At 75.8% G+C, this 55358-nt stretch carries 54 protein-coding genes and 1 riboswitch (1 of these 55 running past the window's edge); of the genes, 30 read left to right on the forward strand and 24 right to left on the reverse strand.

What is annotated here, in order from left to right; all coding sequences use genetic code 11:
- Positions 1 to 1439, forward strand: a 1439-nt coding sequence (locus GWJ10_RS17395) for a PrsW family intramembrane metalloprotease (protein ID WP_241005882.1), incomplete at its 5' end; no start/stop codon positions are given.
- Here GWJ10_RS17395 and GWJ10_RS17400 read toward each other — a convergent pair.
- Complete coding sequence (locus GWJ10_RS17400; protein WP_241005883.1) at positions 1399 to 2097, reverse strand: helix-turn-helix domain-containing protein; 699 nt, start codon at positions 2095 to 2097, stop codon at positions 1399 to 1401. The two genes, GWJ10_RS17395 and GWJ10_RS17400, sit on opposite strands and share 41 nt — an antisense overlap.
- A gap of 83 nt (positions 2098 to 2180) precedes the next feature.
- Between GWJ10_RS17400 and GWJ10_RS17405 the strand changes: the two genes are divergently transcribed.
- Positions 2181 to 3365 carry a benzoate/H(+) symporter BenE family transporter gene (locus tag GWJ10_RS17405; protein WP_163188724.1) on the forward strand — a complete coding sequence of 395 codons (1185 nt, stop codon included), beginning with the start codon at positions 2181 to 2183 and terminating at the stop codon, positions 3363 to 3365.
- A 149-nt stretch (positions 3366 to 3514) separates the two neighbouring features.
- Here the strand turns inward: GWJ10_RS17405 and GWJ10_RS17410 are convergent, their stop codons facing one another.
- Positions 3515 to 5854 carry an LLM class flavin-dependent oxidoreductase gene (locus GWJ10_RS17410; RefSeq protein WP_163188725.1) on the reverse strand — a complete coding sequence of 780 codons (2340 nt, stop codon included), beginning with the start codon at positions 5852 to 5854 and terminating at the stop codon, positions 3515 to 3517.
- Positions 5851 to 6798, reverse strand: coding sequence for an LLM class flavin-dependent oxidoreductase (locus tag GWJ10_RS17415; protein WP_163188726.1), 948 nt, complete (start codon positions 6796 to 6798; stop codon positions 5851 to 5853). The genes GWJ10_RS17410 and GWJ10_RS17415 overlap by 4 nt, the downstream gene beginning before the upstream one ends.
- A 90-nt stretch (positions 6799 to 6888) precedes the next feature.
- Between GWJ10_RS17415 and GWJ10_RS17420 the strand changes: the two genes are divergently transcribed.
- Positions 6889 to 7425 (forward strand): MarR family winged helix-turn-helix transcriptional regulator, encoded by a 537-nt coding sequence (locus tag GWJ10_RS17420; RefSeq protein ID WP_083711613.1) that lies wholly within the window; start codon positions 6889 to 6891, stop codon positions 7423 to 7425.
- A gap of 178 nt (positions 7426 to 7603) precedes the next feature.
- On the opposite strand, the gene GWJ10_RS17425 is transcribed toward GWJ10_RS17420, so the two are convergent.
- The 3 genes from GWJ10_RS17425 to GWJ10_RS17435 are packed head-to-tail and all read right to left on the reverse strand — an operon-like array spanning position 7604 to position 11186.
- Positions 7604 to 9040, reverse strand: a complete 1437-nt coding sequence (locus GWJ10_RS17425) for an MFS transporter (protein ID WP_163188727.1) — start codon at positions 9038 to 9040, stop codon at positions 7604 to 7606.
- Positions 9037 to 9975 carry a polysaccharide deacetylase family protein gene (locus GWJ10_RS17430; RefSeq protein WP_241005884.1) on the reverse strand — a complete coding sequence of 313 codons (939 nt, stop codon included), beginning with the start codon at positions 9973 to 9975 and terminating at the stop codon, positions 9037 to 9039. Before GWJ10_RS17430 ends, GWJ10_RS17425 begins: the two co-directional genes overlap by 4 nt.
- A complete protein-coding gene (locus GWJ10_RS17435) occupies positions 9972 to 11186 on the reverse strand; it encodes an ROK family transcriptional regulator (protein ID WP_163188728.1) in 1215 nt (404 codons plus the stop codon). Before GWJ10_RS17435 ends, GWJ10_RS17430 begins: the two co-directional genes overlap by 4 nt.
- Before the next feature lie 142 nt (positions 11187 to 11328).
- Here GWJ10_RS17435 and GWJ10_RS17440 point away from each other — a divergent pair, with 142 nt between their 5' ends.
- From GWJ10_RS17440 to GWJ10_RS17450, 3 genes are all read left to right on the forward strand, one after another.
- Entirely contained in the window at positions 11329 to 11910 is a 582-nt protein-coding gene (locus GWJ10_RS17440; RefSeq protein ID WP_082774840.1) for a 1-acyl-sn-glycerol-3-phosphate acyltransferase, read from the forward strand.
- A 377-nt stretch (positions 11911 to 12287) separates the two neighbouring features.
- Entirely contained in the window at positions 12288 to 13037 is a 750-nt protein-coding gene (locus tag GWJ10_RS20045) for a lytic polysaccharide monooxygenase (protein WP_034651675.1), read from the forward strand.
- 241 nt (positions 13038 to 13278) lie between these two features.
- A complete protein-coding gene (locus GWJ10_RS17450) occupies positions 13279 to 14016 on the forward strand; it encodes a lytic polysaccharide monooxygenase (protein WP_021483737.1) in 738 nt (245 codons plus the stop codon).
- A gap of 151 nt (positions 14017 to 14167) precedes the next feature.
- On the opposite strand, the gene GWJ10_RS17455 is transcribed toward GWJ10_RS17450, so the two are convergent.
- On the reverse strand, positions 14168 to 14545 hold the full coding sequence (locus tag GWJ10_RS17455) for a S4 domain-containing protein (RefSeq protein ID WP_034651673.1): 378 nt from the start codon (positions 14543 to 14545) through the stop codon (positions 14168 to 14170).
- Positions 14546 to 14716: 171 nt separating this feature from the next.
- Here GWJ10_RS17455 and GWJ10_RS17460 point away from each other — a divergent pair, with 171 nt between their 5' ends.
- From GWJ10_RS17460 to GWJ10_RS17470, 3 genes are all read left to right on the forward strand, one after another.
- On the forward strand, positions 14717 to 14983 hold the full coding sequence (locus tag GWJ10_RS17460; RefSeq protein ID WP_009865881.1) for a GlsB/YeaQ/YmgE family stress response membrane protein: 267 nt from the start codon (positions 14717 to 14719) through the stop codon (positions 14981 to 14983).
- A 125-nt stretch (positions 14984 to 15108) separates the two neighbouring features.
- The gene (locus GWJ10_RS17465) at positions 15109 to 16293 is read left to right on the forward strand and encodes a GNAT family N-acetyltransferase (protein ID WP_163188729.1); all 1185 of its coding nucleotides are present in this window, start codon (positions 15109 to 15111) and stop codon (positions 16291 to 16293) included.
- Positions 16290 to 17453, forward strand: coding sequence for a GNAT family N-acetyltransferase (locus GWJ10_RS17470; protein WP_163188730.1), 1164 nt, complete (start codon positions 16290 to 16292; stop codon positions 17451 to 17453). Before GWJ10_RS17465 ends, GWJ10_RS17470 begins: the two co-directional genes overlap by 4 nt.
- 27 nt (positions 17454 to 17480) lie before the next feature.
- On the opposite strand, the gene GWJ10_RS17475 is transcribed toward GWJ10_RS17470, so the two are convergent.
- On the reverse strand, positions 17481 to 18059 hold the full coding sequence (locus GWJ10_RS17475) for a dienelactone hydrolase family protein (RefSeq protein ID WP_163188731.1): 579 nt from the start codon (positions 18057 to 18059) through the stop codon (positions 17481 to 17483).
- Positions 18060 to 18269: 210 nt separating this feature from the next.
- Here GWJ10_RS17475 and pgi point away from each other — a divergent pair, with 210 nt between their 5' ends.
- The 7 genes from pgi to GWJ10_RS17510 all read left to right on the forward strand — a co-directional run bounded on the left by pgi (position 18270) and on the right by GWJ10_RS17510 (position 26301).
- Positions 18270 to 19997 carry a glucose-6-phosphate isomerase gene (gene pgi, locus GWJ10_RS17480; protein ID WP_043653468.1) on the forward strand — a complete coding sequence of 576 codons (1728 nt, stop codon included), beginning with the start codon at positions 18270 to 18272 and terminating at the stop codon, positions 19995 to 19997.
- A gap of 267 nt (positions 19998 to 20264) precedes the next feature.
- Complete coding sequence (locus GWJ10_RS17485) at positions 20265 to 21104, forward strand: STAS domain-containing protein (RefSeq protein ID WP_043653447.1); 840 nt, start codon at positions 20265 to 20267, stop codon at positions 21102 to 21104.
- Entirely contained in the window at positions 21101 to 21505 is a 405-nt protein-coding gene (locus GWJ10_RS17490; protein WP_021483159.1) for an STAS domain-containing protein, read from the forward strand. Before GWJ10_RS17485 ends, GWJ10_RS17490 begins: the two co-directional genes overlap by 4 nt.
- Entirely contained in the window at positions 21502 to 21924 is a 423-nt protein-coding gene (locus tag GWJ10_RS17495) for an anti-sigma regulatory factor (protein WP_206158430.1), read from the forward strand. Before GWJ10_RS17490 ends, GWJ10_RS17495 begins: the two co-directional genes overlap by 4 nt.
- Entirely contained in the window at positions 21921 to 22961 is a 1041-nt protein-coding gene (locus GWJ10_RS17500) for an ATP-binding SpoIIE family protein phosphatase (protein ID WP_163188732.1), read from the forward strand. The genes GWJ10_RS17495 and GWJ10_RS17500 overlap by 4 nt, the downstream gene beginning before the upstream one ends.
- Entirely contained in the window at positions 22958 to 24694 is a 1737-nt protein-coding gene (locus tag GWJ10_RS17505) for an ATP-binding protein (protein WP_163188733.1), read from the forward strand. The genes GWJ10_RS17500 and GWJ10_RS17505 overlap by 4 nt, the downstream gene beginning before the upstream one ends.
- Entirely contained in the window at positions 24691 to 26301 is a 1611-nt protein-coding gene (locus GWJ10_RS17510; protein WP_163188734.1) for a fused response regulator/phosphatase, read from the forward strand. Before GWJ10_RS17505 ends, GWJ10_RS17510 begins: the two co-directional genes overlap by 4 nt.
- Here the strand turns inward: GWJ10_RS17510 and GWJ10_RS17515 are convergent.
- Positions 26259 to 26879, reverse strand: a complete 621-nt coding sequence (locus GWJ10_RS17515) for a dihydrofolate reductase family protein (RefSeq protein ID WP_163188735.1) — start codon at positions 26877 to 26879, stop codon at positions 26259 to 26261. The genes GWJ10_RS17510 and GWJ10_RS17515 overlap by 43 nt on opposite strands.
- Before the next feature lie 201 nt (positions 26880 to 27080).
- Positions 27081 to 27539: a DUF6069 family protein gene (locus GWJ10_RS17520; protein WP_241005885.1), complete on the reverse strand. Its 459-nt coding sequence runs from the start codon at positions 27537 to 27539 to the stop codon at positions 27081 to 27083.
- Between the two features lie 221 nt (positions 27540 to 27760).
- Between GWJ10_RS17520 and GWJ10_RS17525 the strand changes: the two genes are divergently transcribed.
- Both GWJ10_RS17525 and GWJ10_RS17530 read left to right on the forward strand, forming a co-directional pair.
- Positions 27761 to 29023 (forward strand): histidine kinase, encoded by a 1263-nt coding sequence (locus GWJ10_RS17525; protein ID WP_163188736.1) that lies wholly within the window; start codon positions 27761 to 27763, stop codon positions 29021 to 29023.
- Between the two features lie 89 nt (positions 29024 to 29112).
- Positions 29113 to 29745 (forward strand): response regulator transcription factor, encoded by a 633-nt coding sequence (locus GWJ10_RS17530; protein ID WP_206158440.1) that lies wholly within the window; start codon positions 29113 to 29115, stop codon positions 29743 to 29745.
- 3 nt (positions 29746 to 29748) lie between these two features.
- On the opposite strand, the gene GWJ10_RS17535 is transcribed toward GWJ10_RS17530, so the two are convergent.
- From GWJ10_RS17535 to GWJ10_RS17550, 4 genes are all read right to left on the reverse strand, one after another.
- A complete protein-coding gene (locus GWJ10_RS17535) occupies positions 29749 to 30069 on the reverse strand; it encodes a DUF4235 domain-containing protein (RefSeq protein WP_061267789.1) in 321 nt (106 codons plus the stop codon).
- Between the two features lie 65 nt (positions 30070 to 30134).
- Positions 30135 to 31235, reverse strand: a complete 1101-nt coding sequence (locus tag GWJ10_RS17540; protein WP_163188737.1) for an ABC transporter ATP-binding protein — start codon at positions 31233 to 31235, stop codon at positions 30135 to 30137.
- Positions 31235 to 32950 (reverse strand): iron ABC transporter permease, encoded by a 1716-nt coding sequence (locus tag GWJ10_RS17545; protein WP_206158431.1) that lies wholly within the window; start codon positions 32948 to 32950, stop codon positions 31235 to 31237. Before GWJ10_RS17545 ends, GWJ10_RS17540 begins: the two co-directional genes overlap by 1 nt.
- 88 nt (positions 32951 to 33038) lie before the next feature.
- Complete coding sequence (locus tag GWJ10_RS17550) at positions 33039 to 34130, reverse strand: thiamine ABC transporter substrate-binding protein (RefSeq protein WP_163188739.1); 1092 nt, start codon at positions 34128 to 34130, stop codon at positions 33039 to 33041.
- An 82-nt stretch (positions 34131 to 34212) separates the two neighbouring features.
- A riboswitch (TPP riboswitch) is annotated at positions 34213 to 34317 on the reverse strand.
- 318 nt (positions 34318 to 34635) lie between these two features.
- Here GWJ10_RS17550 and GWJ10_RS17555 point away from each other — a divergent pair.
- The 4 genes from GWJ10_RS17555 to GWJ10_RS17570 all read left to right on the forward strand — a co-directional run bounded on the left by GWJ10_RS17555 (position 34636) and on the right by GWJ10_RS17570 (position 39798).
- Positions 34636 to 35403, forward strand: a complete 768-nt coding sequence (locus tag GWJ10_RS17555; protein WP_241005897.1) for an ABC transporter ATP-binding protein — start codon at positions 34636 to 34638, stop codon at positions 35401 to 35403.
- A complete protein-coding gene (locus GWJ10_RS17560) occupies positions 35403 to 37940 on the forward strand; it encodes an ABC transporter permease (RefSeq protein WP_346773840.1) in 2538 nt (845 codons plus the stop codon). Before GWJ10_RS17555 ends, GWJ10_RS17560 begins: the two co-directional genes overlap by 1 nt.
- A 106-nt stretch (positions 37941 to 38046) precedes the next feature.
- Positions 38047 to 38322 (forward strand): DUF4235 domain-containing protein, encoded by a 276-nt coding sequence (locus GWJ10_RS17565; protein ID WP_163188741.1) that lies wholly within the window; start codon positions 38047 to 38049, stop codon positions 38320 to 38322.
- A 57-nt stretch (positions 38323 to 38379) separates the two neighbouring features.
- Positions 38380 to 39798 carry a hypothetical protein gene (locus GWJ10_RS17570; RefSeq protein ID WP_163188742.1) on the forward strand — a complete coding sequence of 473 codons (1419 nt, stop codon included), beginning with the start codon at positions 38380 to 38382 and terminating at the stop codon, positions 39796 to 39798.
- A gap of 25 nt (positions 39799 to 39823) precedes the next feature.
- Here the strand turns inward: GWJ10_RS17570 and GWJ10_RS17575 are convergent, their stop codons facing one another.
- Genes GWJ10_RS17575 through GWJ10_RS17590 form a run of 4 tightly spaced genes read right to left on the reverse strand, consistent with a single transcriptional unit; the run spans position 39824 to position 42489 of the window.
- A complete protein-coding gene (locus tag GWJ10_RS17575; protein ID WP_163188743.1) occupies positions 39824 to 40381 on the reverse strand; it encodes a hypothetical protein in 558 nt (185 codons plus the stop codon).
- Complete coding sequence (locus tag GWJ10_RS17580) at positions 40378 to 41037, reverse strand: hypothetical protein (protein WP_163188744.1); 660 nt, start codon at positions 41035 to 41037, stop codon at positions 40378 to 40380. Before GWJ10_RS17580 ends, GWJ10_RS17575 begins: the two co-directional genes overlap by 4 nt.
- Positions 41034 to 41732, reverse strand: coding sequence for a hypothetical protein (locus GWJ10_RS17585; protein ID WP_163188745.1), 699 nt, complete (start codon positions 41730 to 41732; stop codon positions 41034 to 41036). The genes GWJ10_RS17580 and GWJ10_RS17585 overlap by 4 nt, the downstream gene beginning before the upstream one ends.
- A 52-nt stretch (positions 41733 to 41784) precedes the next feature.
- Positions 41785 to 42489 (reverse strand): DUF1361 domain-containing protein, encoded by a 705-nt coding sequence (locus GWJ10_RS17590; protein ID WP_163188746.1) that lies wholly within the window; start codon positions 42487 to 42489, stop codon positions 41785 to 41787.
- 117 nt (positions 42490 to 42606) lie between these two features.
- Here GWJ10_RS17590 and GWJ10_RS17595 point away from each other — a divergent pair, with 117 nt between their 5' ends.
- Positions 42607 to 43854: an MFS transporter gene (locus GWJ10_RS17595; protein ID WP_163188747.1), complete on the forward strand. Its 1248-nt coding sequence runs from the start codon at positions 42607 to 42609 to the stop codon at positions 43852 to 43854.
- 660 nt (positions 43855 to 44514) lie between these two features.
- Here the strand turns inward: GWJ10_RS17595 and GWJ10_RS17600 are convergent.
- Positions 44515 to 45000, reverse strand: a complete 486-nt coding sequence (locus GWJ10_RS17600) for a DUF6328 family protein (protein WP_163188748.1) — start codon at positions 44998 to 45000, stop codon at positions 44515 to 44517.
- A gap of 93 nt (positions 45001 to 45093) precedes the next feature.
- Here GWJ10_RS17600 and GWJ10_RS17605 point away from each other — a divergent pair, with 93 nt between their 5' ends.
- Positions 45094 to 45825, forward strand: a complete 732-nt coding sequence (locus GWJ10_RS17605) for a PAS and ANTAR domain-containing protein (RefSeq protein WP_061267800.1) — start codon at positions 45094 to 45096, stop codon at positions 45823 to 45825.
- A gap of 14 nt (positions 45826 to 45839) precedes the next feature.
- On the opposite strand, the gene GWJ10_RS17610 is transcribed toward GWJ10_RS17605, so the two are convergent.
- The 3 genes from GWJ10_RS17610 to GWJ10_RS17620 all read right to left on the reverse strand — a co-directional run bounded on the left by GWJ10_RS17610 (position 45840) and on the right by GWJ10_RS17620 (position 48575).
- Positions 45840 to 46631 carry a GAF and ANTAR domain-containing protein gene (locus GWJ10_RS17610; protein WP_241005886.1) on the reverse strand — a complete coding sequence of 264 codons (792 nt, stop codon included), beginning with the start codon at positions 46629 to 46631 and terminating at the stop codon, positions 45840 to 45842.
- Positions 46632 to 46903: 272 nt separating this feature from the next.
- Positions 46904 to 47764: an SDR family oxidoreductase gene (locus GWJ10_RS17615; protein WP_163188749.1), complete on the reverse strand. Its 861-nt coding sequence runs from the start codon at positions 47762 to 47764 to the stop codon at positions 46904 to 46906.
- Positions 47765 to 47825: 61 nt separating this feature from the next.
- The gene (locus GWJ10_RS17620) at positions 47826 to 48575 is read right to left on the reverse strand and encodes a PAS and ANTAR domain-containing protein (RefSeq protein WP_061267802.1); all 750 of its coding nucleotides are present in this window, start codon (positions 48573 to 48575) and stop codon (positions 47826 to 47828) included.
- A gap of 105 nt (positions 48576 to 48680) precedes the next feature.
- On the opposite strand from GWJ10_RS17620, the gene glp reads away from it, so the two are divergent.
- The gene (glp, locus tag GWJ10_RS17625; protein WP_163188750.1) at positions 48681 to 50009 is read left to right on the forward strand and encodes a gephyrin-like molybdotransferase Glp; all 1329 of its coding nucleotides are present in this window, start codon (positions 48681 to 48683) and stop codon (positions 50007 to 50009) included.
- 18 nt (positions 50010 to 50027) lie between these two features.
- Here the strand turns inward: glp and GWJ10_RS17630 are convergent, their stop codons facing one another.
- Entirely contained in the window at positions 50028 to 50699 is a 672-nt protein-coding gene (locus GWJ10_RS17630; protein WP_074803386.1) for an AIM24 family protein, read from the reverse strand.
- A gap of 82 nt (positions 50700 to 50781) precedes the next feature.
- On the opposite strand from GWJ10_RS17630, the gene moaC reads away from it, so the two are divergent.
- From moaC to GWJ10_RS17650, 4 genes are read left to right on the forward strand one after another with little or no spacing between them, the layout of a single operon-like run.
- Complete coding sequence (gene moaC, locus GWJ10_RS17635) at positions 50782 to 51252, forward strand: cyclic pyranopterin monophosphate synthase MoaC (protein WP_163188751.1); 471 nt, start codon at positions 50782 to 50784, stop codon at positions 51250 to 51252.
- Positions 51249 to 51983, forward strand: coding sequence for an NTP transferase domain-containing protein (locus GWJ10_RS17640; protein WP_241005887.1), 735 nt, complete (start codon positions 51249 to 51251; stop codon positions 51981 to 51983). The genes moaC and GWJ10_RS17640 overlap by 4 nt, the downstream gene beginning before the upstream one ends.
- The gene (locus GWJ10_RS17645) at positions 51980 to 52273 is read left to right on the forward strand and encodes a DUF6457 domain-containing protein (RefSeq protein WP_163188752.1); all 294 of its coding nucleotides are present in this window, start codon (positions 51980 to 51982) and stop codon (positions 52271 to 52273) included. Before GWJ10_RS17640 ends, GWJ10_RS17645 begins: the two co-directional genes overlap by 4 nt.
- A 3-nt stretch (positions 52274 to 52276) precedes the next feature.
- The gene (locus tag GWJ10_RS17650) at positions 52277 to 52513 is read left to right on the forward strand and encodes a MoaD/ThiS family protein (protein WP_163188753.1); all 237 of its coding nucleotides are present in this window, start codon (positions 52277 to 52279) and stop codon (positions 52511 to 52513) included.
- Positions 52514 to 52618: 105 nt separating this feature from the next.
- Here GWJ10_RS17650 and GWJ10_RS17655 read toward each other — a convergent pair whose 3' ends face one another.
- The gene (locus tag GWJ10_RS17655; protein ID WP_163188754.1) at positions 52619 to 53128 is read right to left on the reverse strand and encodes a MogA/MoaB family molybdenum cofactor biosynthesis protein; all 510 of its coding nucleotides are present in this window, start codon (positions 53126 to 53128) and stop codon (positions 52619 to 52621) included.
- A gap of 210 nt (positions 53129 to 53338) precedes the next feature.
- On the opposite strand from GWJ10_RS17655, the gene GWJ10_RS17660 reads away from it, so the two are divergent.
- Positions 53339 to 55358: the 5' portion of a nitrate reductase subunit alpha gene (locus tag GWJ10_RS17660; protein ID WP_241005888.1), read on the forward strand. 1913 nt of this gene lie beyond the right edge of the window; the window shows 2020 of its 3933 coding nt (coding positions 1-2020); it begins with the start codon at positions 53339 to 53341; its stop codon lies beyond the right edge, outside the window.

The following is a 55358-nucleotide window of genomic DNA, read 5'->3' on the forward strand; positions in this document are numbered from 1 at the left end:
CCGTCGTCGCGCCGCCCGTGCCGACGAGCGCCCTGCGCACCTTCCTCGCGCCCGACACGTGGCGCAAGGCCGCCCGCGCGGCGCGACCGGCCCCGCGCGGCGCGCCGGGCGGACGCCTTCCCGCGTCGCCCGCCGGGTGCGTAGCCTTACCGCCCGTGACCTTCCCGCCGCACGGCCCGGCCGTCCCCCCGCCCCAGCAGCCGCCGCACCCGCTGGGCCCGGCGGGTGCCGCCGTCCCGCTCGACCCGCGCGCCGTGCTCGAGGGCCGGCCGCCGGGCCGCGCGCGCGTCGGCGTCATCGTGACGATCGCCGTCGCGAGCCTGTGCCTGCTCGTGGGCCTCGTGCTCGCGGCGCTGTCCGGGGTGGGCACGTTCACGGTCGGGCTGCTGCTCGCGCTCGTGCCGCTGGGCATCTGGGTGCCGGTCGTGCTCGCGCTCGACCGCCTCGAGCCCGAGCCGCCGAGCGCGCTCGTCGTCGCGTTCCTGTGGGGCGCGGGGATCGCGACGCTCGTCGCGGGGATCCTCAACACGCTCGGCCTGGAGCTGCTCACCGCGCCGCTGTTCGGCGAGGAGGTCGGCTGGTACGTCGTCGCGTCGTTCGGGGCGCCGTTCGTCGAGGAGATCCTCAAGGGCGCGGTCCTGTTCGGGATGCTCTGGTTCCGGCGCCACGAGATCGACGGCTGGACCGACGGCGTGATCTACGCCGCGATGGTCGCCCTCGGGTTCGCGGCGGTCGAGAACGTCACGTACTTCGTCATGGCCGCGCAGGACGGCACGCTCGGCCCGACGTTCGTGCTGCGCGCGATCGTCACTCCCCTCCTGCACCCGCTGTGCACGGCGCTCACGGGCCTCGGCGTCGCGAGCGCGGCCACGAGCCCGCCCGGGCCGCGCCGCGTGCTCGCGCCGCTCGGCGGTCTCACCGCGGCCATCGCCCTGCACATGCTGTGGAACGCCTCGACCGGCTTCGGCCCGCTCGCGCTCGGGGTCGCGTACCTCGCCGGGCTCGGGGTGCTGGTCACGCTGGTCGTCCTGCTCGTCCGGGACCGACGCCGCACGGTCGCGACGATCCAGCGCCAGCTCGTGCCCTACGTGCCGACGGGCCTCGTCACGCCCGCCGACCTCGCGATGCTGTCGACGCTCGCCGCGCGCCGTCAGGCGCGCGACTGGGCGCGTCGCACCGGTGGCGCGGGGGCCGCGCACGCGATGCGCGACTACCAGCAGGCCGCGACCGAGCTCGCGCTGCTCCACGACCGGGTCGAGCGCGGCGCCGTCGAGGCGTGGCGCGTCGAGGGGCAACGGCGCGCGCTGCTGCAGCTCATGCTCACGGCGCGCCAGGCGTTCCTCGTCCGGGCCCCGCAGCCGCCGCCGGCCCCGTGGTCGCCGGGCGCGCCGTCGGGGTTCACGTCCGGCGCGTGGGCGCCGGGACCGGGCCTGCGGTAGCGGGCCGCTCGCCGCGTCGCGGGGGCGTGCGGATGACGAGCACCGCGTCGACGGGTGCCCCGTCGAGCGCGCGGTAGGAGTGCTCGGCGTCCGACACCCAGCGCAGCCCGTCGCCCACGGTCACCACGGCCTCCGCGCCACGACGGCCCGCGCGCACGCGACCGGACGTCACGAGCAGGTGCTCGACGACGCCCGGCCCGTGCGGCGGCGACGTGCGGTCCGCGGCGGGCTCGAGGTGCAGGTGGTAGACCTCGACGGCCGTGCCGTCGGGCAGGTGGTGGGCGTCGAGGAGGCGGGCCCGGACGCCCTCCGACGACACCTCCGACCCCGGCCGCTCGGCGAGGAGCGTCGCGAGCGGGACGCCGAGCGCCCCGGCGAGCGCGTAGAGCGTCGCGAGCGTGGGGTTGCGCGCGCCGTGCTCGATCTCGGAGAGCGAGCCCTTCCCGACGCCCGCCGCCGCCGCGAGCGCCGACAGCGACAGCCCCCGCTCGGCCCGCAGCGCCCGGATCTGGGCGGCGACCGCGGCGAGCGTCTCGTCCCCGCGGCGGCCCGACGACGCAGGGGCACCACCGCCCGGGTCGTCGCCCGACCCTGCGCTCGCCCCCGCGCTCGCTCCTGCGCCCGCTCCCGTGCCCGCCTGCGCTCCCCCGTCGCTCACGCGCGGCAGCCTACCGGCCGTGACTCAGGCCACTCTGGTAGCGTTCCGCAAACAGAACGGCTCGGCACGTCCGCTGGAGCAGCATGGAACCCGACCCGGAGCGCCTGCGCCCCGTCCTCGCCGGGCTCGTCACGGCCCTCGTCGGCTTCACGAGCTCGTTCGCCGTCGTGCTCGCCGGCCTGCGCGCCGTCGGCGCGACGCCCGATCAGGCCGCGTCCGGGCTCCTCGCCCTGTGCGTGACGCAGGCCGTCGGCATCCTCTGGCTGACGACGCGCCACCGCACCCCGCTCACGCTCGCCTGGTCCACGCCCGGGGCCGCGCTGCTCGTCAGCACGGGCGCGGTCGCGGGGGGCTGGCCCGCCGCGGTCGGCGCGTTCTGCGTCGTCGGCGGGCTCGTGCTGCTCACCGCGCTCTGGCCGCGCCTCGGCGACCTCGTCGCCGCGATCCCCACCCCGATCGCCCAGGCGATGCTCGCGGGCGTGCTGCTCACGCTGTGCCTCGCGCCCGTCCGGGCGTTCGTCACGACGCCGCTGCTCGTGGCGCCCGTCGTGCTCACGTGGCTCGTGCTGCTGCGGGTCGCGCCGCGCTGGGCCGCGCCGGCGGCGCTCGCGGTCACGCTCGCGATCGTCGGGCACGAGGCCGTGGGGAGCGGCACCCTCGCCTGGGCCGACGCCGTCCCCCGCCTCGACCTCACCGTCCCGACGCTGTCGTGGCAGGCGGTCGTCGGGCTCGCCGTGCCGCTCTACGTCGTGACGATGGCGTCGCAGAACGTCCCCGGCGTCGCGGTCATGGCCTCGTTCGGCTACCGCGTGCCGTGGCGCGAGACCATGACCGTCACCGGCCTCGCGACCCTCGCGGGCGCCACCGCGGGCGGGCACGCGATCAACCTCGCGGCGATCTCCGCAGCGCTCGCCGCGGGCCCCGAGGCGCACCCCGACCCGCGCCGGCGCTGGGTCGCGGCCCACACCGCGGGCTGGGCCTACCTCGTGCTCGCCGTCGGCTCGGCCGGCCTCGCCGCGCTGGTCGCGGCCGCGCCCGACGGGCTCGTCGAGGCGGCCGCCGGGCTCGCGCTCGTCGGGACGCTCGGCGCCGCCGTCGCGGGCGCGGTCGCCGAGCCGCGGGGCCGCGAGGCGGCCGTCGTGACGTTCCTCGTCGCCGCGAGCGGGACGGTCGTCGCGGGCATCGGCGCCGCGTTCTGGGCCGTGCTCGCGGGCCTCGCGGTCCACGCGGTGCTCACGCTGCGCCGTCGGGCACCCACCCCGGGGTAGAGCCCCGGTAGCCCCAGGTAGAGGCGTGGTAGCGCGAGGTAGAGCCCTGGTAGCGCGAGGTAGAGGCGTGGTCGTTGACCACGCCTCTACCCCGGCGGACCGGGGCTCTACCTCGGCGGACCGGCGCTCTACCCCGGCGGACCGGGGCTCTACCTCGGCGGGACGACGGCGGGCGCGGGCTCGTCCGTCGGGTGCGGCCCGAGGACGGGCAGGTTGTCGCGGAAGACGTTCGTCGGGTCCACGCGGCGCTTGACCTCGCGCAGCCGCTCCAGGGTCGCGGGCGGGAACGCGTCCGTCACGCGCTCGGTGCGCAGGTCGGTGTCGAAGCTGAGGTACATCCCGTCGAACACGTCGGCGAGCGCGTCCCAGCGCGCGTCGAGACGGGACCGGCTCGCCCCCATCGCGACGACCGAGAAGTTCGCGGACCGGTGCGCGTACGCCGTCGCGTCGGCGGGGACGTCCGACGCCGCACCGCCCGTCGAGCGGATCTGGAAGAAGTACGTGTCCCCGCTCGCGACGAGGCCCGCGAGACGCGCCGACGCCTCGGGCGTGAGGTGCTCCAGCAGCCCGGACCGCGACACGGGCTCGCCCTGCCCCCCGTGCGGGCCGGGTGGGGGCGCCGAGACGACGGCGTCGTACGGCACGATCTGCGCCGTCGCCCGGGCGAGCAGCGGGGAGATCGCCGCGAACGGCTGGAGCCGCGCGAGGACGGTGTCCGGGTCGTCGGAGTCGACCATCGTCATGGACTGCGCGACGAGGGGCTGCCCGGGCCGCGGCCGCCCCACGATGAGGAAGCTCGTCGTGTCCCGCGGCGAGGCCTCCACCGTTGCGCCCCAGCGCTCGAGGAACCCGGCGAGGTCCGACGCGTCGTGCACCATCTGCGCGAACCCCACCGCGGACACCTCGTCCGCGACGAGCTCGAACGACGTGACGATCCCGACCTGCGCCCCGGCGCCGCGCACGGCCCAGAACAGGTCGGTGTTCTCGTCGTCGCTCGCGCGTACGACCGAGCCGTCCGCGAGCACGACCTCGACCGCGCGCACGTGGTCGATCGTCAGGCCGTGCGCCCGGCCGAGGAAGCCGATGCCGCCCGCGGTCGCGAGACCGCCCACCCCGACGCCGCCGGAGTCGCCCGACGTGATCGCCCAGCCGCGCGGCGCGAGCGCCGCCGCGACGCCGCCCCACCGCGCGCCGGGGCCGACGCGCACGAGGCGCGCGGCGTCGTCGAGCACCTCCACCTGGTCGAGCGCGGCGAGGTCGAGGACGATGCCGCCGTCGTTCGTCGAGCGCCCGCTGATCCCGTGCCCGCCCGAGCGGACGGACAGCGGCACCCGGCGCGTCACCGGCTGGGCGCGCGCGAAGGCGAGCGCCTCGACGACCTCCGCGGTGTCGCGCGGGCGCAGCACGAGGCCCGGCGAGCCGCCGCGCAGGTAGTTCGAGCGCACGCCCGCGTACGCGGCGTCGCCCGGCTCGACGGCGCGCTCCGCGAGCGAGGCGGGGACGTCGTCGTAGGCGATGCCGTCGCGACGCGCGGACCGCACGGCGAGCGGCACGACGCGCGACGTGTCGGTGCCCCGCTCCGCGCGCGCGGCGTCGACGGCGTCGCGCAGGGCGGGCGCGACCTCGTCCGCGAACCGGCGGGTGGTGCGCTCGTCGTCTGTCGCGAGGATCAGCGTGGAGACGCCCTCGTCGAGGACGAGCGGCAGGAGCCGCTCGACCCAGGCCTCGGGCGGCCCGGAGAGGTCGGGGGCGCCCCCGAGGCCGGACGCTCCGGCGTCCGCCTCGAACGTGCCCGACACGTTGAGCAGCCGCGTCACCTCGCGCGGGTCGCGCCCGACGGCGGCCGCCGCCTCGTCGATGCGCGCGTTGCCCGCGCGCAGCCCGTCGAGGCCCACGCGGCCCAGCGACGGGAGCCAGCCGTCGGCCTTCTCCCCCACCAGGCGCAGCATCCGCGGGCCGAGCGCGCCCAGCCACAGCGGGATGCGGCGCGTGGTGCCCGGGCCGGGCGTCGCGCCGTCAAGCCGGTGGTGCCGGCCGGGGACGAACAGCTCGCCGTCGCCGTCCTCGTCCCAGATCGCACGGATCACCTCGATCGCCTCGGCGAGCGCGTCGACGGACTCCCCCGGCGTGAGCCGGCGCGTGCCCATCGCCGCCATCGCGTCCCAGAAGGCCCCCGCCCCGAGGGCGAGCTCGACGCGCCCGTCGGAGAGCAGGTCGAGGCTCGCCGTCGCGCGCGCCAGGACGGCGGGCGGCCGCATCGGGACGTTGACGACGTCGGGCGCGACGTGGATGCGCTCCGTCGCGGACGCGACGTACGACAGCAGCGTCCACGTGTCGAGGAAGCGCGGCTGGTACGGGTGGTCCTGGAACGTCACGAGGTCGTAGCCGGCGTCCTCCGCGACGCGCGCGAGCCCGACCGCCGTCTCCGGGTCCTGCGCCGACGGCGTGACGAACGTGCCGAACCGGAGCGGGTGGCCGTAGTCGGTCATGCGCGGGCCCCGCCGTCGGTCGGTGCGACCGATGCCGCGCCGTCGGTCGTGCCGCGCGCCGCCGCGACGAGCTCGCGCGCGGCGGGCGCGACCTCCTGGCCCACGACGGCGAGCGTCGTCGGGTCGTCTCCGCCGACAATCCACGTGGACACGCCGTGCTCGAGCGTCACCTCGGCGACCTGCTCGGCCCACTGCCGGGGCGACCCCTGGAGGAACCCGGCGCCGCCGTCGGCGGTGAACCGGCCACCGACGTTGAGCAGGCGGCGCAGCGCGCGCGGGTCGCGGCCCGCCTCCTGGGCGGCGGCGTCGATCGTCGCGTTGCCCTGCGCGAGCGCCTCGAAGCTCTGCAGGTACGCGAGCGACGGGAGCCAGCCGTCGGCCTGCGCGCCGACGAGGCGCAGCATGCGGGGCTTGAGCGCCCCGACCCAGATCTCGACGTCGTGCGCGGGGGCGGGGCCTCGCTTGGCGCCGTCGACGTGGTGGTACGTCCCGCCCACCTCCAGGCGCTCGCGCGTCGTCGTGTCCCACAGCCCGCGGATGACGTCGATGCCCTCGGAGAGCGCGTCGACGGACTGCCCCGGCGTGAGGCGCTCGCCGCCCATCGCGACGATCGGGTCCCAGAACCCGCCCGCGCCCAGGCCGAGCTCGACGCGCCCGCCCGACAGCCGGTCGAGGCTCGCGACGGCGCGCGCCAGCACCGCCGGCGGGCGCAGCGGCAGGTTGAGCACGTTGCCCGCGAGGCGGATGCGCTCGGTGCGCGCCGCGACCCACGACAGCAGGGTCCAGGTGTCGAGGAACGCCGCCTGGTACGGGTGGTCCTGGAAGGTCACGAGGTCCAGGCCGACCTCCTCGGACAGCTGCGCGAGCGCGACCGCCTGCTGGGGCGCCGCGGCGGTGGGCGTGACGAAGGACCCGAAGCGCAGGTCGTGGCCGTAGTCGGGCATGGCTCCTCGCGATCTCAAGATACGTTGTTGAGCAGAACATATCGAGAACAGATAGGTGGTGCAACCGCATTCCCGCGGTACCCTGAGCGGATGAGCACGAGCGCGACGACCGCCGCACCCACCGGCCCGACCGAGCTCCCCGGCCGCCTCGAGGACCTCGGCTGGCACCTCGGCGTCCTGCTGCGCGCCTACCGCGCGACCGTCGAGCAGGCGCTCGACGACGTCCCGCACGGCACGCGCGGCTACCAGGTCCTCGTGACCGTGGCGCAGGGCGACCACCCCACGCAGCTCGCGCTCGCCGAGCACCACGGCATCGACCGCACCGTCATGACGTACCTCGTCGACGACCTCGTCGCGTCCGGCCTCGTCGAGCGGCAGCAGAACCCCGCCGACCGGCGCGCACGCCGCGTCGTCGCGACGCCCGAGGGCCGCCGTCGTCTCGCCGGGTGGGCCGCCGCCGTGCACGACGCCGAGGAGGAGCTCCTCGACATGCTCTCCCCCGACGAGCGCGGCACCTTCCGGACCCTCATGCGCCGCGTCGCGTGCGACCTCCGCGACATCGACGCGGGCACCGACCCGTGCGCCGTCGCCGAGCACACCCTCGGCACCACCACCCCGCCCAGGTAGAGGCGGGGCCCGCCGAGGTAGAGCCAGGGTCAGCCGAGGTAGAGCCGTGGTGCGCCTCGCGCGCGACCACGGCTCTACCTCGCGCGACCACGGCTCTACCTCGCGCGACCACGGCTCTACCTCGCGTGACCAGGGCTCTACCTCGGGCGACCGGGGCTCTACCTCGCGGGGGCGGGGGCTACCTCGGGAGGGGGTCCGCGGCGGTCGGTGAGGCGTCGGCGAGGGCGGCGTCGGTGCCCTCGGGGTCCCGGCCGCGCAGGGGGTAGAGCCAGAAGCACACGAAGGCCAGGGCGGCGATGAGGACGGGGACGCCGCCGAGCAGGAGGCGCACGCCCGTCGCGACGCCGTCCGGCTGCACGACGTCGCCCGTGCCCTCGACGTACCCGCTCGCGGAGAGCACGGCCGCGACCAGGACGGCCTGCACGATCACGGACCCGCGCACGACGAACCCGTTCGCCCCGAAGTACATGCCCTCGCGGCGCAGGCCGGTGCGGCGCTCGTCGTCGTCGATGACCTGCGCGAGCGCGACCTCGAGCACCTGCATGAGGCCGGCCACGCCGACGCCGACGGCGAGCCCCGCGAGCGCGGCGCCGAGCACGGTGGTCGGCACGAGGTAGAGGCACGTCGCGAGCCCGTACACGGCGACGACCCACAGCATCGTGGAGCGCGGGCCGATGCGGCGCACGACCCACGACCACCCGACGATCGCCGGGATGGCGGCGACGAAGATCGGCGCGAGGAGGAACGTCGCGTCGGCCTCCGCCCCGCCGAGCACGTAGCGCACGTAGAACGGCACGGCGGCGAGCACGATCGCGGTGGTGCTCTGCAGCAGCAGCGACCCGAGCACGTAGGTGACGAACGCCCGGTTCGCGAACGTGTAGCGCAGCTGGGCGCCGAGCCCGACGGCGGCCTCGCGCTCGCGCACCGCCGCGACGTCGACGGGGCGCTCGACCATGCCGGCGAGGGACCACGCGAAGAACCCGAGGCTCACGACGGCGAGGAGCAGCGCCATCCACGTCCACCCGAGCGTCCCGTACAGCAGCGGGGCGCCGGCGGTACCGAGGATCATGCCGACGAGGCCGAAGATCTGGCGCGGCGCGTTCCCGCGGGCGCGCTCCGCCGTCGTGCGGAAGATCTCGGGGAACAGCGCGGAGACGTTGAGCACGACGACGACGTACGCGACGTCGTACACGGCGACGACGACGAGGAACCACACGACGAGCCCGGTGGGGCTCAGCGCGGGCGGCGTCCACACGAGCGCGAACGCGACGACGAGCGGCACGACGCCGAGCCCGATCCACGGCACGCGACGGCCCCAGCGGGTGCGCCGCCGGTCGGAGGCCGCGCCGACGAGCGGGTTGAGCACCGCGTTGAGGACGCCGTGCGCGACCATCGCGCCCGCGACCCAGCCGGCGGGCACGCCGAGGTGGTCGACGTAGAAGTAGACGACGAACGCGGAGAACGTCTGGAGCAGCAGGTTCGCGGGGAACGCGGACGCGCCGTAGGCGACGGTCTGCGCGCGCGTGGCCCCGCCGACGAGGCGGCGGTCGCGCACGCGGGCGAGCAGCCCCCCGCTCGGCACCGTGCCCGACGGCGTCCCGGACGGCGCGCTCATCGCTCGCCCCGCTGGACCGCGCGCAGGTCGCGCCAGCCGACGCGGACGAGGCCCTCCTCAGCGATCACGGCCGCGACGGCCGGGTCGGCGAGGAGGCGGTGCTCGAACCCACGCTTCGGCGCGGCGTAGTCGGCGACGTCGCCGAGCTCGTCGTCGTCGAGCATGGGGTGCAGGTAGATCTCGGTGACGCCGGCCGGCACGCGGCGCAGCAGGTCGAGGAAGCCGTCGCGGACCTCCTCGTAGCCCTCCGCGTCGTCCGTGCCCTCGCCCGCGAGCTCGAACGGGTGCGTCCACAGGCGGTCGACGAGCACGACGCCGAGCGCGTCGGCCGCCGCGGTCGCCTCGTCGAGGAGCGGCTGGAAGTCGCCGGGCGGCAGGAGCATCCCGTCGGTCGTGCGCGGCAGGCGGAACGGCAGCCCGTGCCGGGCCGCGAGCTCGAACACCTGCGGCAGGAACGAGCGTCCCGTCTCGAGCCCGTAGACCGAGCCCATGTGGTTGTCCAGGTGCGAGACGTCGACCCCGGCGGCGAGCGCGGCGTCGAGCTGCGCCGCGAGCTCGGCCGCGACGTCCTCGGCGCGTGCCTGCTGCTCGACGGCGCGGACGTCGCGCGGGAAGTACCCCGCGGCGTCGACGAGCGACGTCCCCGTCCCAGTGAGGGGCCGCCACCGGTAGCGCGTCCACTCGCTCGTGAGCACGAGGTGGACGCCGACGTCGACGGGGTGGGCCGCGGCGAACGCGAGCGCGTCCGGCGCCCAGCCGCACGGCACCATGACGGTCGCGGAGTCGAGGTGCCCGGCGAGGAGCAGCTCCGAGATCGCGCGGTTCGCGGCCCGGCACATGCCGTAGTCGTCGGCGTTGAGGATCACGGCGCGCGCGTCGTCCGCGAGGCCCAGCCGGGACACCAGGTCCGACGGCGGGCCGCCCGGGTCGGTCACGACGCGGCCTCCGCGCGCTCGTCGCCGGCGTCCTCGCCCTCGACCGGCGCGGAGTGGGCCGCGGCGGCGCGGAACACCTCGTCGCGCAGCGCGTCGCTCGCGGACCGGGCCGCACCCACGACGACGGCGTCGCTCGTGAGCTCGGACGGGACGACCCGCACGGGCAGCACGGCCAGCTTCTCGCCGAGGAAGCGCTGCACGCGCTCGGCGATCGGCGGGCGTGCGGCGTGGTTGGTGAGCACGAAGAGCTCCGGCTCGACGACGAGCGCGACCGCCGCCGCCACGACGCCGATGCGCTCCGCGACCTCGTCGAGCACGTCGCACGACGCGCCGTCGCCGTGCTCGGCGCGGTCCACGAGGTCCTTGACGGCGATGTCGTCCGGGAGGCCGTTCTCCTTCGCGATGGCCGCGATCGACGACGCCCCGAGCGTCTCCGAGCCGAGCGACCGGCCGGGGTGCGGGAGGAAGGAGACCTCCCCCGCGCCGCCCGCCGCGCCCCGGTGCAAGCGACCGTCGAGGACGAGTCCGGCGCCGAACCCGTCGCCGAGCCCCAGCACGACGAACGTCCGGACCCCCGCCGCGACGCCGTCGCGCTGCTCCGCGAGCGCCGCGAGGTTGAGGTCGTTCTCGAGCGTCACCGGGCAGCCGAGCGCGTCGACGAGCGCGTCGTGGAGGTCCGTGCCGCCCTTCTCGAAGCCCGGCACCCGGCGGATCGTCGCGTGGTCCGGGCTGACGATCGACGGCACCGCCGCGACGGCGCGCGTCACCTCGACGCTCGCGCCCTCGGGCAGCCGGGCCTCGACGTCGGTCACGCACGCGCGGGCCAGCTCGGCGGCGGCGCGGGCGCGCGCCGTCGGGGTCGGCCTGACGTCGCGACGCTCGGCGCGGGCACGGACCGCTCCCGTGACGTCGACGAGCGCGACCCGCACGCGGTCGCGCGCGACGTCGATCCCCAGCCCGAACGCGTAGTCCGGGTCGACCCGGTACAGCGTCGCGGCCGGGCCGCGACGGTCCCGGTCGAGCCCTGCCTCCGTGACGACGCCCGTCGCCTCGAGCGCGCGCAGGGTCTGCGCGACGGTCGTCTTCGACAGGCCGGTCGCCGCGACGACGTCGGGTCGGGCGACCTGCGCGCCGGTGCCGAGGACGTCGAGCACGGCGCGCGCGTTGAGGGTGCGCAGGAGGGCGGGGGTTCCGGCGGGAGTGGTGTCCATCTGGTCTCCGTCGAGCAGTGGGTGGTCGAGCAGACATGTCCGGGCCGAGCAGGTAGGGCGGGAAGTTCCCTACCCGCCGGAGACTAACCGCGCTGCCTGTGGTTGTCGACGGCGGCCCCGCGCTCCCACCCTGTACCGTGACGTGGTGATCCGCCGAGCCCTCGCCCGCGCCTTCTGGGCGACCAGCCGGTGGCGGCTGCGCTCGCAGCCGTACGACACGAGCCGGCCCACGCTCCTCGTCGGCGCCCCGCACACGTCGAACTGGGACTTCGTGCTCATGCTCGCGATCGCCTGGAGCACCGGCATCCACGTGCGCTGGCTGGGCAAGCACACGCTGTTCGCCGGTCCCGCGGGCCCGGTCATGCGCGCGCTGGGCGGCATCCCCGTCGACCGGCGCGACCCGAGCCGGGTCGTGGCGGACGTCGTCGGCCGCCTCCAGGCGGGCGAGGTCTTCTCGCTCGTCGTCACGCCCGAGGGCACGCGCGGCGCCGGGTCGTACTGGAAGTCGGGCTTCTACCGGATCGCGCGCGAGGCGCACCTGCCGGTCACGCTCGGCTACGTGGACCGCACCACGATGACGACGGGCCTCGGCCCGACGATCGACCTCACCGGTGACGTCCGCGCCGACATGGACGTCGTGCGCGCGTTCTACGCCGACAAGTCCGGCCTCCGGCCCGCGCTGCGCACCGAGCCGCGGCTGCGCGAGGAGGACGCGCCCGCCTGACGGGCCGCGGACCCGAACGCGCCTCGGACGCGTTCCCGCGCAGGGGCGCACCGGGCCGTCCGACGCCCTCGTTCCCGGACGCTCGTCCAGCTCGGGCCGCCGTCTCGTCCGGCGTCCCGGCGCCCTACGTAGTCCCCACACTTTTCACCCGCCGGACGGATGCCCGAGGCACGTCGCGAGGGGGTCGCGGACCCCGGTCCAGCCGCACGAAGACGCCCTCCGCAGGTCGTCGCGTACGGGACATCCCGTACTCCGGAGCGGCCCTGCGTAGGCGTTGGAGCCTCGTCCTCCACCTGCTTACGGTCCCCCTCGTCACGGTCGACGGTGCGGGCTCCGCACGACGTCGGCCCTCCCCGACCTAGGAAGCGAGTCCCCCGATGAAGCGACTCCGCGCGGCGCTCCTCGCCGCCGTCGTGGGCGCGACCGCGATCATCGCCCCGATCGCGATCGCCCCCAGCGCCTCGGCGCACGGCTGGATCACCTCTCCCCCCAGCCGGCAGGACAACTGCGCGAAGGGCACCACGTCCTTCGACTGCGGTTCCATCAAGTACGAGCCCCAGTCCGTCGAGGCCCCCAAGGGCTCGATGAAGTGCTCCGGCGGCAGCGGCTACGCGATCCTCGACGACGCGAGCAAGCCCTGGCCCCGCACGACCACGGGCCGCGACGTGACGTTCCAGTGGAACCTCACGGCGAACCACGCCACGAGCGTGTGGGAGTACTTCGTCGACGGCCAGCTCTTCGCGACGTTCGACGGCGGCGGCGTCCAGCCCCCCAAGAACATCTCGCACACCCTCAAGGGCCTGCCGCTCGGCAACCACACGATCCTCGCGCGCTGGAACGTGTCGAACACGGTCAACGCGTTCTACAACTGCGTCGACCTGACCGTCACGGCCGACGGCACCAACCCCGGCGGGGGCACGCCCGACCCGGGCACCCCGGGCGGCGGCACCCCCGGCGGCGGCACGCCGGGCACCTGCGCGGACCCGGCGTGGGCCGCGACGTCGACCTACACGGGCGGCGCGAAGGTCTCCTACGCGGGCAACGTGTACGAGGCGAAGTGGTGGACGCAGAACAACGTCCCGGGCTCCGAGGCATGGGGGCCGTGGAAGCTGATCGGCGCCTGCTGACCTGCTGAACCCCGCGACGGCGGGTGGTCTCGTCCCACGGGCGAGACCACCCGCCGTCGTGCGTCGCCGACCCGGCGACGAGGGCGCGCCCGGCGCGCGTACGCGGAAGCACGTACGGGCTTTGCCCAATTGTCCGGCTCTCCGCCCGTTTCGTAGCGTCGAGGTGCCCGATCCGAGAAGCGGCCCGCGAGGAAGCGCGCCGCAGGACCCATGCACCACCGGATGGAGAGCGAGACATCTCATGCGAAGACTGAGAGCAGTACTCCTGGCAGCCGTCGTCGGCGCGGTCGCGATCATCGCGCCCGTGGCCGTCGCGCCGAGCGCGAGCGCCCACGGCTGGATCACGTCGCCGCCGAGCCGGCAGGACCACTGCGCGAAGGGCACGACGTCCTTCGACTGCGGCTCGATCAAGTACGAGCCCCAGTCCGTCGAGGCGCCCAAGGGCTCGATGCAGTGTTCGGGCGGCAGCGGCTTCAGCATCCTCGACGACTCGAGCAAGCCCTGGCCGCGCACGCAGACCGGCACGTCGGTCACGTTCCAGTGGAAGCTCACCGCGGCGCACAACACGAGCACGTGGGAGTACTTCGTCGACGGCGTGCTGTTCAAGACGTTCAACCAGAACGGCGCGCAGCCGCCCAGCAACATCTCCCACACCCTGACGGGCCTGCCCGAGGGCAACCACACGATCCTCGCGCGCTGGAACGTGTCGAACACGGTCAACGCGTTCTACAACTGCGTCGACCTGAAGATCGGCAGCGGCGGGACCGACCCGGGCAACCCCGGGAACCCCGGCAACCCCGGGAACCCGGGCAACCCCGGCACGTGCACGGCTCCGGCGTGGTCGGCGAGCGCCGCCTACGTCGGCGGGGCGAACGTCTCCTACTCCGGCCGCAACTACCAGGCCAAGTGGTGGACGACGGGCGAGAACCCGTCGCAGAGCGGCCAGTGGGGCGTCTGGAAGGACCTCGGAGCCTGCTGACCTGCTGATCCCGGGAGCGATCCCGGGAGCGATCCCGACAGCACTGCCGACGGCCGGCGGACGCGTGCTCGCACGCGACCGTCGGCCGTCCTGCGCGTCGGGCGGGCTGGGCGCACGGGGCGCGGTCGCGCGGGTCGGCGGCAGCCCGAGGTCAGCCCCGGCCCCGCAGCCGGTCGAGGTCGCGGCGCTCGCGCTTCGTGGGGCGCCCGGCACCGCGGTCGCGGACCGCGACGCGCACGGTGAGCTCACGCGGCGGCGGGGGTGGGCTCTGGTCGTCGACGGCCGTCGCGGCGAGGGTCGCGGACACCCGCTTCACGAGCACCTTCTCGACGACGAGGATCCGCTCGACCGGACCGCCCCGCACGACGACGCGGTCCTTCACCTTCACGCTCGTCGCGGGCTTCGCGCGCTCGCCGTTGACGCGCACGTGCCCCGCCTTCACGGCGGCCGTCGCCTGCGAGCGGCTCTTGAACACGCGGACGGCCCACAGCCAGCTGTCGACGCGCGCGCTCGTCGCCTCGGTCGTCACCACCCTCCGAGCCTACGAGACCGCGCAGAGCCGGGTGCCGGCGGGGTCGCCCCGCCCCGGCAGACCGCCGTCGGCGTGCGAGGTCCGGGCGCCCGTGCCACGGTGGTGTCAGGTCATTCGGGGCAAGAGTCCTTTTGGCCGGATCTGTCCCTACGGGAAACGGAGCGTGACATGGGCATCATCGGCTGGATCCTCATCGGCCTCATCATGGGTGCCATCGCCCGCGCGATCGTGCCGGGCAAGCAGAAGGGCGGCTGGATCGTCACCCTCCTGCTGGGCATCGTGGGCGCCCTGCTCGGCGGCTTCATCGCCTCGGCGGTGTTCGGCACCGACGTCAACGAGGAGTTCTTCGACCTCGGCACGTGGGGCTTCGCGCTCATCGGCTCCATCATCGTGGTGTTCATCTGGTCCTGGTTCACCAACCGCAAGCGCGCCTGACGGCGTCGGCCGCACCGGCGGCCCGCTTCCCCGGACGGCCCGGTCCCCTCAGGGACCGGGCCGTCCGTGCGTCCCCGGGCGTATTGCCGTGGACGCGCCGCCCGTGCGCCGGACACGCTGGACCCATGAGCGCCGTCGCCCCTCCCGTCCCGGACGCCTCCCTCCCGCGCGGGTACGCGCTCGTCGAGGCCCCGCACCCCGCGTCGCTCGACGCGCCCGAGGCGTGGGCCTACCTCGCCGTCGCGGACGTCGGCCGCGAGCACGACCTCGAGGTGCACGGCTACGACGACCTCGCGCTGCCGCCCCGCGAGATCTTCACGGGCATGGCCCACCAGGAGTACTCCACGAAGCGCCGGTTCGTCGTCGTGCGCTCCGCCGCGGCGGCCGCGTGGCACGAGCAGGGCCTCCCGCCCGCGGTGGGGGACGTCGTCGCGCACCTCTTCGTGACCCGCCCCGTGACGAGCAACGAGCACCTGGGCGAGGCCTACGCCGTCGTGCGTCCCGCCGAGCGCGGCCGCGGCATCGGGGGCGCGCTGCTCGCGCTCGGCGAGCGCCTGAACCTGGACGCGGGGCGCACCGTGCTCTTCTCGGACACGAACCACGGCGAGGAGCCGCCGCCCGGGCCCGGCGCGCTCGAGGCCACGACGGGCGCCGGCCGGGTCCCCACGGACGCGCCCGGACCGCGCTTCCTGCGCGCCCACGGGTACGTGCTCGAGCAGGTCGAGCGGCACTCGGTGCTCGACCTCCCGGTCGCGCCCGCGGTCCTCGACGCGCACCGCGAGGACGCCCGGGCCGCGGCAGGCAGCGACTACCGCCTGCACACCTGGACCGACGAGGTCCCGGAGGCCTGGGCCGACCAGGTGGCGGTCCTCTTCACGCGCATGAGCACCGACGCGCCCACGGGCGGCGTCGACTACGGCGAGGACCCGTGGGACGCGCGGCGCGTGCGGACGTGGGTGCAGCAGCAGGCGGAGAACGACGACGCGTTCCTCGTGTGCGCCGCGGAGCACGTGCCGTCGGGCACGCTCGCGGCGTTCACCGTGCTCGTCCACCCGCGCGGCCGCGAGGACTTCGCGATCCAGGAGGACACGCTCGTGCTGCGCGAGCACCGCGGGCGCCGCCTCGGGATGCTCGTCAAGGTCGCCAACCTCGACGCGCTCGCGGCGCAGCGCCCCGGCGCCCGGCGCGTCCACACGTGGAACGCGCAGGAGAACGACCACATGCTCGCGATCAACGTCGCCCTCGGCTTCCGCCCCGCGGGCGTGTGGGCCGCGTGGCAGCGCCGGACGACCCCGGAGGACGCCGAGTGAGCGCACGACCGACCACCCCCACGACCCGCGACGGGCGCGTGCGCATCGAGCCCGTCCCCGGGCGCCTCGACGCGCCCGACGCGTGGGCCGTCCACGGCACGGTCCGCGTGGGCGACGCGATCGACCGCGCGATCCACGGCCACACCGACCTCGCGCTCGACGCCGCCACGGTCGCGTCCACCGTCGCCAGCGCCGGCTACCGCCGCGTGCTGCGGTGGGTCGCGGTGCTCGACGACGCCCCGCACGGCACGACGCCGCATCCCGAGGACGTCGTCGGCCGGTCGATGGTGGCGCTCCCGCAGCAGGGCAACACGCACACGGCGCTCGTCTACGTCGGCGTGGACCCGGCGCGCCGGCGCCGCGGCGTCGGCACGGCGCTGTGGGAGGCGGCGCTCGACGTCGTGCGCGCGGAGGGGCGGCGCGTGGTCCAGTCCGACTCGTCCTTCGCGCCGGAGCCGCCGCCCGGCCCGGGTGCGATCGAGGCGCCCACGGGCAGCGGACGCGTCCCGGCGCACGACGACGCCACGACCTTCGCGCTGCACCGCGGCTTCACGCTCGAGCAGGTGATGCGGCACTCCGTGCTCGCGCTCCCGGTGCCGCCCGCCGTGCTCGACCCGCTGCGAGAAGCGGCGACGGCGCGGGCGGCCGGGTACCGCGTGCACGTGTGGACGGACGACGTCCCCGAGGAGTGGCTCGCGCAGCTCGCGGTGCTCGAGACGCGCATGAGCACCGACGCCCCGAGCGGGGGACTCGACCTCGCGGAGGACCCGTGGGACGCGGAGCGCGTCCGGACCTTCTCCCGGGAGATCCACGACCGGGGCCGCGGCTACGTCGTCGCCGCGGCGGAGGACACGGCGACGGGCACGCTCGCCGCGTTCTCGATGGTCGCGTACCCCCGCGACCGGCCCGAGGTCGTGTTCCAGGAGGACACGCTCGTGCTGCGCGAGCACCGCGGGCGCAGCCTGGGCCTGCTCGTCAAGGTCGCCGTGCTCGACGAGCTGGCGCGCGCCCGGCCGTCGTCGCGCCGTGTGCACACGTGGAACGCCGAGGAGAACCGGCACATGCTCGCGATCAACGTCGCGCTGGGCTTCGCGCCCACGGGCGTCGAGGCGGAGTGGCAGCTCGTCCTCGACGCACCGGACCCCGGCAGCGCGCCCTGACCCCGGGGGCCGCCGCGGCCCGACCGCTCAGCGGATGCCGTCGAGGAAGCGGATCACCCGCTCGGTGACGAGCGCGGCGGCCTCCGGCTCGTACGACGGCAGGCTCGGGTCCGTGAAGAGGTGGCGGTCGCCGGGGTAGACGAACAGCTCCGCGTCGGGCGTGGACTCCACGAGCTCGCGCGCCGCGTCGAGGTCGCCCTCGCCCGCGAACGACGGGTCCGCGTCCATGCCGTGCACCTGGACGGGCACGGCGTCGGGCCAGGCGTGGCCGAACTCGGAGACGGGCACGCACGCCTCGAGGAGCACCGCGCCCTTGGCGCCCGGCTGCGTCTGGGCGAGCATCTGGGCCGGGAGGACGCCGAGGGAGACCCCGGCGTACACGACGCCGAGGTCGTAGCCGTCCACAGCCCCCCGGGCGCGCTCCAGCACGGTCCCGAAACCGAGCTCCTGCACGTGGGCCATGCCCTCGTCGAGGGTCGCGAACGTGCGCCCCTCGAAGAGGTCCGGCGCGTGCACGACGTTCCCCGCGCCGCGCAGCGTCTCCGCGAGCGTCCGCACGCCCTCCGTCAGTCCCTGCACGTGGTGGAACAGCACGACCTCCGCCATGGTCCCTCCTCCGATCGTCGCTCGTGGGCCGTGCGACGGCGTCGCCGCCCGGTGCGCGCCCGACGGCGCACGCCCCCCATCGTCGCGCGACCCGCCCACGCACGCCCGGGGTCCAGGGACCTGCGACGGCCGTTCGTCAGGCCGCCGGACCATGGACCGCGGGACGGTCGGGGTGGGCGAGGGCCGACGTCGGTCAGTAGTTTGGTGGTCATGACCTCGCAGCCCGTGCCGCCCCCGATCGACCCCACCTCCACGCCGTCCTGGACCGCGCTGACCGTGCACCGCGACACCGTGGAGCCGGACCTGCGCACCTGGTTCGCGGCCGACCCGGACCGCGCGCGCCGCCTCACGCACCAGGCGGCCGACCTCACGGTCGACCTGTCGAAGAACCTCGTCACCGACGAGACGCTCGAGCTGCTCGTGCGCCTCGCCGAGGAGGTCCACCTCGACGACCGCCTCGAGGCGATGTTCACGGGCGAGCACATCAACGTCACGGAGGACCGCGCCGTCCTGCACACCGCCCTGCGCCGGCCGACCCCGCTGGGCGACGACGAGCACCTCGTCGTCGACGGGCAGGACGTCGACGCGGACGTGCACGCCGAGCTCGCGAAGGTCTACGCGTTCGCGGACAAGGTCCGCTCGGGCGAGTGGACGGGCGTCACGGGCGAGCGCGTCCGCACGGTCGTGAACATCGGCATCGGCGGCTCCGACCTCGGGCCGGTCATGGCGTACGAGGCGCTGCTGCCGTACAAGCACCAGGACATCGAGGTCCGGTTCGTCTCGAACATCGACCCGACGGACGTCGCGGAGAAGACGGCGGGCCTCGACCCGCGCACCACGCTGTTCATCGTCGCGTCGAAGACGTTCGGCACGCTCGAGACGCTGACCAACGCGCGCCTCGCGCGCGACTGGCTGTGGACGGAGCTCGCGGCGGTCGGCGCGATCGAGGACACGGACGAGTCCCGGCAGGCCGCCGTCGCGCAGCACTTCGTCGCGGTCTCGACCGCGCTCGACAAGGTCGCGGCGTTCGGGATCGACCCGGCGAACGCGTTCGGGTTCTGGGACTGGGTCGGCGGGCGCTACTCGGTCGACTCCGCGATCGGCACCTCGCTCGCGATCGCGATCGGCCCTGACCGGTTCGCCGAGCTGCTCGCGGGCTTCCACGCGATCGACGAGCACGTGCGCCGCACGCCGTTCGAGCGCAACGTCCCGGTCCTCATGGGGCTGCTCAACGTCTGGTACGTGAACTTCCTCGACGCGCACACGCACGCCGTGCTCCCGTACGCGCAGTACCTGCACCGCTTCCCGGCCTACCTCCAGCAGCTCACCATGGAGTCCAACGGCAAGCGCGTGCGCTGGGACGGCTCCCCCGTGACGACGGAGACCGGCGAGATCTTCTGGGGCGAGCCGGGCACGAACGGCCAGCACGCGTTCTACCAGCTCATCCACCAGGGCACCCGCCTCATCCCGGCCGACTTCATCGCGGTCGCGAACCCCGCGCACCCGCTCGTCGACGCGGTGGGCGACGGCGGCGCGGTCCAGCCGGGCGCCGACGTGCACGGCCTGTTCCTCGCGAACTTCTTCGCCCAGACCAAGGCGCTCGCGTTCGGCAAGACGGCGGACGAGGTCCGGGCCGAGGGCACCGCGGAGCACCTCGTGAGCGCCCGCACGTTCCCGGGCAACCGCCCGACGACGTCGATCCTCGCTCCCGCGCTCACGCCGTCGGTCCTGGGCCAGCTCATCGCGCTCTACGAGCACATCACGTTCGTGCAGGGCGTCGTGTGGGGCATCGACAGCTTCGACCAGTGGGGCGTCGAGCTCGGCAAGAAGCTCGCGCTCGAGATCGCGCCAGCCGTCGCGGGCGACGAGGACGCCCTCGCGGCGCAGGACCCGAGCACCGCGGCCCTCATCGACCGTTACCTCGACCTGCGCAGCTAGCCCGCGCCCCGCCCGGGCACGGGGACGACCGTGCTCGGGCGGCTCGCGGGGGGCGGTCGTGCGCACGGGGACGGGCCGAGCCTCCACGGACCGCGTCCCGCGGTGTGTCCTCCGCCTCACGGCGGGGACGTGTCGCGAGGTCGTGGCGTCGTGCGCGCGAGCGCGCGTCCACAGCCGCGCTGCGAGCGCCCGCGCCCTGCGTACACTGGCGGGCGCGCGACCGCCGCGAGCCCGTTCGGCGTCGCTCTCACCGTGGAAGGAACCCCGATGGCCGACGCCGCCACCCCCGAGACTCTCGCTCGGACCCTGATCGAGCACGCGGACGCCGTGCGCAGCGCGTGGCTGGAGGCTGCAGCGAACGAGCTCCACGGCCGCACCTCGCGGGGCGAGCTCGAGCGCGAGCAGGGCGAGATCCTCGACGCGCTCCTCGAGGGCCTGCGCGCCGGCGGCGTGTCGCTCGCCGAGCCGGCGTTCGACCAGCTCCGGGGCATCCTCGCGGACGTGTCGTCCGCACGCGCGCGCCTCGGCTTCACGCCGCGCGAGACCGCGATCGGCGTCTTCGCCCTCAAGGAGGGCCTGTACCGGCTCGACTCCGCGACCGGTGCCGACACGGACGTCACCCCGCTGCTGCGCCTCGTCGACCAGCTCGGGCTCTTCACGTTCGAGACGTTCGCTGCCGCGCGCGAGGCGATCATCGCCGAGCAGGCCGAGCAGCTGCTCGAGCTCTCCACACCCGTGGTCAAGCTCTGGGAGGGCATCGTCGCGGTGCCGCTCGTGGGGACGCTCGACTCCGCGCGCACCCAGGTCGTCATGGAGAAGCTGCTCAACACGCTCGTCGACACGGGCAGCGAGCACGCGATCATCGACATCACGGGCGTGCCCGCGGTGGACACCCAGGTCGCGCAGCACCTGCTCAAGACGGTCGTCGCGGCGCGCCTCATGGGCGCCGAGTGCACGATCAGCGGCATCCGCCCGCAGATCGCGCAGACGATCGTCGCGCTCGGCATCGAGTTCGGCGACATCCGCACGCGCGCGACCCTCGCCGACGCCCTCGTCGACGCGCTGCGCGCGAGCCGCGACACCCGGCAGGCCGGGCTCCCCGCATGACCGACGGCGTCCCCATCCTCAAGATCGGCTCGACGCTCCTCGTCTCGATCCAGATCGACCTCCAGGACGACACGGCGCTGCAGCTCCAGGAGGACCTCGCCCAGCGGATCACCGACACCGGTGCGCGCGGCGTGATCATCGACATCTCCGGGCTGGAGATCGTCGACTCGTTCATCGGCCGCATGCTCGCGTCGGTCGCCGGGATCTCGCACGTGCTCGACGCGACGACGGTGGTCGTGGGCATGCGCCCGGCCGTCGCCATCACCATGGTCGAGCTCGGCCTGTCGCTCGGCGACGTCCGCACCGCGCTGGACGTCGAGCGCGGCCTCGCGCTCCTCGCCCCCGAGGAGCGGTCCGCCGAGGACGTGCTCCTGGCCGCCGCCGAGCGCGAGGAGAGGTGACCACGACCACCCCGCCGCCGACGACCGCGGAGCGCGTGCCGGTCCGCACGGACTCCGACGTCGTCAAGGTGCGCCAGCTCGTGCGGTCGCTCGCGCAGCAGGCACGCCTCTCGCTCGTCGACCAGACGAAGCTCGTGACGGCGGCGAGCGAGCTCGCGCGCAACACCCTCGTGTACGGGGGCGGTGGCGAGGCCGAGGTGCAGCTCGTCACGGAGGGGGCGCGGACGGGCGTCCGCGCCGTCTTCTCGGACGAGGGGCCGGGCATCCCCGACCTCGACCTCGCGCTCACCGACGGCTGGACCAGCGGCGGCGGGCTCGGGCTCGGGCTCTCGGGGTCACGACGCCTCGTCCAGCACTTCGCGATCGACACCGCGCCGGGCGTGGGCACGCGCGTCGAGATCGCGACCTGGTCCCGATGACCTCGGCGGAGCCGGACCGCCCGGACGACCGCCGCACGCTCGTCGAGGACGGGACCTGGTACACCGTGGACCACCCGTCCGCGGTCGGCAGCGTGCGGCGCGGCGCGAGCACCGCCGCGCGGAACCTCGGCCTCGACGACGAGCGCGCGGCGGAGGTCGGCCTCGTCGTCTCCGAGCTCGCGACCAACCAGTGCCGCCACGCCGGGGGTGGCTCGGTGCTCGTCCGCGTACGGCGCACCGGCGCCGAGGCCGCGCTCGACGTGCTCGCCGTCGACGCCGGGCCCGGTATGCGGGACATCACGGCGGCGATGCGCGACGGCGTCTCGAGCCGCGGCACGCTCGGCATCGGCCTCGGCACCCTCCCCCGCCTCGCGTCGGCGTGGGACGCGTGGACGTCGCCCGGCCAGGGGACGGTCATCGCGGCGACGTTCGTCGCGCACGGCGCGACCACCGACCTCGCGGCGCCCACGGGCGTGACCCGCCCCATGACCGGGCAGGACGTGTGCGGCGACGCCCTCGCGGTGCGCCACGACGACGGCGCGCCCAGCCTCCTCGTCGCCGACGGGCTCGGCCACGGCCCGCTCGCCGCGGTGGCCTCCGGCGCTGCCGTGCGGGCCTTCCTCGACGCGCCGGCCGGGAGCGCGGTCGCGCTCCTCGAGCGTGTGCACGGCGCCCTCGGCGGCACGCGCGGCGCAGCCGTCTCGGTGGTCCAGGCGTCGGGCGGCGTGCTGCGGCACGCAGGCCTCGGCAACATCGCCGGGACCGTCCACGGGGCGCGCTCGCGGGGGCTCGTGAGCCACCCCGGCATCGCCGGGACGCGCGGCCGGCCGCTGCGCGAGACGACGTACCCCGCCGAGCCGGGCGACGTCGTCGTGCTGCACAGCGACGGGCTGACGGCCCGGTGGTCGCTCGCCGACTATCCGGGCCTCGCCGTCCGCTCCCCCCTCGTCGTCGCGGGCGTCCTGCTCCGTGACCACGCCGTGCGCCGCGACGACTCGTGCGTGGCGGTGCTGCCGATCCCCCGGGAGGCCGCGTGAGCACCACCCTCCTCATCACCCAGCTGCGCTCGGACTCCGACGTGCTCGCGCTGCGCCGGGCGGGGCGGGAGATCTGCCGCCTGCTCGGCCTCGACACGCAGGACCAGGTGCGCGTCGCGACGGCGCTGTCCGAGATCGGGCGGTCCGCGGTCGGTTCCGGCACGGCCGACGTCGTCGTGGGCGTCCTGCCCGGGCTGCCGCAGGCCACGCTGCGCGCCGAGATCGTGGCGGGGACGCCGTTCCTCGTCGAGGGCGACTCGAGCGACGGCGGCGTCCCCGCCGCCCGGCGGCTCGTCCCCGGCCTGCAGGTCGACCCGACCGGTACGCGCGTGCTGCTCACCAAGGCCCTGCCGGCGACCGCGCGCACGGACGAGGCGACGCTCGCGGGCGTGCGCCGGTCCACCGCCGCCGCGCACGTCGCCGACGCGAGCGACGAGGTGCGCGTGCAGAACGCCGAGCTCGTGCGGACGCTCGACGAGCTGACGCGCCAGCAGGACGAGCTCCGGCGCTTCAACGAGGAGCTGGAGGAGACGAACCGCGGCGTCCTCGCGATGTACGACCAGCTCTCGGCTGAGCTCGAGGAGACCAACACCGGCGTCGTCGCGCTGTACGCCGAGCTCGACGAGCGCGGCCGCGAGCTCGCCGCCGCGAACGAGGCGAAGACCCGCTTCCTGCGAAACGTCAGCCACGAGCTGCGCTCGCCCGTGAACTCGATCATCGGCCTCACCTCGCTCCTGTCGGACTCCCACCTCGACGCCGACCAGACGCAGCAGGTCGGGTTCCTGCGGGAGAGCGCGACGACGCTGCTCACGCTCGTCGACGAGCTGCTCGACCTGGCGCGCGCCGAGGCGGGCCACGACGACGTCGAGCCCACGCCCGTCGACCTCGGGGCGCTGCTCGACGAGCTGCGCGGCACGACCCTGCCGCTCGTGCGGTCCGGCGTCTTCCTGCGGGTCGCGGCCGAGCCGGGCCTCACGCTCGTCACCGACCGTCGGCTGCTGTCCCGCGTGCTGCGGAACCTGCTGACGAACGCGGTGAAGTTCACGGACGAGGGCGAGGTCGTGCTGCGGGCGGCGGCCGACGGCGACGTCGTGCGGTTCGACGTGCGCGACACGGGTCTCGGGATCCCGGCCGACCAGCTCGAGGCCGTGTTCGAGGAGTTCGTCCAGGTGCCCAACCGCCTCCAGCCGACCGTCCGCGGCACGGGCCTCGGCCTGCCGTACGCCCGCCGCACCTCCGAGGCGCTGGGCGGCACGCTCGTCGCGACGTCGCGCCCGGGCGCCGGGAGCGTGTTCACGCTGCGCCTCCCGTCCCTCTCCGCGGTGCCCGAGGACGCCCCCGCCGCGCGCCCGGAGCCCGAGGAGGCCCCCGGCCGCGACACCCCGCTCGGGCACGTGCTCGTCGTCGACGACGACCGGGCCTACGCGTCGGTCGTCGCCTCGATGCTGCGCGACGCCGCGGCGCGCGTCAGCGTCGCGCACGACGCCACGCACGCGCTCGCCCTCCTGCACGACGGCCCGGCCGACGTCGCGCTCCTCGACGTGTGCCTGCCCGGCACGGACGGCCTCGCGCTGCGGTCGCGGATCCGCGACGTCCACCCGGCCACGGCCGCCGTGCTCATGTCGAGCGCGCCGCCGCCGCCTGGCATCGGCGACGTGCCGTTCCTCGCCAAGTCCGAGATCGACCGCGACCGCCTGGTGGCGGCCCTCGGGCGCGAGGTGCGGAGCCGATGAACGCCGACCGCACCGTGCTCGTCGTCGACGACACGCCCGCGCACCGGTACGTCATGGCGAGCTGGCTGCGGCGGGCCGGGTTCGGCGTCGTCGAGGCCGGGACCGGCCGTGACGCGCTCGCGCACGCCACGACCCCGGTCGACGCCGTCGTGCTCGACGTGAACCTGCCGGACCTCTCGGGCCGCGAGGTGTGCCGGATCCTCAAGAGCGACCCCGCGACCGCGCACCTCCCCGTCCTGCACGTCTCCGCGACCGACGTCGACGCCGCCGCCCGCACCGCCGGGCTGGAGGGCGGCGCGGACGCCTACCTGCCCGAGCCGCTCGACCGCGACGAGTTCCTCGCGACGATCAGCGCGCTGTGCCGACGCGTCGACGCCCAGCGTGGCGCCGGGCGCACCGCCCGCCGCCTGGAGGCGCTCACCGACGCGCTCGTCCCCCTGCACGAGGCGCGCTCGCCCGAGGCCGTCGCCGACCACGCCGCCCGGGGCGCGTGCGCCGTCCTCGGTCGCGCCGTGATCTCGATGGTCGTCGCGGACGCCGGGGTCGTGCTGCGCTCCGTCTGCGTCGCGGAGGGCGCCGCGCTCGTGCGCGGTCGCGGCCCGACGGCGGTCCTCCCGCCGACCGGGGCGTCGACCGCCGTGTTCGGCCCGGACGAGGTCCCCCTCCCCTGGCGGCCGCTCTTCGACGAGGCGGGCGTCGGACCGTCGGCGTGGTTCACGCACTGGCTCGTCGACGCGTCGGGGGCGCTCGTCGGCGGCCTGGGCATCGAGGTCGGCGACGAGCCGCTGTCCGACGAGGAGCAGGAGGCCGCCGCGCGCTTCACGGAGGCCGCGACGGTCGCGCTGTCGAACCTGCGCACGTTCACCGAGGAGCACCGGATCGCCCTCGCGCTCCAGCGCGCGCTCCTGCCGTCGGGGCTGCAGGTGAGCGGCGGGGTCGAGGTCGTCGCGCGCTACGAGGCGTCGGACGACCGGCTGGACGTCGGCGGCGACTTCTACGACGCGTTCGACCTGCCGGACGGGCGCGTGGCCGTCGTCATCGGCGACGTCCAGGGGCACTCGCTGCGCGCGGCGACCGTGATGGCGGAGGTGCGGGTCACGCTGCGCGCCTACCTGCGCGAGGGCCACGACGCGGCGTCCGCCCTGGACCTGCTCAACGCGGCGCTGCGCGAGGACCACCCCGAGTTCGCGACCGTGTGCGTGTGCGTGCTCGACCCCCGGACCGGCGCCCTCGAGCTGACGGACGCCGGCCACCTGCCCGCGCTCCTCGTGCGCGCCGACGGCACGGTCGACCGGGCCAAGGCGGGCTCGCGCCTGCTGGGCGTACCCAGCCCGCGGTCCCGCCCCGCGCACCACGACGTGCTCGCCCCCGGCGACCTCCTCGTGCTCGTGACCGACGGTCTCGTCGAGCGCCGCGGGGCGTCCCTCGTGGACGCGCTGGACCGGCTGGCCGAGGTCGCCGGGCGGAGCGCCGACGCGAGCCCGGCGCTCCTGTGCGAGCGCGTCGTCGCGGCGTTCGACGACCCGGGCCGCGAGGACGACGTCGCGGTGGTCGCCGTCGCGCGTCACGCGTCGCCGGACGGCACCTTGTCCTTGACGTCGTCGTAGCCGACGTCCCCGGGGATCTCGCCCGGGGCGTAGACGAGCCGCACGACGCCCGTGGGGAACGTCTCCGAGCGCAGGAGCGTCAGCGGGTAGACGGGCTCGCCCTCGTCGAACAGCCGCTCGCCGGTACGCGCCGCGACGGGGTGGACGAGCAGGCGCAGCTCGTCGAGCAGCCCGGCCGCGAGGAGCTGGCGGACTACCGAGATCGACCCGGCGACGAGCACCTTGCCGACGCCCGGCTCCTCCTTGAGGGCGCGGACCGCGTCGACGAGGTCGCCGTCGACCCGCTCGACGTGCCGCCACCCAAGGTCCTGGTCGCCGCGCGTCGCGACGATCTTGCGCAGGTTCCCGAGGCGCGCGGCGAACTCCGCGTCCTCGTCCCCGGCGGTCTCCCGCTCGGGCCACGCCCCGGCGAAGCTGTCGTACGTGACGCGTCCGAGGAGGAGCGCATCGACGTCCCGGTAGTCCTCGTCCACCGCCGCGGCCATGTGGTCGTCGAAGTAGGGGAAGTGCCACGCCGGGTTGATCTCGGCGACGCCGTCGAGCGAGAGGAACAGGGTGGACACGAGCGTCGCGGTCATGAGCGGCCTTCCGGTCTGGGGAGATCGATGACGGGGCAGACCGTCGGGCCCCCAGAAACTCATCGCCCGACGCCAACCACACCCCCCACGACCGCCCAGCACGGGGTCAGCGACCGGATCCGGCGGATAGCAGTCGCCGACCCCGTGTTCGACGGGGTGGGGGTGGGGCGAGGCGGCGGGGTTGGGGGCGGGGGGCGGGGGTCAGCGGCGCAGGCCCAGGGTCAGGGTCGCGCCCACCGTCAGGTGCTCGACGACGAGCAGGGTCACCGCGCCGGGCGTCACCGCTCCGAGCGGGCCGAGCAGGGAGACGAGCAGCACGACGCCGCACGTCACGAGCCAGGGCCGCCGGCCGCCCGAGCGCAGGCGGCGGCCGAGCAGCGCGCGCACGCCCCACCCGGCGTACCCGACGACGAGCGTCACGACGACCGCCGCCACGACGCCGACCGTCTGCGTCCCGGTCGCGGTGCGCACCGCGGGGTCGACGCCGAGCGCCGTCCCGACGAGCAGCACGACGGCGGCGACCACCGCCGCGACGGGCGGGACCACCCAGCGCGGCACGCGCCGTGCCGTCCGCCCGTCCGGAACGGACGCGCGGGGGTGGCCCGGGACGTGCGCGGCGCCGTGCGAGGTGCTGCTCGGGGTGCTCCGCGTCGTGGACATGACGTTCCTCCTTCGTCGCGCGGCGGGGCCGCGGCTCGTGCGGCCGGGGCCGCGGTCGGCGGGTGCCGACGTCCCCACGCTCGCGGCCCGGGGACTCCCTTCGCATCGGCCGGACGGCGGCGGCCGGGCCGACCGGCGTCGGGCCTCGACCCTCCTGCCGGACGGCGACCCCCGACCTTGGTCGGTGGTCGGCCGCGCACCGGCCGCCTAGCGTCCGGAGCATGACCACCACCGACTGCCCTCCCCTCGCCGGGCGCCCCGTCCTCGCGACGGCCGCCGCGCGCCGCGACGGCACGCACGTCCTCGTCCCCGGGTGGGTGGTCGCGCTCGCCTGGCTCGCCGTCGCGGCGCTCACGGCGCTCGCGACCGCCGGGGTCGTCGCGCAGGACGACGCCGGCGCGGGCCCGTGGCTCGACGTCGCCGTCGCGGTCCTCGCCCTCGCGGTGCTGCCCCTGCTGTGGTCGCGGACCCCGCGCGACGCCCCGGTGGTCGGCGCGCTGGTCCTCGCCTCGCTCGCGGCGTACTCGGGCGCCGCGACCCCGGCCTCGACCGTCGCGACCCTGCAGGTCGCGCGCTGGTACCCGCTGCGCACCGCGCTCCCGGTCGCGGTCGCCGGCTTCCTCGGCCACGCCGTGCAGGCGCTGTGGCGGCCGCAGGCGCTGCCGCTCGGCTGGTGGCTCCTGTGCGACCTCGCCGTGCACGCCGCCCTGCTCGGCTGGGGCCAGTACGCACAGGCGCGCGACCAGCTGCTGTGGTCGCTGCGGGACCGCGCGCGCCGCGCCGAGCGCGAGCAGGAGCGTCGTGTGGCCGAGGCGCGCGTCGCGGAGCGCACCCGGATAGCGCGCGAGATGCACGACACCCTCGCGCACCGGCTCTCGCTCCTCGCCGCCACGGCGGGCGCGCTCGAGTACCGGCCGGACGCCGACCCGGAGCGGCTCGCCCGCGCCGCGGGACTGGTGCGCGCCGGGGTGAGCTCGGCGCTCGACGACCTGCGCGACGTCGTACGGGTGCTGCGCGCCGAGCCCGGGCCCGGCGGGGCCGACGCGCTGTCGCCGCAGCCGACGCTCGACGACGTCGAGCGGCTCGTCGTGGAGGCGCGCGACGCCGGCGGCGAGGTGACCTACGAGCGGACGGGGTCCGCCGACGTCCCGCCGACGGTCGCGGTCGCGGCCTTCCGCGTCGCGCAGGAGGGGCTGACGAACGCCCGGCGGCACGCGCCGGGCGGCCCGGTGACGCTCCGCGTCGTCGCCCGGGCGGGCGAGGTCCGGGTCACGGTGTCCGACGACGGCCCGCGCCGCGTCCCCGTCGGCACGGGCGGGGGCGGCGGTATCGGCCCGGGAGGCGTCGGCGACCGCGCGGGCGGCGGCACCGGCACCGGGCTGGTCGGGCTCCGGGAGCGCGTCGACCTGCTCGGCGGGACCCTCGACGCCGGGGCGCGGGACGCAGGGTTCGTCCTCGACGTCCGGCTACCGTGGGACGCGTGACGGAGCAGGGTGGGCGCGGGGACGACCCGCGCGGGAGCGGCCACCACGACGCCGGGACGGTCCCCCGGGACACCGCGCGCACCCGCCTGGTGATCGTCGACGACGACGCGCTGGTCCGCGCCGGGCTGCACCTCATGCTCGACGGCGCGCACGGCATCGAGGTCGTCGGCGAGGCCGCCGACGGCGCGGAGGTGGCGGCCGTGCTCGACGCCCACCCGACCGACGTCGTGCTCATGGACCTGCGCATGCCGCGCGTCGACGGGATCGAGGCCACGCGGCGCGTGCGGGCGCGGCCGGACGCGCCCGCCGTCGTCGTGCTCACGACGTTCGACACGGACGAGGAGGTGGTCGGCGCCCTGCACGCCGGGGCGTCCGGCTACCTGCTCAAGGACATGCCGCCCGAGCGGATCGTCGCCGCCGTGCGCGCGGCCGCGACGGGCGAGCCCGTGCTGTCGCCGGAGATCGCGCGGCGTCTCATGACGTCGGTCGCCGACGCGGGCGGCCAGCGCGAGCGGGCCCGGGCCGCGCTCGACGCGCTCACCGGGCGCGAGCGCGACGTCGCGGTCGAACTCGGGCGCGGCGCGACGAACGCGGACATCGCCGCGCGCCTGTTCCTCAGCGTCCCGACGGTCAAGGCCCACGTGTCGAGCGTGCTGCTCAAGCTCGGGCTGGAGAACCGGACGCAGGTCGCGCTGCTCGTCCATGCCGCGGGCCTCGACTGACCGTCAGTCGCCGGGCCACTCCCCCGTCCAGCGCTCGAACGCGCGCGCCCCGCCGCGGTCGATGAGCGCCTTCACCACCGCGTAGACCGCCCCCTGCAGGAGCGCCGCGAGCACGATCTCCTTGAGCGGGTACTCCGACTGCAAAGGTGTCGGGGCGTCCTTGCGGTGGCCGGGCGAGACCCGCTTGTAGATCTGCTTGAACACCTGCCCGGCGACGAGCCCGCCCACGACGGAGCTGACGATGCCGACGGGGCGGTACAGGATCTTCGCGGACTTGCTGCCGTTCTTCTCCGGGGGGTGGTCACCGGTCGTCACGTCGTCCATCCCCCGACGCTAGGTCGGCTGCGGCCCTCTCGCTCGTCGCACGGCCCGGGCGACCCGCCCGGGCGTCAGTCCGGCACGACGGCGCACCCGGCCGGGTCGACGACGACCCGCACCCGGTCGCCCGGCTCGACGACCGCCGGGGCGCCCGCGAGCGCCACCAGCCGCGCGGGCGCACCGCCGGAGCGTCCGGGCAGGTCGACGTCGACGGTCACCTCGACCGCGCCGCGGCGGAACACGCTCCCGACGACGGTCGCGTCCCACCCGTCGTCCGACACCGGCACGCCCTCGCCCGCGAGCCGCAGGCCGCGCGGACCGACCGCGAGCAGGTTCCCCGGCCCGTGCGGGACGAACGCCTGGTAGCCGAGGAACTCCGCGACGCGGCGCGACCCGGGCGCGCGCCAGAGGTCCTCGGGCGGCGCGACCTGGAGGAGCCGGCCCGCGTCCATGACGGCGACGCGGTCGGCGACGGTGAACGCCTCGTCGTGGTCGTGGGTGACGAAGACGGCCGTCGTGCCGGTGGCGCGCAGGGCCTCGCGCAGGTCGAGCGCGAGGCGCTCGCGCAGCCCCCGGTCGAGCGCGGAGAGGGGCTCGTCGAGCAGGAGCAGGCGGGGGCGCGGCGCGAGCGACCGCGCGAGCGCGACGCGCTGGCGCTCGCCCCCGCTGAGCGTCGCGACCGCGCGCCGCTCGTACCCGGCGAGCCCGACGACGTCGAGCAGCTCGGCCACGCGCGCGTCGCGCTCGGCGCGCGGCAGCCCCGCGATCCCGTAGGCGACGTTGCCCGCGACGTCGCGGTGCGGGAAGAGCTGGCCCTCCTGGAACATGAGCCCGAACCCGCGGCGGTGCACGGGGACGCCCGTGAGGTCGCGGCCGTCCCACGCCACGGAGCCCGCGGCGACCGGCTCGAGCCCCGCGACGGCGCGCAGCAGGCTCGACTTGCCGCAGCCGCTCGGCCCGAGCAGGGCGAGCACCTCGCCGGGCGCGACGTCGAGCGTGACGCCCGCGACCGCCGTCGTGCCGGGGTCCGTGCGCGCTCCCCCGGTGCCGCGCCCGCCGTACCGCACGACGACGTCGCGCACCGCGAGCCCGGCGGTCTCCCCGGTGCCGGGGCCGGGGCGCGACGGCTCCGGCGTGCCCGCGCGCGCGGGGGCGGGGTCGGTCTGCACCATCAGAACTCTCCTCCGGGTCGGTCGCCGCGCAACCGCTCGGCGAGCAGCATCACGGTCGCGGTGAGCAGCGCGAGCACGACGCTCGCCGCGAGCGCCATGCCGTAGTTCTCGGCGCCCGGGCGCCCGATGAGCCGGAAGATCACGACCGGCAGGGTCGCGCTGTCCGGGCGGGCGAGGAACGACGTCGCGCCGAACTCCCCGAGCGAGACGGCGAACGCGAACCCGACGGCGAGGCCGAGCGAGCGCGCGGCGATCGGGCCGTCGACCGTGCGGAACACGCGCCCGGGCGCGGCGCCGAGGGTCGCGGCGGCCTCGCGCAGGCGCGGGTCGATGGCGCGCAGCGTCGGCAGGACCGTGCGCACGACGAGCGGGGTCGCGACGACCGCCTGCGCGATCGGCACGAGGAGCCCCGACGTGCGCAGGTCGACGTCGAGGCCGAGCGGCCGGTCGAGCGTGACGAGGAAGCCGAAGCCGACCGTCACCGCGGAGACCCCGAGCGGGAGCATGAACACCGAGTCGAGCACCGAGATCGCGCGCCGCCCGCCGCGCGAGCGCGGGCGCCGGGACACGACGAGCGCCACGAGACCCCCGATCACGACGGCGAGCACGGTCGCGAGCGCGGCGGTGCGCAGCGAGTTGCCCGCCGCCTCCCACACGGTGACGGACAGCGCGTTGCGCCCGCCCGTGGTGCCGAGGTTCGCGTAGTTGTCGAGGCCCCAGCCGCCGCCCGGGACGCGGAACGAGCGCACGACGAGCGTGCCGAGCGGCAGCCCGACGAGCACGGCGACCACGGCCGCGGTGAGCGCTGCGGGCGCGAGGTCGCCCGTCGGGCGGCCGTCGCGCCACAGGCGGAGCGGGTGGGCGGACGACGCCGACGACGACAGGTTGAGCGCGCGCTCGCGCCGGGCCCGCGTGCGGTTCGCGACCGTGAGCGCCGCCGCGACGACCACGAGCTGCACGACCGACAGCACCGCGGCGGTGCGCAGGTCGAGGAACTGCGTGGTCTGGATCCAGATCTCCGTCTCGATCGTCCCGTAGCGGATGCCGCCGAGCACGAGCACGACGCCGAACGCCGTCGCGCAGAAGAGGAAGACGATCGACGCGGCGCTCGCGATCGCGGGCGTGAGCGCCGGGAGCGTCACGGTGCGGAACGCGCGCCACGGCGTCGCGCCGAGGGCGCGCGCCGCCTGCTCGGCGCGCGGGTCGAGGTGCTCCCAGAGCCCGCCGACCGTGCGCACCACGACGGAGTAGTTGAAGAACACGAGCGCGACGACGATCGCGGCGAACGTCTCGTCGAGCCGCAGGAACCCGAGCGGGCCGCCCTGCACGAGCAGCGACCGGAACGCGACGCCGACGACGACGGTCGGGAGCACGAACGGCACCGTGACGAGCGCGCGCACGACCCGCCGACCGGGGAACCGGCACCGGTACAGCACGTACGCGCCGGGCACGCCGAGCAGCAGCGACAGCGCCGTGCCGAGCACGGCCTGCCAGAGCGTGAGGCCGACGATCCGCCACGTGCGGGGCTCGGAGAAGACCTCCGCGAACCCCGAGAGGTCGAGGCCGCCGTCGTCCCCGACGAACCCGCGCGCCACGAGCGTGACGACCGGCCACGCGAAGAACACCCCGAGGAACGCGAGCGGCACCGCCGCCGCCAGACCCCACAGCACCCCGCGCCCGACGCCGCCCCGCCGGACCGCCCGACCCCTCACCACGGCTCTACCTCGGGAAACCACGGTTCTCCCCTGCGCGACCACGGCTCTACCCCGCGAGGTAGAGCCGTGGTCGCCGGGGGACCGGGGGTCAGTCGACGACCGTCGCCGTCCATGCCTTGATCCACTCGTCGCGGTGCGCCGCGACGTCGGCGGGCGCGACCTCGAAGGGCTCGTCGGCGAGCGGCGCGAACTCGGCCCAGCCGTCGGGCAGCGCGACGGAGTCGTCGGCCGGGTACATGTACATCTGGTCGGCGACGTCGGCCTGGAACGTCTCGCTCACGAGGAAGTCGAGGAGCTGCTGTGCGCCCTCGGGGTTCTTCGCGTTCGCGAGCACGCCCGCGTACTCGACCTGGCGGAAGCACGTGTCGAGCAGCGCGCCCGTGGTCGACGCGGAGCCGTCCTCGGTGAGCGTGAACGCGGGCGACGTCGAGTACGACAGCACGAGCGGGCGCGGCCCCGCGCCCTCCGAGCCGGAGAAGTCCACGTAGTACGCGTCGGACCAGCCGTCGACGACCTTCACGCCGTTGGCGCGCAGGTCCGCCCAGTAGTCCTCCCAGCCGTCCTCGCCGAACGCCCCGACGGTCGCGAGGAGGAACGCGAGGCCCGGCGACGACGTCGCGGGGTTGGTCACGACGAGGAGGTCCCGGTACTCGGGCTTCGCCAGGTCCTCCAGCGTCACGGGCTCGGGGATCCCCGCGTCGGCGAACCACGCGTGGTCCACGTTGACGCACACGTCCCCGAGGTCGACGGCGGTGAGCTCGCCGCCGTCGCCGACCGCGTACGACGCGGCGGACTCCGAGACGTCCGCGGGCGTGTACGGCTCGAGGACGCCCTCGTCGATCGCGCGCGACGCGAAGGTGTTGTCGATCCCGAACACGACGTCGCCGAGGGGCGAGTCCTTCGTGAGGATCAGCTGGTTGACCAGCGCGCCCCCGTCGCCGGGCGCGACCTGCTCGACGGTGAGCCCGCTCTCCTCCTCGAACGCGGCGAGCACGTCGTCGCTCACCGCGAAGGAGTCGTGGGTCACCAGCGTGACCGTGCCCCCGATGCCCGACGACGCGTCGTCGCCCCCGGCGCCGTCACCACCCGAGCAGGCCGCGAGGGCGAGGAGCGCGAGCGTCGCGCCCACGCCGGTCGCGAGGGCCCGGCCGCGGCGGGCGACGGTGGTCGTGTGCTGCATGTGTCCTCCCTGGACGTTCAGGAGGGGTCCACCGGCCCGACGAGCCGTGCGCCGGGTGAGCGCGACGGACCGCGCGAGCAGGTGATCGAGATTCCCGACTTCCTCCACCGGTGCTAACCGGATCAGGTTCGAGGGTCTGCGGTGGTCCGCACTCTCAGCTCCTCCAGGAGCTCCCCTGTCGTTCACCGCGAGCCTACACCGGCCCCTCACCCGGAGACTCCCCTGAGAGAACCCTGAGCACCGGCGACCGCGGACCAGGGGCGGTTCGGGGCCCGCCCCCGATGCCGCGGGCACGCGCGCCGCGGGAGGGTCGGTACGGCCGCCGGGAGCCCCGGCGGCCACCACAGGACGGCGCCGCCCGGCGAGCCACGACGCTCCCGCGCAGCGGCACGACGAGAGGACGGACGAGGACGTGACGACGACAGGTGCGGCACAGCGGAGCACCCCGCGCGAGGGCCCGCCCACTGAGGGCGCTGAGGGCGCTCAGGGCGCTGCGCGACCCGCGATCGCGACCGCGCGCGGGCTGGTGAAGACGTACGGGCGCGGCGAGGCCGCGGTGCGTGCGCTCGACGGCGTGGACGTCGACCTCGAGCGGGGGCGCCTGACCGCGATCATGGGCCCGTCCGGCTCGGGCAAGTCGACGCTCCTGCACTGCCTCGCGGGGCTCGACTCCCCCACGGCGGGGACCGTCGTCGTCGACGGAGAGACCGTCTCCGCCATGAGCGAGCGCCGGCTGACGCGCCTGCGGCGGACGCGCCTGGGGTTCGTCTTCCAGTCGTTCAACCTCGTGCCGACGCTCACGGCGGAGGAGAACATCGTGCTGCCGCTCGCGATCGCGCGGCGGCCCGTCGACCGGGAGTGGTTCGACCGCGTGGTCGACGCCGTGGGCCTGCGCCCCCGGCTGGGGCATCGGCCCGCCGAGCTGTCGGGCGGGCAGCAGCAGCGGGTCGCGTGCGCGCGGGCGCTCGTGTCGCGTCCCGCGATCGTGCTCGCGGACGAGCCGACGGGGAACCTCGACTCCCGCGCCGCCGCGGAGGTCCTCGGCTTCCTGCGCGCGTCCGTGGACGACCTCGGCCAGTCCGTCGCGATGGTCACGCACGACCCGACCGCCGCGTCGTACGCCCACCGGGTGCTCTTCCTCGCGGACGGCCGCCTCGTGACCGAGCTCCACGACCCCACGCCGCAGGCGGTCCTCGACACGCTGGGCTCCCTCACGCCCGCCGCGCCGTCACCGGCGCACGCCACCCCGGCACCGACGACGGCGGCCGCCTGATGATGGGCCGGATCGCGCTGCGCGGCGTGCGCGCGCACGGCGCGCAGCTCGTCCTCTCGGTCCTCGCCGTGACGATCGGCGTCGCGTTCGTGACCGGCACGTTCGCGCTGCGCGCGATGCTCGCGACCACGTTCGACGGCATCGTCGCCTCGTCGGTCCAGGCGGACGCGTACGTGCGCGGCGCGTCCCCCGCCGGGGACGCGCTCACGTCGGCGTCCGCCCAGGTCGGCGGCGCGCGCAGCCTCGTCCCGGCGGACCTGGCGCACGACCTCGGCGCGCGCGACGACGTCGCGCTCGCGCTCCCCGAGGTGAGCGGTCCCGCGGTGCTCGTGGGCGCGGACGGGACCGCGGTCCTCGGCAGCCAGGCGCCAAGCATCGGCGTCGCCTACGACCCCCGCGACCCCGGCCCCCAGGTGGTCGACGGCCGCGCGCCCCGCGACGGCGGCGAGGTCGCGCTCGAGTCGGCGACGCTCGCGGCGTCGGGCCTCGCGGTGGGCGGCACGACCGACGTCGTGCTGGGCGACGCCGTGCGGCCCGTGCGCGTGGTCGGCGAGGTCTCGCTGTCCGCGCCGATGGCGGGCGCGACGATCGTCCTGCTCGACGCCGGGACCGCCGCCGCGACGTACGCGCCCGACGACCTCGTCCCGTCGGTCGCGCTGTACGCGGCCGACGACGTCTCCCCGGAGGCGCTGCGGGACGCCGTCGCGACCGCGCTCCCCGCGGGCGCCGAGGCGCTGACGGGGGCGGAGCTGCGCGCCGAGACGAGCGAGGCGATCACCGACCAGCTCGGGTTCGTCTCGACGTTCCTGCTGGTGTTCGCCGCGCTCGCGCTGTTCGTCGGCACGTTCATCATCACCACCACGTTCTCGATGCACGTCCGACGCCGCACGCGCGAGCTCGCGCTCCTGCGCGCGGTGGGCGCGTCGCCCGGGCAGGTGTTCGGCTCCGTGGTGGGGCAGGCGGCGGTCGTCGGGGCCGTGGGCGCGCTGCTCGGCGTCGGGGCCGGGTTCGGCCTCGCGGAGCTCGCCCGCAGCGGGCTCGGCGCCGTCGGCATGGAGCTCTCCGGCTCGCTGCCCGTCACGGCCACGGGGGTCGCCGTCCCGCTCGTGGTCGGCGTCGTCGTGTCGGTGCTCGCCGCCGCCCTGCCCGCGCGGCACGCCGCGCTCGTGCGCCCGGTGGAGGCGATGCGCGCCGACGTCGTCCGGCCCGCCGGGACGGGGCGGGCCCGTGCCGCCGCCGGGACCCTCGCGCTGCTCGCGGGCGTGGGGCTCGTCGTCGCGGCGGCCGTGGTCGGCAGCGGGGGCGCGCCCCTCCTCGGCCTGGGCGCGGCCGGCGTCGTCGCGGGCGTGCTCCTCCTCGCCCCGCTCGCGGTCGGCCCGGTGCTGACCGTCCTCGCCGCGCCGTTCGTCGCGCTGGTCCGCCCGCTCGGCGGTCTCGCGCGCGGCAACGTCACGCGCCAGCCGCGGCGGACCGCGGCGACCGCGGGCGCGCTCGTCGTCGGGATGGCGCTCGTCTCGACGACGTCCGTCCTCGCGCTGTCCACCCGCGTCTCCGTGCAGGACATCGTCGACCAGGAGACCGCGGCCGACCTCGTCGTCCGCTCGGCGATGCCGTACCTGCCCGACGGGGTCGCGGGCGACGTCCGCGCCGTGCCCGGCGTCGCGGCGGTCGACGTCACGACGTACGGGCAGGTCGTCGTCGACGGCGAGCCGCAGCTCGTCGTCGGGTTCCCCGCCGAGGGCTTCGGGCGCTCCGTACGCACGACCGCGACCGAGGGCGACCTCGCCGCGTACGCGCGGGGCGAGGCCGCCGTCATGGCGGACGCGCTCGACGAGCACGGCTGGGCCCTGGGCGACGTCCTGACGCTCGCCGACCCGGCACGGCCCGACCTCCCGGCCCGGGAGGTGCGCATCGGCGCGGTGGTCGACTCGCACGCGTTCTCCGTCGACCTGCTCCTGCCGCCCGACGTGGCGGCCGCGGTCGGCGCGACGACGACGGAGATGCTGTTCCTCGACACCGAGCCCGACGCCGACCTCGCGGCCGTGCGGGCCGGGGTGACCGACGCCGTCGCGCCGTACGTCGTGGCGTCCGTGCTCGACGCCGACGAGTTCGCCGCGGACGTCGCCGGCCAGGTCGAGTCGGTCCTCGCGATCGTCTACGCCCTGCTGGGGCTCTCCGTCCTCGTCGCCGTCCTGGGCATCGTCAACACGCTCGCGCTGTCCGTCGCGGAGCGGACGCGCGAGATCGGGCTGCTGCGGGCCGTCGGGCTCGGGCGGGCCCAGCTCGCGACGACGATCCTCATCGAGTCCGTGCTCGTCGCGGTGTTCGGCACGGCCGTCGGGCTCGCCGTGGGGACCGGCCTCGCCGCCGCGCTCCCGTCGGTGCTCGCGGACCAGGGCTTCACGACCCTCGCCGTGCCGTGGGCCCAGCTCGGCGCCATGCTCGTGCTCGCCGGCGTCGTGGGCGTCGTCGCCGCGGTGTGGCCCGCGGTGCGCGCCGCGCGCCTGCCCGTCCTGGACGCGGTGAGCCACGACTGAGCCGGGCGAGCGCGCCGGGCGACGCGTGGGCGGCGACTTCGCACTACGGTGGTCGTGCGAGCACGCCCGGCGCCGCCCGGCGCCCCGACCGACGGAGGAACCCCTCGTGGCCGACACGAACGAGACCGAGCAGACCCTGGCCCTCAAGGTCGGGACCGTCGCCCTGACCTTCGCCGCGGGCTGGGCCGCGCAGAAGCTCGTCACGTTCGTCTGGGCCAAGGTGACCGGGCACGACGCCCCGAAGGACCTCGACGACGAGGAGGTCGGCGTCGTCCAGGCCGTGACCTTCGCCGCCGTCGCCGCGGGCGTCGGCGTCCTCGCCCGCCGCTTCGCGGGCAAGGAGGCGAAGCGCGTCGTCGCCCGCCTCGCGTCGCGCGCCTGACGTCCGGCCCGCTCCGTCCGCGCGAGGGAGGCCGGGCCGCCGGGTAGCCTGGCGCGCGTGACCGCCCCGCCGGCGAGCCCGACGCCCCCTCAGGACTCGATCCTGCGCGCCGGCCTGCGCGTCCTCGCCGACGCGGGCCGGCTCCTGGCCCGGCACTGGCCCGCGCTCGTCGCGGTCGCCGTCCTCGCGCAGGTCCTGCACGAGCTCGCGCTGCGGGCCGCGCTCGCCGTCGCGCCGTCGTCGGGCGTGCTGGGCCTCCTGGTGCTGTGCTTCTCGCCGCTCGCGACGGTCGTCGGGATCGTCGTCATGCTGCACGTCCTGCGGCGGGAGCCGCGCACCGAGCGCGACCGGCTCGAGGTCCGGGCGCTGCTCGGCTCGATCGCGTCGGTCCTCGTCCCCTACCTCGTCATCTACGAGTTCTACGGCGGCCTGTCGTCCGACTGGCAGGCGTACATCGACTCCGCCGCGCTCGACCACGCGTTCGCGGCGGGCGCGGGGATCGAGACCGCCAGCCCGGTCCCCGAGGGGTTCGGGCTCACCGTCGTGCTCGTCGTCGCTGGCGCGCTGCTCGCCCGCACCCTGCTGGAACGGCTCGCGCGACGCCTCGACCGCAACGTCTCCGCGCGCGACGGCGACGCCCGGCACAGCGCCCGCTCCGCCGCGGTGCGCATCGCCGCGGGCTACTGCGAGGTCGTCTGGATCGTCGTCGGCGCGTTCACCGTCACGGCCCTCGTCGGGCGCGTGCGCGAGTGGTGGTCGACGCGCGTCGTCGTCGTCGAGGTGACGACCTGGTGGGACGGCGTCGTCGCGCGCGTGGACGCGCTCGAGCCGCTCGTCGAGGCCGTGGGCCCGACGACGTCCCTCCTCGTCGCGGGCGTCGTCACCGGGCTCGTGGTGCCGCTCGCGTGGCTCACGCTCGGGACGATCGTGTACGGCGTGGAGGCGATCGACGTCGTCGACCCCGCCCACGCGGTGCCGGGCGACGACGGCGCGACCGGCCGCACGGCCCGCGCCGTCGACCGGTTCAACCGGACGCTCGGCGAGAGCGGCGCCCAGCGGGCGTGGGCGCTCATGCTCGACCCGGGCCGGCGGTTCGGCGGCCTCGTCGGCGCCCTCGGGATGCTGTGGCGCAGCCGCTGGGGCGCGGTGCTGCTCTTCTGCGTCGCGTTCGCGCTCCTCACGCTCGCCGAGCAGGTCGTGCTCACCGCCGCGCAGGCGGTCGTCGGCCAGCCGGGGATCGTCGCGTGGCGCGCGCTCGTCGGCCCGCTGGAGACGGTCGCGACCGTCGTCGTGCAGGTGCTCACGACCGTCCTGCTCGCCGCCGCGGCCGACGCGCTCCTCGCGAGCCTGGGCCTGCCGTCCGCGCTGCGCACGCGGCGTGCGGCGCGGCGGGCCGGGGAGCCGGACACCGCCGTCGGCACCGGCACGCCGAGCACGCCGAGCACGCCGACCACGGTCGGCGCGGCCTCAGCCTGACCCGGCACCCGGCCGGTCCCGGCGGTCAGCCGACGTCCGCGACGGGGAGCGACCAGTACGCGGGCAGGAGGCTCGGCTCGACGAGACGCACCTCGGCGGGCTCGGCGTCGTCCGGGGTCAGGAAGTGCTGCGTGCTCCGGCTGGAGACGGCGCCCGTGCAGACCGGCGCCTCGGGGTACGGCATGCCCGGGAGCGCCGAGGCGCCTGCCGCGTACTCCCGGCCGGCCGTGTCCCGGAGCAGCACCGCGCACGACGAGAAGGTCTCCTCCGCGCCCTCCGGGGCGGGCGGCGCGTCGGAGCGCAGCGACACGTCGGCCGCCCAGAGCGTGTAGCCGTCGGGCACCTCGATCCGGCCGCCGTACCCGTCGTCGAGCCCGTCGACCGCCTCGACACCCACCAGCCGGGCCCGCACGTCACCGACCTGGGCCCAGCCGTCGGCGTCCGGCGCGTGCGCGACGCGCGGCTCGCCCGACCACCAGGCCTGCACGTCGTCCGACCGCCAGGTCAGCCAGCCCAGGGCGCCGAGCGCCACGACCAGCACGGGCAGCCACCAGCGGTTGGTCCGCCACCAGCCGGCGCTCATGCGTCCCACCCACCCGGGACGAGCGCGGGCCGCACCGTCTCCAGGGAGTCCCCCGCGGCGGGCGGCGCGACGCGGCCGAGGTCGACCTCGGCGATCGCCTGGGGACGGTCGAGGTCCGCGTCCTGGTGCTCCGTGAGCACGCGCAGCACGAGGTCGCCCTCGAGCGCCCGCGCGGGCACCTCGACGGCGACGGTCCCCGCCTCCGGGACGTCCGGGTCCGCGAACGTGCTGAGGACCTGGTTGCCCACGCGGCGCGACGCCTCGTGGTCTCGCCCGGCGGCGTCGCGCAGCTCGACCACCTCGACGCTCGCCTCGCCCGTCGTCCCGGACACCGCCAGGTCCACGACGACCCAGACGCCCTCGGTCGTCAGCGGGCCGGACCCGTCGTCGAGCGTCGTGCCGCTGCGGACGTCGTCGACCCGCACGCGCACCGGACCGGCGGTCACGACCTCGCCCACGGTGCCGCGCGACGTCGTCGGCGTGAGCGTGGGCCACCACGTGTCGACGCGCGACACCGCGGCCCCCGCCCCCACGGCGAGGACGAGCAGCACGACGGTCACGGCCCGGCCGGTCCGCCGCGGGCGCCCCTCCACCGCCCCGGGACCGCCCGGCGTCACGGGCCCGTCCGGTGCCACGGCGGTCGCTTCCTCGGTCACCAGCCGTCCTCCGTCTCGGGCGGGTCCACGATCTCGGGCGGGACGGCCCCGGCCGGGACGTCCACGCGCGTGACCGCGCCCGTCTCGGCCCACCGCCGGCCGCCGCCGACCGTCATGTCGCGGTACCGGAACGTCGGGACGGTCACGGTCAGCGGCTCGTCGGGCGTGCTCACCGCGCCGCTCTCCCCCGGCACCGACACGGGCCACAGGAGCGCGACGTCGTCGGCGAGGCCCGGCGAGAGCACGGGGTACGACGACGCGTCGCGCACGAGCAGCGTGGGGTCCGGGCGGTCCGGCTCCGCGTCGCCCGCGAGCGCCAGGCCGCCGGGCAGCTCGTCGGGGAGCGTCACTGCGGTGCGGTCGAGCCGGCGCGACTCGCGGTCCGTGTCGAGCGCGCCGACGACCACGACGAGCCACGCGTCCGCCCCGGAGTCCTCGAGCGCCGAGACCTGCACGGCGTCCGTCACGGACCACGAGCGCACGGTGAGGTCGAAGGGACCCGTGGCGACCGGCTCCCCCGCGGCGCCCCGCGCCGGCCCCGAATCGGCGGCGTCGTGCCGGGCGAGCCCGCCGGCCGCCGTCGTGCCGACGACGGCACCCAGGACGACGGCGAGCGCCACGCGGCGCGGCCACGTGCCCACGACGGCGCGGAGCAGCGGCACGCCCCGGGCGGCCTTCGGCGCGGTCGACGTCACGGCGCGCATCCTACGGGGCCGCCACGGGCCGTCGCCGGAACCGCACGGGCCGTCAGGCCCCGCGCACGAGGAGCGTCGTGACCGGCCCCATGACGATCGCGTACATGACCGCGAAGAACAGCGTGTGCAGGAGCACGAAGAGCAGGGCGTCCTGCACGGCGCCGCGGGCCCGGAAGTGCCGCACGAGCTTGCGCACGAACTGGACCGGGTGGGCGAGGTCCCAGCTGTTGAACCGCACGTACCGGCCGAGGTAGATCCCGACGGAGACGAGCGCCAGCACGACGAGCACCACGACCCACGACACGGGCCGGCGGAACGGGGCGTCGTCGTCCGGGTAGAGCACGATCGCGAGCAGCGCCTGCGCGAGGAACACGTTGACGAGCGTGTTCATCACCCCGGACAGGGCGAGCGTCAGCACGGCCACGATGTCGTACCAGAGCGGGACCTCCTCGCCCTCCTGGCGGTGGCTGTAGTTCAGCTCCGTGACGAGGTAGCCGGCGTTCGGCAGGAGCAGCAGCCAGACGCCGAACCCGAGGACGGCGCACGCCACGACCGCCCACGACGGGGCACCGCCCGCGATGAGCACCGCGTCGACGACGACCACGAGCCCGAGCACGATGACGGGCGCGATCGAGAGCCCGATGTTGAGGAGCATCGGCCGGTACACGCGCGTGCGGTACAGCGGCGCGCGCAGCACCACGAGGGCGAGCGCGTACACGTTGAGCAGGGCGACGCCCCCGAAGAGCCAGTCGAGCACGCCCCCACGGTACGGGGGGTTCCCCGCGCGCGGCGCGGGGAGCGTCGTTAGCGTGGAGGTGCTCGACGCAACGACCTCCCCCGTGCCCGACGACGGGCACCTCCCCCAGGAGTCGCCATGGCGCAGCAGGACGCGGGCAGGGCCGCCGGACCCTCCGCGACGACGACGTCGACGTCCACCTCCCCGACCCTCATGCTCGTCCTCGCGACCATCGGGTTCGCGGTGAACTTCTGGGCCTGGGCGCTCATCAGCCCGCTCGGTGCGGCGTACGGGCAGCAGTACGACCTCACGGACGTGCAGGTGTCCGTGCTCGTCGCCGTGCCGGTGGTCGTCGGGTCGCTCGGCCGCATCCCCGTCGGGGCGCTCACCGACCGGTACGGCGCGCGCGTCATGTTCCCGCTGGTCAGCGCGTTGACGATCCTGCCCGTGCTGTTCGTCGGGCTCGTCGCGGACAGCTTCGTCTGGCTCATCGTCGGCGGCTTCTTCCTCGGTCTCGGCGGCACCGCGTTCGCCGTCGGGGTGCCGTTCGTCAACGCGTGGTACCCGCCCGCGCGGCGTGGCACCGCCGTCGGGATCTTCGGCATGGGCATGGGCGGCACCGCGATCTCCGCGTTCACCACCGTCCGCATCCGCGACGCGTGGGGCGACGCCGCCCCGTTCCTCCTCGTCGCCGCCGTCCTCGCGGTGTTCGCCGTCGTGTCGTGGCTGCTGCTGCGCGTCCCGCCCGGCCGGGCGACCGCCCCCGCCGGCGGGTTCTGGTCCCGCACCTGGGCGACGTTCCGCCTCCCCGCCACCCTGCAGCTGTCCTGGCTGTACGCCGTCGGGTTCGGCGGGTTCGTCGCGTTCTCCGTCTACCTGCCGACGTTCCTCGTCAACGCCTACGACCTCACCGCGTCCGACGCCGCGGCCCGCACCGCCGGGTTCGTCGTGCTCGCCGTCGTCATGCGGCCCGTCGGCGGCGCGCTGTCCGACCGGTTCGGCGGCGTGCCGGTGTCCGTCGCGTGCTTCGCCGTCGTCACGGCGCTCGCCGCGGTCGTCGCGTTCCAGCCGTCGCTCGTGCCGGTCGGGACGATCGCGTTCCTCGGCCTCGCTGCCGCGCTCGGTGCGTCGTCGGGCGCGACGTTCGCCCTCGTCTCGAAGGTCGCACCGGTCGAGAAGGTCGGTGCGGTCACGGGCCTCGTCGGCGCGGCGGGCGGCCTCGGCGGGTTCATCCCGCCGCTGCTCATGGGCGCCGTCTACCAGCTCGAGGGCACGTACGGCCTCGGCTTCGGCCTGCTCGCCCTCACCGCACTGCTGACCCTGCTCTTCACCCTCGGCCCCGTCCGTCGAGGCGTCCAGGCCCGCGCCTCCGCGTCGTCCTCCTGACTCTCCGAGAGAGTCCGTGGTCACACGAGGTAGAGCCGTGGTTACGCGAGGTAGAGCCGTGGTCACGCGAGGTAGAGCCGGGGTCACGCGAGGTAGAGCCGTGGTCATGCCCGACGGCGCGTGGTCGCCCCGGGTGGGCGGGGTGGGCGGTGGTGCCGCGTCTACCATCCGCCGCTCGTTCCTCGCGGCTCCCGCCAGGCCCGCCACGACGCGGCACCACCGCCCACCCCGCCCGGCGTCGTCTCACCTCTGGGTCTCCCCTGCCCGAGCGACTGCCCGCGGGGTCAGGTGCGCTCGCACCGCACGGCCCACCGGGTCACCGCGGTCGCGCCGGAACTCGGTGGCGAGCAGGTGATCTGGGCTCGTCCTGGTCGACTGACGGGCCACAATCACCTGCTCGCCGGAGGCCGCGGCCCATGGTGGACAGTGGGTGTCTCTCGACCCTCCGGGCCGGCGCGGGGCGGCCGGGGGGGTGGTGCCCGGTTCCACCACGGTCTTCGCCGTTGACCACGGCTCTACTTCGCGTGACCACGGCCCTACCTCGGCGAGCATCGGCTCTACCTCGCGTGACCACGGGTCTACCTCGGGCGACCACGGCTCTACTTCGGCGAACCAGGGCTCTACCTCTCTACCTCGCGCGACTGCGGTTCGATCGCGAGGTCAGTCCGACGCCGCGGTGCCGCGGGCGACGAGGCGCGGGAGGACGAACCAGAGGCCGACGAGCAGCACGAGCGCGCAGCCGCTCGACCACAGGGCCGCGGTGCGGTTCACGACGACGTCGACCACGAGCAGCACGGTCCCCGTGACGACGAACGCGAGGACGAGCACGCCGAACCGTGCGATCCGGTCGCTCAGGGTCACGAGCGTCGTCTTGCGGTGCCGGCGGAAGAGCGTGCGGTGCAGGCTCACGGGCGTCACGAACAGGCCGGTGGACAGCACGGCCAGCGCGACGAGCGCGAGGTAGACGCCGGTCTGGAAGGTGTCGAGGTCCCCGAAGCGCTGCTGGAACGGCAGCGTGAGGAGGAACCCCGTGAGGATCTGCACGCCCATCTGCATGACGCGCAGCTCCTGGAGGAGCTCCGCCCAGTTCCGGTCGGACCGTTCCTCGGCCGACTCGTCCCGCCCGTCGCTGACCTGGGTGGTCACGGTTTCCTCCCTCGCGCCGACGCTGGGATAATCTTCAGTCTGCTGGGGTCAGGAATCGGCTCCGTCCTGCTCGATCTCCGGGGACCCCCATCGATGGACGCTGCCCTGCCCGCCGACGCCACCGAACCCGACGACGTCGTCCCGCCCGCTCTCGCCGACCTCCTCGCCGCCCTCGGTCCGGGTGACCCCCAGCCGGTCGGCCGCTTCCGCGTGGACATCGCGACCGACTCGTGGTGGTGGTCGGACGAGGTGTACGAGATGCACGGTTTCGCGCCGGGCGAGGTCGTGCCGACGACCGCCCTCGTCCTGTCGCACAAGCACCCCGAGGACCGGGAGCGCGTCGCGAGCGAGCTCGCGCAGGCCGCGCGGACCGGGGAGCCGTTCGGGTCCATGCACCGCATCGTGGACGCGACGGGCGCGACTCGCACGCTCGCCGTCGCGGCGCAGGGGAAGAACCCGGGCGCGGAGCTGCCCTGGGCGCACGTGGTGGGCTACTTCGTCGACCTGACGACGGCGCACGCCGAGGCCGCGCGGCGGGAGGCGACCGCGTCGATCCGGGCCGCCGACGCGTCGCGATCGGTGATCGAGCAGGCCAAGGGCGTGCTCATGGCGGCGCTGCGCACGGGGCCCGACGACGCGTTCGAGGTGCTGCGCCGGCGCTCGAACGACGTGAACGTCCCCGTCCGCGAGCTCGCCCGTCGCCTCGTGGAGGGCGTGGTCGACGGCGCCGGGACGGCCGGGCCGCTGCTCGACGAGTCGGTCCGACTCCGGGTCGACACGCTGCTCGAGGCGTCGTGCGCCGATGAGCCCGGCGCGGGCGGCTGAGCCGTCGGGGGCGCTCAGCCCTCCTGGGGCGCGCCGACGCCGGGGATGCGCCGCGTCTCGACGATCTCCCGGGCGACGTCGACGAGCTTGATGTTCGCGTCCTGCGACACGCGGCTCATCACGGCGAACGCGCGGCCGGGAGTCAGGGAGTACCGCTCCATGATGATGCCCTGGGCCTGCCCGATGAGCGTGCGGGTCTGGACGGCGGACTGGAGCTGCTCCTCGGTCCGCGCGGCCGAGATCGCCGCGGCCGCGACGGCGGCGAACGTCGACGCGAGGTGGTGGGAGTCCGGGCCGAACGCGGCGCGCGACCCCGAGTACATGTTGAGCGCGCCGTGCGCGTTCTCCGAGGTGTAGAGCTGGACGCACAGCATGGAGCGGACGCCGAGCTCGCTCGAGACGCGCGGCGCCCACCGCGGCCAGCGCGGGTCCGTCGCGACGTCCCCGGACTCCACGAGCGCGTGCTCGCGGATGGCGTCGAGACACGGCCCCTCGTCGAACTCGTACTGGAGCGCATCGCCGCGCGCCACGAGCGGGCCCGAGACGGAAGCGCTCTCGATGCGGCGGCGGGTCACGAGCGAGATGCCCGCCTCGTCGCACCCGTCGACCATCGCGACGGCGAGCTCGACGACCCGGTCGAGGGTCTGCTGCAGCGTGGGCTCGTCGGCCAGCGCGCGGGCGGCGTCCGCCACGAGGCCCGCCACCGTCGCCTCCTCCGCCATCAGGTCGACGACGGGGACCTCGGTCAGCGGCGCTCCGGACCCTCCCGGGGTCGGCTCGGCGCTCGTTCCGCGATCGGTGCTCATGGGTGCTCTCCTTGTCTCCGCGGCAAGCCTACGTCGCGGAGAACCGGGGCACGTCGTGCCGGAGGCCCCGCCCGGGCGTCACCGGGGCGGGGCGGGGGCGGCGGCCGTCTCGCCCGCACAAGGCGTGGCGGCTGGTGACCCTCTCACGGGCGCCGTCGCTCTCGCGACGGTCCCGCCCCCGGACGGGCGCGGACGCCCACCCTCCGACCCTCCCGGGCGAGCCGCGGCCCTCGGCCGAACCGTCCGCGGCTCCCCCGGCGAGGAAGTGCCCGTCAGAACACGGGCTTGCCTCCCGTGACACCGAGCACGGTGCCGGACACGTAGCTCGCGTCCGTCGGGGAGGCGAGGAAGACGAACGCCGGAGCGACCTCCGCGGGCTGGCCCGCGCGCCCCAGCGGGGTGTCCTTCCCGAACTGCTCGATCTTCTCCTCGGGCTGGGTGGCCGGCTGGAGCGGCGTCCAGATCGGACCCGGCGCGACGGCGTTCACGCGGATGCCGCGCGGGCCGAGCTCGGCCGCGAGGTTCACCGTGAGGTTGTTGATCGCCGCCTTCGTCGACGCGTAGTCGAGGAGGGACGTCGACGGCTGGAACGCCTGGATCGACGAGTTGTTGACGATCGCCGCCCCCTCGCCCAGGTGCTCGAGCGCCGACTGCGTGATCCACAGCAGCGCGTAGAGGTTCGTCTTGAGCACCCGGTCGATCTCGTCGGTCGTGACGTCCTCGATCGACTCGCGCCGCGCCATCTGGAAGCCGGCGTTGTTGACGAGCACGTCGAGCCCGCCGAGCTCGGCCGCGGCGCGTCCGGGCAGGGCCCGTGCCGTCGCCTCGTCGGTGACGTCGCCGGGCAGGAGGGCGCACGTGCGGCCCGCCTCGCGGACCCAGCGCGCCGTCTCCTCGGCGTCCTCCTGCTCCTCCGCCAGGTAGCCGATGGCGACGTCGGCGCCCTCGCGCGCGAACGCGACGGCGACGGCACGACCGATGCCCGAGTCGCCGCCCGTGATCAGCGCCCGACGGCCCTCCAGCCGCCCGGTGCCGCGGTAGGACTGCTCGCCGTGGTCGGGCACCGGGTCCATGCGTCGGGTGAGGCCCGGGGGTTCCTGCTGCTGGGCCGGGAAGGCGGTCTCGTCGGTCATGGGGTTCCTCCTTCTCGTGTGGTTCTCGTCGTGCGCCTCGTCGTGCGCGGGGCCGCCCGGCTCAGGAGCGGGCCGGCTCGCGACGGCGTGCCAGCTGCGCCTCGTGGGCGCGGGGCCGTGCGACCGGACGGACGGCGGCGAACGCGCCCGCGACCGTGGCCTCGGCCGTCGGGCCGACCCCGCCGGCCTTGCTCAGCGCGCGCATGACCTGCGCGGCCGTCTCCTGGACGGGCACGCCGGCCTCGCCGGCCGCCTCCGCGAGGAGCTGGCCCGCCGCGACGTCGTCGACGCCGTGCACGGCCATGAGCACGCCCTTGACCTGCTCGACGGCGGCCTGCGCGACGAACGCGCGCGTGACGGCGCGCTGCGACTCGCGCTCCAGCGCCTCCTTGTGCGTCGGGGTGACGTCGACGACGTACCCCGCGATCTCGACGACGCGACCGCGCGCGTCCCGTCGGCCCTGTCCCGTCACGACGACGGACCGGGCCTTGCCGTGCCCGTCGACGATCCGGTGGGCGCACGAGAACGGGCGACCGGAACGGATCGCCTCCGTGGCGGCGCGCACCACGCGGGCGCGGTCGTCCGGATGCTTGCGCGAACGCAGCGCGTCGAGGCTGGGCTGGACGTCCCCCGGCGCCCAGCCGTGCATGGTGTACACCTCGTCCGACCACCACCACGTCCCGGTGCCGAGCTCGACGCGGTACTGCCCCACGAGGAGGTGCGTGCCCACGGCAAGCACCTCCGCGAGCGCTGCGGGGCGCACGGGCGCCGTCTGGTCGGGGCTGAGGGTGGTCACGGGGATCGAGGCCATGTCGTCCTCCCAAGGTTCGGGGGGCTTCGGGCCGCTTCATGACTCCGGTGCCCAACGTAGCCCACCCTCCCGAGGTCGGCACCCGGGCTCGGCTACGGTGCGGGCATGACGCGCGACCCGAGTCGGACGATCGTCCAGCACACCGCGGACGCGCTCGCGCTCGTCCACCCGACGGCGCCCGCGGACACCCCGCTGGAGGACGCCGTGGGGGCCGTCCTGGCCGCCGACGTCGTGTCCGCGCTGGACGCCCCCGCGTTCGACGCGTCCGCGATGGACGGGTACGCAGTGCGCGCGCAGGACGTGGCGGGGGCGACGCCGTCGGCGCCCGTGGTGCTGCGCGTCGTGGGCGACGTCGCGGCCGGGGACGCGGGTCCGGCCGGGCTCGACCTCGGCCTGGGACCGGGCGAGGCGGTCCGGATCATGACGGGCGCGCCCGTGCCGCCCGGGGCGGACGCCGTCGTGCCCGTCGAGCGCACGTCGACCGGCCGCTTCACGCCGGGCGCGGCCGGGAGCGGGCCGACGACGGTCGCGGTCCACGACGCGTCGCGCACCCACGTGCGGTCCCGCGGGGAGGACGTGCGGCGCGGCGACGTCGTCGTCGGGGCGGGCACCGTGCTCACCGCGCGGCACGTCTCGGTCGCGGCGTCCGCCGGGCACGCGGCCGTGCGCGTGCACCGCGCGCCGCGCGTCGCGGTGCTCTCCACCGGCAGCGAGCTCGTGGCCCCCGGGGCCACGCCGGGGCCGGGGCGGATCCCGGACTCCAACTCGGTCCTGCTCGCCGCGTCCGCGCGGGCCGCGGGCGCGCACGTGGTCCGGCGCGGGGCCGTGGGCGACTCCGCGGCGGCGCTCGTCGCGACGCTGGACGGGCTGCTCGACGCGTTCGACGGCGCCCCGCCCGACCTGCTCGTCAGCACCGGCGGGGTGAGCGCGGGGGCGTTCGACGTCGTGCGCGAGGTGCTCGACCCCGCGACCCGCGCGGGCACGCCGTGGCAGGACGCGGTCACCGACGCCCGGCTCGTCGCGGTCGGCATGCAGCCCGGCCGCCCGCAGGGTCTCGGACGCTGGCGGGGTGTGCCGTGGCTCGCGCTGCCGGGCAACCCCGTGAGCGCGTACGTGTCGTTCGAGCTGTTCGTGCGGCCCGTCGTGGACCGGCTGCGCGGCGTGCCCGGCACGGGCCGCCCGCTCGTCCGGCGCGTCGCCGCCGCGGGGTGGTCCTCGCCGCCTGGGCGCGAGCAGCTCGTCCTCGTGCGCCACACCGAGCCCGACGGCGCGCACGTCGTCCCCGCGGGCCGTCGCCCCGAGGAGGACGCGACGGCGCGCGGCTCCGGCTCGCACCGCCTGAGCGCGCTCGCGCACGCCGACGCGCTCGCCGTCGTCGGGGCCGACGTCACGGCCGTGGCACCGGGCGACCCCGTGCAGGTGCTGCTGCTCTGAACCCGGGGCCGGCCTCGATCACTTCGCCGCGGGCGGCGGGTGCCCCTCCGACGCCTGCACGACGACGATCCCGCGCCCCGAGAGCGCGAGCTGGTACGCCTCGCCGGACCCGCGGCCGATCGCGGCGCCGAGCTTCGCCGTCTTGCGGATCGAGGACTGCAGCGACGTGGACCACAGCACCGCGGCCTGCATGTCGACGAAGGTGGGGACGTCGACGTCGAGCACGACGGGCGTGCCGAACGCGGTGACGGCCAGCGCCCCGGTCCCGGTGAACGTCGTGTTGAACAGGCCGCCGCTGAGCATCGACGCCCCCTCGACCCGGTTGATGTCCCACGCGAGCGAGCTCTCGAACGCGAGCACGTTCGCGCCGTTGACCGTCACGCCCTCGTCCTCCAGATGGAGCACGAAGACCTGGTCCGCGTCCTGCGCGAGGAAGACGTCGCCGCTGCCCGAGACCTTCATGAGCGACATGCCCTCGCCCGTGAACGCCTTCTTGAACATCTTGCCGAGACCGCCGCTGCCCTCGTACGCGAAGTCGACGTCGCCCTGGTAGGCGACCATCGAGCCCTGCTTCGCGAAGAAGAACCCGCCCGTGCCGCGGAGGTCGACCTTGAGCATGCGGTCGTTCTGGAGCTGGAAGCTGCCGGGCTCGACGGAGCGCTCGGCGTGGTCGAGGAGTGAGCTGCGCATGGGCCGATCCTCCCGCCTGCGGCTCGCGAGCGCACCCGATCCCTGGCCGTCCGCGCGCGGCGCCGCGTGCGAGAGTGGCGGCATGAGCTTCACGCACCTCGACGAGCGCGGGCACGCGCGCATGGTCGACGTCACCGCCAAGCAGCCGACCGTCCGCTCCGCGACGGCGACGGGCACCGTGCGGTGCTCCCCCGAGATCGTCGCCGCTCTGCGCGACGGGACCGTCCCCAAGGGCGACGTGCTCGCCGTCGCGCGCGTCGCCGGGATCGCGGGCGCCAAGCGGACGGCGGAGCTCCTGCCGCTCGCGCACGTCATCGGGGTCCACGGGGCGGTCGTCGACCTCGTCGTGGGCGATCACGGCGTCGACGTCACCGCGACCGTCCGGACCGCGGACCGCACGGGCGTCGAGATGGAGGCGCTGACGGCCGTCGCCGTCGCGGGCCTCGCGGTCGTCGACATGGTCAAGGGCCTCGACAAGTCCGTCGAGCTCACCGACGTGCGGCTGGTGGCGAAGACCGGTGGCAAGTCCGGAGACTGGCACCGCGCGTCGTGACGGTCCCCCACCCCGACGACGGGTCGGCACCCGACGGGCCGGGTCGGCACCTCGAGCTGCCGATCCCCGCACGGGGTGCCGAACCGTCCCTCCCGTTCGACGCCGTCGTGCTGGCCGGGGGCCGGGCGGAGCGGCTCGGGACGCCCAAGCCCGGGCTCGTCGTCGGGGGTCGGCCGCTGCTGGAGCACGCGCTCGCGGCGACGACGGGCGCGGCGCGGACGGTCGTCGTCGGGCCGGCGGAGCTCGCCGCCCCGGGGCGCTACGTCCGCACGCGCGAGGACCCGCCGTTCGGGGGGCCCGTCGCCGGGATCGCGGCCGGGCTCGCCGCCCTGCCCGACGACGGCCGCGCACCCTGGGTGCTCGTGCTCGCGTGCGACGTCCCGCGGGCCGCCGAGGCGGTGCCCGCGCTGCTCGCCGCCGCCCGCCGCCGGAGCGGCGAGGTCGCCGTCCACGCGGTGCGCGACGGACGCGCCCAGTGGCTCGTCGGACTGTACGAGCGCGCGGCGCTCGATGCCGCGCTCGCCGCGCTGCCGACCGTCCAGGGCGCGCCGGTGCGGCGACTCCTCGCCGGTCTCCCCGCGATCGGCGTCCCCGACGACACGGGCGCCACCGACGACGTGGACACGTGGGAGGATGCCCGCGAGCAGGAGCGCCGCCTCGCCGCAGGCGCGCCCGCGGTGCCCGGCGCCCCGCCCGCCGGCACCCCCGACGACGGCAGGAGGCCACGATGACGAACCTCGAACGCTGGGTCGACGCGCTCGCGCAGGACCTCGACCTCGACCCGGAGGTCGTCGACATCGGCGCGGTCCTCGACCTCGCGCGCGACGCCGCGCACGGCATCGAGCGCCCCGCCGCGCCTCTCACGACGTTCGTCGCGGGCTACGTCGCCGGGCTCGCCGCGCACGACGGGTCGGGCCGCAGCGTGCAGGACGTGCTCGACCGGGCGACCGAGCTCGCGCTCGCGTGGACGCCGGAGCCCGAGCTGCCCGGCACCGCGGTCCCTGCCGAGACGCAGGACTGAGAGATGGCGACCGTCCGCTACTTCGCCGGCGCGCGCGACGCCGCCGGCACCGAGTCCGAGACCGTCGACGCGACGACGGTCGGCGAGCTGCACGCCGCGGTCGTCGCTCGGCACGCGGCGCTCGCCGACGTGCTGCCGCGCTGCTCGCTCCTCGTGGGGGGCGTGCGCGCGGCGAGCGACGGCACCCCCGTCGCCGCGGACGAGACGGTGGACGTCCTCCCCCCTTTCGCCGGCGGCTGACCCCGCCCGGCTGACCCCGCCCCGTGCCGAGCAGGCGGTCCTGGCTCGTCACGGCCCCGGGACCCGCCACGACCGCCTGGTCGACCCGCCGGGACGGCCCGGTCGTCAGTGGTCGCCGCCGTCGAGCTGGGCGAGGACGTGCGGCAGGAGCGGCTCGAGCACGGCCCAGCCGTCGCGCACCCCGCCCGTGGAGCCGGGGAGGTTGACCACGAGCGCGCGCCCGTGCGGGCCGGGCGCGACCCCCGCGACGCCGCGGGACAGCACCGCGGCGGGCACGTGCTCCGCGCCGCGCCGACGCAGCTCCTCCGCGATGCCCGGGACCTCCTGCGCCAGCACCTCGCGGGTGCCCTCGGGCGTGAGGTCGCGCGGCCCGACGCCCGTCCCCCCGGTCGTGAGCACGACGCGCGCTCCCCCGGCCACCGCCCGGGCGACCGCGTCTCGGACGGGGGCGACGCCGTCGGGCACGAGGTCGGTGACGACCGCCCAGCCCGCCGCCGCGAGCAGCCCCGCGAGGAGCGGTCCCGAGCGGTCCTCCGCCTCGCCGCGCGAGCAGCGGTCGGACACGGTGACGACGGCGACGGTCACGTCCGCGGGCCGTCCGGTGGGTGCGGTCATGGCGCCACGGTAGCGAGCCGGGCGGGGCGGGACCGCGGCGTGCGCTCGCCGCGCGCGATCCGGACGGTCTGGGCATAGTGGCTGTGGACCGACCGCCGCACCTGCTCGCCCAGGAGGCCTCATGTCGTACCTGTCCGTGCCGTCGTCGCCGCCGGCGCGCCGCCCCTGGTGGCGCCCGGTGGTCTCCGTGACGGACGGCGGGAGCGCGGCATGACGACGACGTCGGAGGGACCGGTCGAGGACGCGCTGCTGCGGCTCGGCAAGCACCTCAAGCGCGGGAAGGTCTCCGACGACCTGCGGCAGGTGTTCCTCACGGGCGGCCGCCAGGGCGACGTCTTCTACCGCGACCGCTGGTCCCACGACAAGGTCGTGCGCTCGACGCACGGCGTGAACTGCACCGGGTCGTGCTCGTGGAAGGTGTACGTCAAGGACGGCATCATCACGTGGGAGACGCAGCAGACCGACTACCCCTCCGTGGGGCCGGACTCGCCGGAGTACGAGCCGCGCGGCTGCCCACGCGGCGCCGCGTTCTCCTGGTACACCTACTCCCCCACGCGCGTGCGCTACCCCTACGTGCGCGGCGCGCTGCTCGACGCCTACCGCGCGGCCCGGGCCGCGACGGGCGACCCGGTGCTCGCGTGGCGGAAGGTCACGACCGACCCGGAGACCGCCCGCGCCTACAAGGCGGCGCGCGGCAAGGGCGGCCTCGTGCGCGCCACGTGGGACGAGGCGGCGGAGATCGTCGCCGCCGCGCACGTGCACACGATCGCGGCGTACGGGCCCGACCGCATCGCGGGGTTCTCCCCGATCCCGGCCATGTCGATGGTCTCCCACGGGGTCGGCGCGCGGTTCGTCCAGCTGCTCGGCGGCACCATGCTGTCGTTCTACGACTGGTACGCCGACCTGCCCGTCGCGTCCCCGCAGGTGTTCGGCGACCAGACCGACGTCCCGGAGTCCGCGGACTGGTGGAACTCGACGTACTGCATCATGTGGGGCTCGAACGTCCCCGTGACCCGCACGCCCGACGCCCACTTCATGACCGAGGCGCGCTACCGCGGCCAGAAGGTCATCGTCGTGTCGCCCGACTACGCGGACAACACGAAGTTCGCCGACGAGTGGCTCGCCCCGCACCCGGGCACCGACGGCGCGCTCGCCCAGGCCATGGGCCACGTGATCCTCACGGAGCACTACGCGCAGCGCCGCACCCCGCAGTTCGCGCAGTACGCGGCCCGCTTCACGGACCTGCCCCACCTCGTCGTGCTCGACGAGCGCGACGACGGCTCGGGCGGCGCGACGTACGTGCCCGGGAAGTTCCTCACCGCGGCGGACCTGCCCGACGGCGTCGGGCACCCCGGCGACGACGACGCGGGCTCGGCGAACGCGCGCTTCAAGACCGTCGTGCTCGACGCGGACGGCACCCCGCGCGTCCCGCACGGCAGCCTCGGCCACCGCTACGGCGAGGCCGACGCCGGGCGGTGGAACCTCGACCTCGGTGACATCGACCCGCTGCTCTCGGTAGCCGACCCGCACGGCGTCTTCTGGGGTGCGCCCCGGGCCGCTCCCACCCGCGACTCCGTCCCCGACCGCCCGGTGTCGGCCGACCGCGGCTCTACCTCGGCTGACCGCGGCTCTACCCCGGCGGACCAGGGCTCTACCCCGGCCGGGCACTCGTACGAGACGGTCGCCGTCGGGCTGCCGCGGTTCGACCTCGACCCGGCCCCGGGCGACGACGCGGGCGCGCACCTGGGCGGTGCGGGCGTCGTCGTGCGCGGCGTGCCGGCGCGGCGGGTCGGCGGGCGGCTCGTCACGACGGTGCTCGACCTGCTGCTCGCGCAGTACGGCGTGAACCGGCCGGAGCTCGGCCTGCCGGGCGAGTGGCCCGCCGGCTACGACGACGACGCGACGCCCGCCACCCCGGCGTGGCAGGAGCGGTTCACGGGCGTCCCGGCCGCGGCCGCCGCACGCATCGGGCGCGAGTTCGCGCAGAACGCGCTCGACTCGGGCGGGCGCTCGATGATCATCATGGGCGCGGGCACGAACCACTGGTTCCACTCGGACACGATCTACCGCGCGATGCTCGCGCTGACCACCCTCACCGGCTGCCAGGGCGTCAACGGCGGCGGGTGGGCGCACTACGTGGGGCAGGAGAAGTGCCGCCCCGTCACGGGCTGGGCGCAGTACGCGGGCGGCCTCGACTGGTCGCGACCGCCGCGCCAGATGATCGGCACCG

The organism is Cellulosimicrobium sp. SL-1 (assembly GCF_011033075.1).
Lineage (GTDB): Bacteria > Actinomycetota > Actinomycetes > Actinomycetales > Cellulomonadaceae > Cellulosimicrobium > Cellulosimicrobium funkei.

What these genes read in the sequence shown, in the direction of transcription:
- GWJ10_RS17560 (WP_346773840.1), top strand. Translation starts at nt 35,403, where the DNA reads ATGATGGGCCGGATCGCGCTGCGCGGCGTGCGCGCGCACGGCGCGCAG.
- pgi (WP_043653468.1), top strand. Translation starts at nt 18,270, where the DNA reads ATGACCTCGCAGCCCGTGCCGCCCCCGATCGACCCCACCTCCACGCCG.
- GWJ10_RS17465 (WP_163188729.1), top strand. Translation starts at nt 15,109, where the DNA reads ATGAGCGCCGTCGCCCCTCCCGTCCCGGACGCCTCCCTCCCGCGCGGG.
- GWJ10_RS17410 (WP_163188725.1), bottom strand. Translation starts at nt 5,854, where the DNA reads ATGACCGACTACGGCCACCCGCTCCGGTTCGGCACGTTCGTCACGCCG.
- GWJ10_RS17650 (WP_163188753.1), top strand. Translation starts at nt 52,277, where the DNA reads ATGGCGACCGTCCGCTACTTCGCCGGCGCGCGCGACGCCGCCGGCACC.
- GWJ10_RS17425 (WP_163188727.1), bottom strand. Translation starts at nt 9,040, where the DNA reads ATGAGCGCGCCGTCCGGGACGCCGTCGGGCACGGTGCCGAGCGGGGGG.
- GWJ10_RS17630 (WP_074803386.1), bottom strand. Translation starts at nt 50,699, where the DNA reads ATGCGCAGCTCACTCCTCGACCACGCCGAGCGCTCCGTCGAGCCCGGC.
- GWJ10_RS17450 (WP_021483737.1), top strand. Translation starts at nt 13,279, where the DNA reads ATGCGAAGACTGAGAGCAGTACTCCTGGCAGCCGTCGTCGGCGCGGTC.
- GWJ10_RS17615 (WP_163188749.1), bottom strand. Translation starts at nt 47,764, where the DNA reads ATGACCGACGAGACCGCCTTCCCGGCCCAGCAGCAGGAACCCCCGGGC.
- GWJ10_RS17435 (WP_163188728.1), bottom strand. Translation starts at nt 11,186, where the DNA reads ATGGACACCACTCCCGCCGGAACCCCCGCCCTCCTGCGCACCCTCAAC.
- GWJ10_RS17515 (WP_163188735.1), bottom strand. Translation starts at nt 26,879, where the DNA reads ATGACCGCGACGCTCGTGTCCACCCTGTTCCTCTCGCTCGACGGCGTC.
- GWJ10_RS17475 (WP_163188731.1), bottom strand. Translation starts at nt 18,059, where the DNA reads ATGGCGGAGGTCGTGCTGTTCCACCACGTGCAGGGACTGACGGAGGGC.
- GWJ10_RS17655 (WP_163188754.1), bottom strand. Translation starts at nt 53,128, where the DNA reads ATGACCGCACCCACCGGACGGCCCGCGGACGTGACCGTCGCCGTCGTC.
- GWJ10_RS17540 (WP_163188737.1), bottom strand. Translation starts at nt 31,235, where the DNA reads ATGGTGCAGACCGACCCCGCCCCCGCGCGCGCGGGCACGCCGGAGCCG.
- GWJ10_RS17420 (WP_083711613.1), top strand. Translation starts at nt 6,889, where the DNA reads ATGAGCACGAGCGCGACGACCGCCGCACCCACCGGCCCGACCGAGCTC.
- GWJ10_RS17510 (WP_163188734.1), top strand. Translation starts at nt 24,691, where the DNA reads ATGAACGCCGACCGCACCGTGCTCGTCGTCGACGACACGCCCGCGCAC.
- GWJ10_RS17525 (WP_163188736.1), top strand. Translation starts at nt 27,761, where the DNA reads ATGACCACCACCGACTGCCCTCCCCTCGCCGGGCGCCCCGTCCTCGCG.
- glp (WP_163188750.1), top strand. Translation starts at nt 48,681, where the DNA reads ATGACGCGCGACCCGAGTCGGACGATCGTCCAGCACACCGCGGACGCG.
- GWJ10_RS17575 (WP_163188743.1), bottom strand. Translation starts at nt 40,381, where the DNA reads ATGAGCGCCGGCTGGTGGCGGACCAACCGCTGGTGGCTGCCCGTGCTG.
- GWJ10_RS17610 (WP_241005886.1), bottom strand. Translation starts at nt 46,631, where the DNA reads ATGAGCACCGATCGCGGAACGAGCGCCGAGCCGACCCCGGGAGGGTCC.
- GWJ10_RS17605 (WP_061267800.1), top strand. Translation starts at nt 45,094, where the DNA reads ATGGACGCTGCCCTGCCCGCCGACGCCACCGAACCCGACGACGTCGTC.
- GWJ10_RS17490 (WP_021483159.1), top strand. Translation starts at nt 21,101, where the DNA reads ATGACCGACGGCGTCCCCATCCTCAAGATCGGCTCGACGCTCCTCGTC.
- GWJ10_RS17405 (WP_163188724.1), top strand. Translation starts at nt 2,181, where the DNA reads ATGGAACCCGACCCGGAGCGCCTGCGCCCCGTCCTCGCCGGGCTCGTC.
- GWJ10_RS17535 (WP_061267789.1), bottom strand. Translation starts at nt 30,069, where the DNA reads ATGGACGACGTGACGACCGGTGACCACCCCCCGGAGAAGAACGGCAGC.
- GWJ10_RS17520 (WP_241005885.1), bottom strand. Translation starts at nt 27,539, where the DNA reads ATGTCCACGACGCGGAGCACCCCGAGCAGCACCTCGCACGGCGCCGCG.
- moaC (WP_163188751.1), top strand. Translation starts at nt 50,782, where the DNA reads ATGAGCTTCACGCACCTCGACGAGCGCGGGCACGCGCGCATGGTCGAC.
- GWJ10_RS17550 (WP_163188739.1), bottom strand. Translation starts at nt 34,130, where the DNA reads ATGCAGCACACGACCACCGTCGCCCGCCGCGGCCGGGCCCTCGCGACC.
- GWJ10_RS17500 (WP_163188732.1), top strand. Translation starts at nt 21,921, where the DNA reads ATGACCTCGGCGGAGCCGGACCGCCCGGACGACCGCCGCACGCTCGTC.
- GWJ10_RS17645 (WP_163188752.1), top strand. Translation starts at nt 51,980, where the DNA reads ATGACGAACCTCGAACGCTGGGTCGACGCGCTCGCGCAGGACCTCGAC.
- GWJ10_RS17460 (WP_009865881.1), top strand. Translation starts at nt 14,717, where the DNA reads ATGGGCATCATCGGCTGGATCCTCATCGGCCTCATCATGGGTGCCATC.
- GWJ10_RS17595 (WP_163188747.1), top strand. Translation starts at nt 42,607, where the DNA reads ATGGCGCAGCAGGACGCGGGCAGGGCCGCCGGACCCTCCGCGACGACG.
- GWJ10_RS17485 (WP_043653447.1), top strand. Translation starts at nt 20,265, where the DNA reads ATGGCCGACGCCGCCACCCCCGAGACTCTCGCTCGGACCCTGATCGAG.
- GWJ10_RS17620 (WP_061267802.1), bottom strand. Translation starts at nt 48,575, where the DNA reads ATGGCCTCGATCCCCGTGACCACCCTCAGCCCCGACCAGACGGCGCCC.
- GWJ10_RS17415 (WP_163188726.1), bottom strand. Translation starts at nt 6,798, where the DNA reads ATGCCCGACTACGGCCACGACCTGCGCTTCGGGTCCTTCGTCACGCCC.
- GWJ10_RS20045 (WP_034651675.1), top strand. Translation starts at nt 12,288, where the DNA reads ATGAAGCGACTCCGCGCGGCGCTCCTCGCCGCCGTCGTGGGCGCGACC.